This window comes from Synechococcus sp. MVIR-18-1, from assembly GCF_014279835.1.
Lineage (GTDB): Bacteria > Cyanobacteriota > Cyanobacteriia > PCC-6307 > Cyanobiaceae > Synechococcus_C.
Genome location: NZ_CP047942.1, coordinates 387,034 through 441,870 on the forward strand (window position 1 = coordinate 387,034; position 54,837 = coordinate 441,870).

At 56.0% G+C, this 54,837-nt stretch carries 61 protein-coding genes and 2 tRNA genes (2 of these 63 cut by a window edge); 11 read left to right on the forward strand and 52 right to left on the reverse strand.

The features are described from left to right. On the forward strand, positions 1-1,985 hold the 3' portion of the coding sequence (locus tag SynMVIR181_RS01980; RefSeq protein ID WP_186589811.1) for an Rne/Rng family ribonuclease. Its footprint begins 40 nt before the window's first position; only the last 1,985 of its 2,025 coding nucleotides appear in the window; the start codon falls outside the window, past its left edge; its stop codon occupies positions 1,983-1,985. A gap of 6 nt (positions 1,986-1,991) precedes the next feature. Continuing rightward, entirely contained in the window at positions 1,992-2,597 is a 606-nt protein-coding gene (locus tag SynMVIR181_RS01985; protein WP_370593864.1) for a ribonuclease HII, read from the forward strand. Here SynMVIR181_RS01985 and SynMVIR181_RS01990 read toward each other — a convergent pair. Beyond that, on the reverse strand, positions 2,580-3,155 hold the full coding sequence (locus tag SynMVIR181_RS01990; RefSeq protein ID WP_186589812.1) for a DUF1997 domain-containing protein: 576 nt from the start codon (positions 3,153-3,155) through the stop codon (positions 2,580-2,582). The genes SynMVIR181_RS01985 and SynMVIR181_RS01990 overlap by 18 nt on opposite strands. 31 nt (positions 3,156-3,186) lie before the next feature. On the opposite strand from SynMVIR181_RS01990, the gene pheA reads away from it, so the two are divergent. After that, the gene (pheA, locus tag SynMVIR181_RS01995; protein WP_186589813.1) at positions 3,187-4,026 is read left to right on the forward strand and encodes a prephenate dehydratase; all 840 of its coding nucleotides are present in this window, start codon (positions 3,187-3,189) and stop codon (positions 4,024-4,026) included. On the opposite strand, the gene SynMVIR181_RS02000 is transcribed toward pheA, so the two are convergent. The 9 genes from SynMVIR181_RS02000 to SynMVIR181_RS02040 form a co-directional block, all read right to left on the reverse strand. After that, positions 4,002-4,961: a methyltransferase domain-containing protein gene (locus tag SynMVIR181_RS02000; RefSeq protein ID WP_186589814.1), complete on the reverse strand. Its 960-nt coding sequence runs from the start codon at positions 4,959-4,961 to the stop codon at positions 4,002-4,004. The genes pheA and SynMVIR181_RS02000 overlap by 25 nt on opposite strands. Beyond that, positions 4,961-5,623, reverse strand: coding sequence for an LON peptidase substrate-binding domain-containing protein (locus SynMVIR181_RS02005; protein ID WP_186589815.1), 663 nt, complete (start codon positions 5,621-5,623; stop codon positions 4,961-4,963). The genes SynMVIR181_RS02000 and SynMVIR181_RS02005 overlap by 1 nt, the downstream gene beginning before the upstream one ends. A 57-nt stretch (positions 5,624-5,680) precedes the next feature. After that, on the reverse strand, positions 5,681-6,001 hold the full coding sequence (rpsJ, locus tag SynMVIR181_RS02010; protein ID WP_006042265.1) for a 30S ribosomal protein S10: 321 nt from the start codon (positions 5,999-6,001) through the stop codon (positions 5,681-5,683). Positions 6,002-6,155: 154 nt separating this feature from the next. Beyond that, on the reverse strand, positions 6,156-7,355 hold the full coding sequence (gene tuf / locus SynMVIR181_RS02015) for an elongation factor Tu (protein ID WP_186589816.1): 1,200 nt from the start codon (positions 7,353-7,355) through the stop codon (positions 6,156-6,158). Positions 7,356-7,396: 41 nt separating this feature from the next. Continuing rightward, positions 7,397-9,472, reverse strand: coding sequence for an elongation factor G (gene fusA, locus SynMVIR181_RS02020; RefSeq protein WP_186589817.1), 2,076 nt, complete (start codon positions 9,470-9,472; stop codon positions 7,397-7,399). A gap of 76 nt (positions 9,473-9,548) precedes the next feature. Further along, entirely contained in the window at positions 9,549-10,019 is a 471-nt protein-coding gene (gene rpsG, locus SynMVIR181_RS02025) for a 30S ribosomal protein S7 (protein ID WP_186524548.1), read from the reverse strand. Between the two features lie 50 nt (positions 10,020-10,069). Beyond that, on the reverse strand, positions 10,070-10,444 hold the full coding sequence (gene rpsL / locus SynMVIR181_RS02030) for a 30S ribosomal protein S12 (protein ID WP_186524549.1): 375 nt from the start codon (positions 10,442-10,444) through the stop codon (positions 10,070-10,072). A 77-nt stretch (positions 10,445-10,521) separates the two neighbouring features. Next, on the reverse strand, positions 10,522-10,848 hold the full coding sequence (locus SynMVIR181_RS02035; RefSeq protein WP_038014828.1) for an AIR synthase: 327 nt from the start codon (positions 10,846-10,848) through the stop codon (positions 10,522-10,524). Between the two features lie 22 nt (positions 10,849-10,870). Next, positions 10,871-12,583: a phosphodiester glycosidase family protein gene (locus SynMVIR181_RS02040; protein WP_255444371.1), complete on the reverse strand. Its 1,713-nt coding sequence runs from the start codon at positions 12,581-12,583 to the stop codon at positions 10,871-10,873. Positions 12,584-12,697: 114 nt separating this feature from the next. Here SynMVIR181_RS02040 and gltB point away from each other — a divergent pair, with 114 nt between their 5' ends. Both gltB and SynMVIR181_RS02050 read left to right on the forward strand, forming a co-directional pair. Beyond that, entirely contained in the window at positions 12,698-17,296 is a 4,599-nt protein-coding gene (gltB, locus tag SynMVIR181_RS02045; RefSeq protein WP_186589819.1) for a glutamate synthase large subunit, read from the forward strand. A gap of 24 nt (positions 17,297-17,320) precedes the next feature. Then, complete coding sequence (locus SynMVIR181_RS02050) at positions 17,321-17,629, forward strand: YciI family protein (protein ID WP_186589820.1); 309 nt, start codon at positions 17,321-17,323, stop codon at positions 17,627-17,629. Between the two features lie 43 nt (positions 17,630-17,672). Here SynMVIR181_RS02050 and lipA read toward each other — a convergent pair whose 3' ends face one another. Beyond that, positions 17,673-18,542 (reverse strand): lipoyl synthase, encoded by an 870-nt coding sequence (lipA, locus tag SynMVIR181_RS02055; protein WP_186590447.1) that lies wholly within the window; start codon positions 18,540-18,542, stop codon positions 17,673-17,675. 27 nt (positions 18,543-18,569) lie between these two features. Here lipA and SynMVIR181_RS02060 point away from each other — a divergent pair. Then, a tRNA-Pro gene (locus SynMVIR181_RS02060) sits at positions 18,570-18,643 on the forward strand. A gap of 15 nt (positions 18,644-18,658) precedes the next feature. Here the strand turns inward: SynMVIR181_RS02060 and cobJ are convergent. Next, positions 18,659-20,476 (reverse strand): precorrin-3B C(17)-methyltransferase, encoded by a 1,818-nt coding sequence (gene cobJ / locus SynMVIR181_RS02065; RefSeq protein WP_186590448.1) that lies wholly within the window; start codon positions 20,474-20,476, stop codon positions 18,659-18,661. An 89-nt stretch (positions 20,477-20,565) separates the two neighbouring features. Continuing rightward, on the reverse strand, positions 20,566-22,050 hold the full coding sequence (locus SynMVIR181_RS02070) for a hypothetical protein (protein WP_255444372.1): 1,485 nt from the start codon (positions 22,048-22,050) through the stop codon (positions 20,566-20,568). A 381-nt stretch (positions 22,051-22,431) separates the two neighbouring features. Here SynMVIR181_RS02070 and psaA point away from each other — a divergent pair, with 381 nt between their 5' ends. Then, a complete protein-coding gene (gene psaA / locus SynMVIR181_RS02075; RefSeq protein WP_186589821.1) occupies positions 22,432-24,735 on the forward strand; it encodes a photosystem I core protein PsaA in 2,304 nt (767 codons plus the stop codon). A gap of 21 nt (positions 24,736-24,756) precedes the next feature. Continuing rightward, the gene (gene psaB, locus SynMVIR181_RS02080; protein WP_186524556.1) at positions 24,757-26,973 is read left to right on the forward strand and encodes a photosystem I core protein PsaB; all 2,217 of its coding nucleotides are present in this window, start codon (positions 24,757-24,759) and stop codon (positions 26,971-26,973) included. Between the two features lie 194 nt (positions 26,974-27,167). On the opposite strand, the gene SynMVIR181_RS02085 is transcribed toward psaB, so the two are convergent. From SynMVIR181_RS02085 to SynMVIR181_RS02105, 5 genes are all read right to left on the reverse strand, one after another. Next, positions 27,168-28,121, reverse strand: coding sequence for a cupin (locus SynMVIR181_RS02085; RefSeq protein WP_186589822.1), 954 nt, complete (start codon positions 28,119-28,121; stop codon positions 27,168-27,170). Between the two features lie 102 nt (positions 28,122-28,223). Then, on the reverse strand, positions 28,224-29,360 hold the full coding sequence (locus tag SynMVIR181_RS02090; RefSeq protein WP_255444374.1) for a fatty acid desaturase: 1,137 nt from the start codon (positions 29,358-29,360) through the stop codon (positions 28,224-28,226). 71 nt (positions 29,361-29,431) lie between these two features. Beyond that, entirely contained in the window at positions 29,432-32,569 is a 3,138-nt protein-coding gene (locus SynMVIR181_RS02095) for an efflux RND transporter permease subunit (RefSeq protein WP_186589823.1), read from the reverse strand. A gap of 111 nt (positions 32,570-32,680) precedes the next feature. Next, a complete protein-coding gene (locus SynMVIR181_RS02100; RefSeq protein ID WP_186524559.1) occupies positions 32,681-33,172 on the reverse strand; it encodes a photosystem I reaction center subunit XI in 492 nt (163 codons plus the stop codon). A gap of 60 nt (positions 33,173-33,232) precedes the next feature. After that, on the reverse strand, positions 33,233-33,349 hold the full coding sequence (locus SynMVIR181_RS02105; RefSeq protein WP_006854791.1) for a photosystem I reaction center subunit VIII: 117 nt from the start codon (positions 33,347-33,349) through the stop codon (positions 33,233-33,235). 111 nt (positions 33,350-33,460) lie between these two features. On the opposite strand from SynMVIR181_RS02105, the gene SynMVIR181_RS02110 reads away from it, so the two are divergent. After that, positions 33,461-33,952 (forward strand): hypothetical protein, encoded by a 492-nt coding sequence (locus SynMVIR181_RS02110; protein ID WP_186589824.1) that lies wholly within the window; start codon positions 33,461-33,463, stop codon positions 33,950-33,952. Here the strand turns inward: SynMVIR181_RS02110 and SynMVIR181_RS02115 are convergent. Then, positions 33,910-34,914 carry a glycosyltransferase family 2 protein gene (locus SynMVIR181_RS02115; protein WP_186589825.1) on the reverse strand — a complete coding sequence of 335 codons (1,005 nt, stop codon included), beginning with the start codon at positions 34,912-34,914 and terminating at the stop codon, positions 33,910-33,912. The two genes, SynMVIR181_RS02110 and SynMVIR181_RS02115, sit on opposite strands and share 43 nt — an antisense overlap. Positions 34,915-34,963: 49 nt before the next feature. Beyond that, positions 34,964-35,701: a C40 family peptidase gene (locus SynMVIR181_RS02120; protein ID WP_186589826.1), complete on the reverse strand. Its 738-nt coding sequence runs from the start codon at positions 35,699-35,701 to the stop codon at positions 34,964-34,966. Between the two features lie 17 nt (positions 35,702-35,718). Here SynMVIR181_RS02120 and SynMVIR181_RS02125 point away from each other — a divergent pair, with 17 nt between their 5' ends. Continuing rightward, positions 35,719-36,618, forward strand: coding sequence for a serine hydrolase (locus tag SynMVIR181_RS02125; protein WP_186589827.1), 900 nt, complete (start codon positions 35,719-35,721; stop codon positions 36,616-36,618). Positions 36,619-36,957: 339 nt separating this feature from the next. Here the strand turns inward: SynMVIR181_RS02125 and SynMVIR181_RS02130 are convergent. Continuing rightward, positions 36,958-37,046, reverse strand: a tRNA-Ser gene (locus SynMVIR181_RS02130). Positions 37,047-37,084: 38 nt separating this feature from the next. Beyond that, positions 37,085-38,266: an alanine racemase gene (gene alr, locus SynMVIR181_RS02135; RefSeq protein WP_186589828.1), complete on the reverse strand. Its 1,182-nt coding sequence runs from the start codon at positions 38,264-38,266 to the stop codon at positions 37,085-37,087. Between the two features lie 74 nt (positions 38,267-38,340). On the opposite strand from alr, the gene SynMVIR181_RS02140 reads away from it, so the two are divergent. Continuing rightward, positions 38,341-38,841, forward strand: a complete 501-nt coding sequence (locus SynMVIR181_RS02140) for an HNH endonuclease (RefSeq protein ID WP_186589829.1) — start codon at positions 38,341-38,343, stop codon at positions 38,839-38,841. A gap of 11 nt (positions 38,842-38,852) precedes the next feature. Here SynMVIR181_RS02140 and prfA read toward each other — a convergent pair whose 3' ends face one another. The 30 genes from prfA to rplC all read right to left on the reverse strand — a co-directional run. Then, positions 38,853-39,947, reverse strand: a complete 1,095-nt coding sequence (prfA, locus tag SynMVIR181_RS02145; RefSeq protein ID WP_186589830.1) for a peptide chain release factor 1 — start codon at positions 39,945-39,947, stop codon at positions 38,853-38,855. Positions 39,948-40,048: 101 nt separating this feature from the next. Next, positions 40,049-40,315, reverse strand: a complete 267-nt coding sequence (gene rpmE, locus SynMVIR181_RS02150) for a 50S ribosomal protein L31 (protein WP_186524566.1) — start codon at positions 40,313-40,315, stop codon at positions 40,049-40,051. Positions 40,316-40,347: 32 nt separating this feature from the next. Beyond that, the gene (gene rpsI / locus SynMVIR181_RS02155; protein ID WP_011618378.1) at positions 40,348-40,755 is read right to left on the reverse strand and encodes a 30S ribosomal protein S9; all 408 of its coding nucleotides are present in this window, start codon (positions 40,753-40,755) and stop codon (positions 40,348-40,350) included. Then, positions 40,752-41,204 carry a 50S ribosomal protein L13 gene (rplM, locus tag SynMVIR181_RS02160; protein ID WP_011618379.1) on the reverse strand — a complete coding sequence of 151 codons (453 nt, stop codon included), beginning with the start codon at positions 41,202-41,204 and terminating at the stop codon, positions 40,752-40,754. Before rplM ends, rpsI begins: the two co-directional genes overlap by 4 nt. Before the next feature lie 169 nt (positions 41,205-41,373). Further along, positions 41,374-42,264 carry a tRNA pseudouridine(38-40) synthase TruA gene (gene truA, locus SynMVIR181_RS02165; RefSeq protein ID WP_186589831.1) on the reverse strand — a complete coding sequence of 297 codons (891 nt, stop codon included), beginning with the start codon at positions 42,262-42,264 and terminating at the stop codon, positions 41,374-41,376. 35 nt (positions 42,265-42,299) lie between these two features. Further along, on the reverse strand, positions 42,300-42,650 hold the full coding sequence (gene rplQ / locus SynMVIR181_RS02170) for a 50S ribosomal protein L17 (protein WP_006854805.1): 351 nt from the start codon (positions 42,648-42,650) through the stop codon (positions 42,300-42,302). A gap of 33 nt (positions 42,651-42,683) precedes the next feature. Further along, complete coding sequence (locus SynMVIR181_RS02175) at positions 42,684-43,622, reverse strand: DNA-directed RNA polymerase subunit alpha (RefSeq protein ID WP_186589832.1); 939 nt, start codon at positions 43,620-43,622, stop codon at positions 42,684-42,686. Positions 43,623-43,672: 50 nt separating this feature from the next. Further along, positions 43,673-44,065 (reverse strand): 30S ribosomal protein S11, encoded by a 393-nt coding sequence (gene rpsK, locus SynMVIR181_RS02180; RefSeq protein ID WP_186518006.1) that lies wholly within the window; start codon positions 44,063-44,065, stop codon positions 43,673-43,675. A gap of 66 nt (positions 44,066-44,131) precedes the next feature. After that, on the reverse strand, positions 44,132-44,497 hold the full coding sequence (rpsM, locus tag SynMVIR181_RS02185; RefSeq protein WP_186524568.1) for a 30S ribosomal protein S13: 366 nt from the start codon (positions 44,495-44,497) through the stop codon (positions 44,132-44,134). A 74-nt stretch (positions 44,498-44,571) separates the two neighbouring features. Next, positions 44,572-44,685 carry a 50S ribosomal protein L36 gene (rpmJ, locus tag SynMVIR181_RS02190; RefSeq protein WP_011618382.1) on the reverse strand — a complete coding sequence of 38 codons (114 nt, stop codon included), beginning with the start codon at positions 44,683-44,685 and terminating at the stop codon, positions 44,572-44,574. 47 nt (positions 44,686-44,732) lie between these two features. Next, entirely contained in the window at positions 44,733-45,284 is a 552-nt protein-coding gene (locus SynMVIR181_RS02195; protein ID WP_186524569.1) for an adenylate kinase, read from the reverse strand. Positions 45,285-45,310: 26 nt separating this feature from the next. Further along, on the reverse strand, positions 45,311-46,630 hold the full coding sequence (gene secY, locus SynMVIR181_RS02200) for a preprotein translocase subunit SecY (protein WP_186524570.1): 1,320 nt from the start codon (positions 46,628-46,630) through the stop codon (positions 45,311-45,313). Between the two features lie 109 nt (positions 46,631-46,739). Further along, entirely contained in the window at positions 46,740-47,192 is a 453-nt protein-coding gene (gene rplO / locus SynMVIR181_RS02205; RefSeq protein WP_186524571.1) for a 50S ribosomal protein L15, read from the reverse strand. A 9-nt stretch (positions 47,193-47,201) separates the two neighbouring features. Beyond that, entirely contained in the window at positions 47,202-47,861 is a 660-nt protein-coding gene (rpsE, locus tag SynMVIR181_RS02210; RefSeq protein ID WP_186524572.1) for a 30S ribosomal protein S5, read from the reverse strand. Between the two features lie 13 nt (positions 47,862-47,874). Next, positions 47,875-48,243 (reverse strand): 50S ribosomal protein L18, encoded by a 369-nt coding sequence (gene rplR / locus SynMVIR181_RS02215; RefSeq protein ID WP_186589833.1) that lies wholly within the window; start codon positions 48,241-48,243, stop codon positions 47,875-47,877. Positions 48,244-48,276: 33 nt separating this feature from the next. Then, positions 48,277-48,816, reverse strand: coding sequence for a 50S ribosomal protein L6 (gene rplF, locus SynMVIR181_RS02220; RefSeq protein WP_186589834.1), 540 nt, complete (start codon positions 48,814-48,816; stop codon positions 48,277-48,279). Between the two features lie 15 nt (positions 48,817-48,831). After that, entirely contained in the window at positions 48,832-49,233 is a 402-nt protein-coding gene (gene rpsH / locus SynMVIR181_RS02225; RefSeq protein ID WP_186524575.1) for a 30S ribosomal protein S8, read from the reverse strand. Positions 49,234-49,252: 19 nt separating this feature from the next. Next, positions 49,253-49,792, reverse strand: coding sequence for a 50S ribosomal protein L5 (gene rplE, locus SynMVIR181_RS02230; RefSeq protein ID WP_006854816.1), 540 nt, complete (start codon positions 49,790-49,792; stop codon positions 49,253-49,255). A gap of 49 nt (positions 49,793-49,841) precedes the next feature. Then, positions 49,842-50,198: a 50S ribosomal protein L24 gene (gene rplX / locus SynMVIR181_RS02235; RefSeq protein ID WP_186589835.1), complete on the reverse strand. Its 357-nt coding sequence runs from the start codon at positions 50,196-50,198 to the stop codon at positions 49,842-49,844. A 1-nt stretch (position 50,199) separates the two neighbouring features. Continuing rightward, positions 50,200-50,565: a 50S ribosomal protein L14 gene (gene rplN, locus SynMVIR181_RS02240; RefSeq protein ID WP_186524577.1), complete on the reverse strand. Its 366-nt coding sequence runs from the start codon at positions 50,563-50,565 to the stop codon at positions 50,200-50,202. Further along, positions 50,562-50,828, reverse strand: a complete 267-nt coding sequence (rpsQ, locus tag SynMVIR181_RS02245) for a 30S ribosomal protein S17 (protein ID WP_186524578.1) — start codon at positions 50,826-50,828, stop codon at positions 50,562-50,564. Before rpsQ ends, rplN begins: the two co-directional genes overlap by 4 nt. A 19-nt stretch (positions 50,829-50,847) precedes the next feature. Next, positions 50,848-51,057, reverse strand: a complete 210-nt coding sequence (gene rpmC / locus SynMVIR181_RS02250; RefSeq protein ID WP_006854820.1) for a 50S ribosomal protein L29 — start codon at positions 51,055-51,057, stop codon at positions 50,848-50,850. A gap of 2 nt (positions 51,058-51,059) precedes the next feature. Continuing rightward, positions 51,060-51,527: a 50S ribosomal protein L16 gene (gene rplP, locus SynMVIR181_RS02255; RefSeq protein WP_186524579.1), complete on the reverse strand. Its 468-nt coding sequence runs from the start codon at positions 51,525-51,527 to the stop codon at positions 51,060-51,062. A 16-nt stretch (positions 51,528-51,543) separates the two neighbouring features. Beyond that, entirely contained in the window at positions 51,544-52,275 is a 732-nt protein-coding gene (gene rpsC / locus SynMVIR181_RS02260; RefSeq protein WP_186524580.1) for a 30S ribosomal protein S3, read from the reverse strand. A gap of 21 nt (positions 52,276-52,296) precedes the next feature. Further along, positions 52,297-52,662: a 50S ribosomal protein L22 gene (gene rplV / locus SynMVIR181_RS02265; protein ID WP_186524581.1), complete on the reverse strand. Its 366-nt coding sequence runs from the start codon at positions 52,660-52,662 to the stop codon at positions 52,297-52,299. A 4-nt stretch (positions 52,663-52,666) separates the two neighbouring features. Next, positions 52,667-52,942, reverse strand: a complete 276-nt coding sequence (gene rpsS, locus SynMVIR181_RS02270) for a 30S ribosomal protein S19 (RefSeq protein WP_186524582.1) — start codon at positions 52,940-52,942, stop codon at positions 52,667-52,669. A gap of 35 nt (positions 52,943-52,977) precedes the next feature. Continuing rightward, the gene (gene rplB, locus SynMVIR181_RS02275; RefSeq protein WP_186589836.1) at positions 52,978-53,841 is read right to left on the reverse strand and encodes a 50S ribosomal protein L2; all 864 of its coding nucleotides are present in this window, start codon (positions 53,839-53,841) and stop codon (positions 52,978-52,980) included. A gap of 15 nt (positions 53,842-53,856) precedes the next feature. Further along, positions 53,857-54,159, reverse strand: coding sequence for a 50S ribosomal protein L23 (locus SynMVIR181_RS02280; protein WP_011618397.1), 303 nt, complete (start codon positions 54,157-54,159; stop codon positions 53,857-53,859). After that, positions 54,152-54,787: a 50S ribosomal protein L4 gene (gene rplD / locus SynMVIR181_RS02285; RefSeq protein ID WP_186524584.1), complete on the reverse strand. Its 636-nt coding sequence runs from the start codon at positions 54,785-54,787 to the stop codon at positions 54,152-54,154. The genes SynMVIR181_RS02280 and rplD overlap by 8 nt, the downstream gene beginning before the upstream one ends. Beyond that, positions 54,787-54,837, reverse strand: partial view of a 50S ribosomal protein L3 gene (gene rplC / locus SynMVIR181_RS02290; RefSeq protein ID WP_186524585.1) — the final stretch only. 606 nt of this gene lie beyond the right edge of the window; 51 of the gene's 657 nt are visible here — the last part of the coding sequence; its start codon lies beyond the right edge, outside the window; the stop codon is at positions 54,787-54,789. Before rplC ends, rplD begins: the two co-directional genes overlap by 1 nt.

Below are 54,837 nucleotides of genomic sequence, written 5' to 3' on the forward strand. Positions count from 1 at the left end.
CCGCAGTTCTCACAGATGAATGCGTCGATGAATTAATTGTTGCCCAAGGGCGTTACCAGATCGGTGATGTCTATCTGGGCACTGTTGAAAATGTTCTCCCAGGGATTGATGCGGCTTTCGTCAACATTGGCGAAAGTGAAAAAAATGGCTTTATTCATGTCACTGACTTAGGCCCTTTACGCCTTAAAAAAGGTGCCGCCGGAATTACAGAACTGCTGGAACCACGCCAAAAAGTTCTGGTTCAGGTGATGAAGGAGCCCACGGGGACGAAAGGTCCTCGGTTGACTGGCAATCTGGCGCTGCCAGGTCGTTACCTCGTGCTTCAACCCAGCGGTCAGGGGGTCAATATCTCCAGGCGCATCGGTTCGGAAGGAGAGCGGAACCGGTTGCGCGCCCTGGGTGTGTTGGTGAAGCCCCCAGGGGCGGGCCTGCTGATTCGTACGGAAGCCGATGGAATCAGCGAAGAATTGCTGATTGACGATCTCGAATCGCTTTTACGTCAATGGGAGGCGATCCAAAAAGCTGCTGAGACGGCTTCCCCCCCGGTTCTTCTCAACCGCGATGAGGATTTCATACATCGCATTCTTCGCGATCACACCGGTTTGGATTTGGACCGGGTGGTGGTGGAGTCACCCGCTGCTGTGGAACGGGTGCGTTCCTTCCTCGGAGACGAGGGAAGTCACGTTGTGGTGGAAGCCCATCCCGAGCCTTCTGAGCTGCTCGAGCACTACAAAGTCAATGGGGCTATTCGTGATGCCCTAAAGCCGAGGGTTGATCTTCCCTCCGGTGGTTACGTGATCATCGAGCCCACCGAGGCCCTCACGGTGATTGATGTCAACTCTGGTTCGTTCACCCGCTCGGCGAATGCCAGGGAAACGGTGCTCTGGACCAACTGTGAGGCAGCCATAGAGATTGCCCGGCAGTTGCGTTTGCGCAACATCGGTGGGGTGATCATCGTCGACTTCATCGACATGGACTCCCGTCGTGATCAGTTGCAGCTGCTGGAGCATTTCACCAGTGCGATTCGTGATGACGCCGCTCGCCCCCAAATTGCCCAGCTCACGGAACTCGGTCTTGTTGAGCTGACGCGTAAGCGTCAGGGCCAAAATATTTATGAGCTGTTCGGGCGAGCCTGTCCCAGTTGCGGGGGACTTGGTCACGTTGCTGTGCTTCCTGGAAAGGATCTGATGCAGCCCCTCGCCACGGCTACGGGGCTGGTGCGTTCTGCAGCGTCGGCTCGCGCTGAAGCTCCTCAGTCTGGAGAGGCCTCGAATGCCCGTCGGCGTCGTGGTGCCCGAGGGAAGGCTGTGGCGGCTTCAGGTCCTGTCGACAGCAGCGATGCGCTTTTGGATGAGATGGAGACTGCTAGTGCGTCTACGTCCGTGTCGACGTCTGCTGCCATTGAGCCTGCCAGCGTGAGCCGACGTCAGGACCCTGAGCTGGTTGCGGTTCCTATGGATGAAGACGAAGAGCAGGTCTATGGATGGCTTGGTCTGAATCCAGCCTTGCTCCTGGAGTCTCAGCCGGAGCTGGACAACTTGATGGTGCGCGTTGTCCGTCCCGGCGAAGATGCAGAGCAGGTGCTTGAGCAGGCTCGACAGCAAATGTCGGCTAACGCAGGTCGCCGTCGCCGCCGTGGGCCGAGGGGGAATGGACGTGGCGCGGGCACTGGTTCGGGCCGTTCTGCTGCATCAGCTGGCGGAGACGATTCAGCACCCACGACCGTCGTCACTCCCCTGGAGCCAGACGAGAATGCACAGCCTTTGCTTGTGGAGATCACGCCTTTGATTGAGACCCCACTCCCGGTGATGTCTCCTGAGCCTGAAGTGGTTTCAGTATCTGAACCCGTCTCCGTATCCATCTCTGAATCGGTCGCGAGTTCTCAGCCTGAGGTCAGTCCTGATCCTGAGCCTGCTGACACCTCTGAAGCAAGGCCCGGTCGCCGTCGTCGTCGCGCGTCTGCATCGACGTCTGATCACGACTAAGTAGCGGTGTCAGGTCCGTTGAATGACAGCGATGGCCTTGGCATCGCTGGGGTGGATGAAGTGGGTCGCGGCTGTTTGTTTGGGCCCGTTTTTGCCGCCGCAGTTGTGTTGAGCGATCAAGCCGCACTGCATTTGCAGGCGGCTGGTCTCACCGATAGCAAGGCATTAACGCCGAGTCGTCGAGCTGCACTGGTTCCCCTGATTGAGGCTCATGCCCATGCCTGGGGATTGGGTCAAAGCTCTGCGCGGGCAATCGATCACGACGGGATTCGCAGCGCGACTGAGCAGGCCATGTTGTGTGCTCTTCAGCGCTTGCCTAGCCCGCCTCAGCTGGTCTTGGTGGATGGAGTGCTCCCATTGCGATTGTGGGAGGGTTCTCAACGCACCATCGTGCGTGGTGATAGCAGCCATCCAGCCATAGCAGCTGCGAGTGTGTTGGCGAAAGAGGCTCGCGACGCTTTGATTCGGCGGCTGTCCACTCGATTTCCGGGGTACGGGCTTGAGAGACATGCTGGATATGGAACGGCTCAACATCGAGCAGCGCTACTGGCCTCTGGCCCCACCCCCTTGCACCGGCGCTCGTTTTTGAAGAAGCTATTCGCCACTCGGTAGGGCGGACTCGCTGGCGGGAGGGTTCTCTAAATCCTTGGCCCAGGACTGGAAATCAGCCACTAACTGACGACCGACTCGGCCTTTGATCGTGAGCAGAATTCCATTCAGGATGGATTCCCCTGTGCTCTCCAGCACTCGCTTGGGAATCAGACGTAGCAGCGGAGGCTGGCTGACCTCCACGCTCAGCGTGGCCTCTCCTTGCAGTCCCCTGGGCGTCGCCTCAAGCAGGGCTTCAAGGCTCAGTTGGAAGTCATCCACTAACCCCAAACCTTCGAGGTCTGCATCAAGAGCACGGATCCGAAGTTGTCCGCTCACTTCATCGACTTCGAGCGACACCACTGGCTTGACATGCAGTTGGAACACCTGCAGCGTTGTCACGGTGTAGCGGTAGCGCCCTGGTGCCAAGGCTGTGAGCTGGTCGGAGTCGAGCAGCGCTTTGACAACGCGGTCGTGCTCATGCAAATAAGCCCGCAGACGTTCTGACTCATCTGCGATGGGTAGATCGAGATGCTGACTGGCTCGAAAGGCCAGGGCCATGACCGTGTCCTGACGCGGCATGATCCTATCGATCGATGTGTGTCTTGATCCGATGCCGATGCGTGTGGCTTTTCTCGGGCCGGAGGGGACCTATGGAGAGCGGGCTGCTCGCAGCCTCATGAAGCTTGAAGATATCGAGAACCCAGTGCTGGTGGCGTGTTCGGGGCTTCGGTCTGTGGTGGAACATGTTGCTGATGGTCGCTGCGAATCGGCCGTGGTTCCTGTGGAGAACTCCGTTGAGGGTGGGGTCACGGCAATCCTTGACGCTCTCTGGTCTTATTCGAACTTGAGAATTCGTCGCGCTGTCGTTCTACCGATTCGTCATGCGCTGCTGAGCAGCGGGTCTCTTGACGGTATTTCGGAAGTCTTATCCCATCCTCAGGCTCTTGCCCAATGCAGCGGCTGGTTGGCACGTCACTTGCCGCAGGCCGTGCTACTTCCAGCAAGCTCCACCGCTGAAGCGGCCAGGATGGTGCGTGGCAGTCGCTTTAGAGCAGCCATTGCTGATCGCTCATTAGCGGGGCAGCAGGGACTCCAGGAGCTGGCCTATCCAGTGAATGATGTGGCTGGAAACCGTACCCGCTTCTTGTTGCTTCAGAACGGTGCGGTGAGTGGCGAGGGAGATGTTGCCAGCCTTGCCTTCTCACTGCATCAAAACGCGCCTGGGGCGTTGATCGAGGCCTTGCAAGCCATCGGCGATCTCGGGCTCAACATGAGCCGGATTGAATCGCGTCCTTCAAAGCGTGAGCTTGGTGAATATGTGTTTTTTGTGGATGTGGAGTTGCCCGGGCAACGAACGTCTGAATTGCTTGAGCGGCTGAGCACAAGCCTGCAGCCTCTGTGTGAACACCTTCTCCACTTTGGGGCTTACCCCAGTTCGGTGTTGGAGTGATCCGTTTTAAACACGCCAAACTGCATCATTCCTCGGGCAAAAGCCCAGCGCATTAACAGCAGCGTTGGTGTTTCCCGAAGGCCTTGGAGGACGGCCTTGGGGCCAAGACGCAGGATCGCATTGGGCCTGCGGATGCCTTCAAGGATGGACTCATTCCACGAGGGCAACGTGGCGTCTGTCCAATCGGCGGTGCTGATCGTGCCGCGCTGATGAGGGCTGGTTTCAAGGTTGTGGCGAAAGCCTCGGATGCTGGCGAATTCAGGATGCGCCCATTGCGTGAGTAATTGGTGCATCACCCAGCGTTCGCGCCGATCAAGGGCACCATCCACAGGATCGCGGCGGTTCCAGTCAGCAACGGCCAGACGCCCGCCGGGTTTCAGGACTCGTAGGAGTTCGTCGGCAAATCGCTGCTTATCGGGCATATGCGGACCGGCTTCGACCGACCAAACGGCGTCAAAGCTTTGATCCTCAAGTTGGAGGTTGAGGGCATCCATCACTGCGAAGCGACAGGGCAGCGAGTCTGGCGTTAGCTGGGTGGCTCTGTTTACCTGAGCAGGACTGATGCTGATACCCACTACGTCTAAGCCGTAGTCACGGGAAAGGATCCTGGCGCTTCCTCCGATACCGCAACCCACGTCCAAAACACGCGATCCTGGTGGTAATTGATCGAAGCCACTCCAGCGGATCAACGCATGGACGAAGTCGGCTTTGGCCTGCCGGAAATCGCGAGGCTGTGGTGGCGATCCGTAATGCCCAAGATGAACATGCTCACCCCAAAGGGATTCCAGTAATTGGTCGTCGGTCCAGGCGTCATAGGCGGAAGCAACGCTCTCACTGGAGTGGTAAGCGCGGTTGCGACGATTCCAGAGCTGGTAGGCGCCAGCCAAGAGCAGTAATCCAGCTGCTGTTGGTATGAGAACAGTTGGTGAAGGCATTAACCGTTGCTCGGATCGGTCTCTGACAGCGTGTCGCGTAAAACGGTGCGAGCAGCAAGCTGACGACGGGTCTCATCGAGCATTTCGAACTCCTGCTCTAGACGCGTGCGTGTGCTGGTGAGCTCCAGGAGATCCTGCTGTTGGTCTGCTACCGGCCCTCCTAAATGCGCTCCAATCCAAAAGGAAAGCTCGCGAGGAAGGTCTGGAAGGTCGTCAGGCAGTGAAGATTTGGAGTCGGTCAGTTTGCCCGTGAGTTCAACAACATCTTTCAAGGCTTGCGTTACGGTCGCAGCTAAGGCCTGCAATTCGCTGATGTTGTCGACAGGTTCGTCTTCGATCCAGCTCACCATGGCCGAACGAAAGGGCGTTTCTCTAGTGACGTTGAGCACTCGAAAGCGCTGTTGTCCGAGGGTCACGATGTTGCTGCGACCATCGTCTCCAGTTTGATGCTGGATGATTTCAGCACAACAGCCAACAGCGGCCATCGTTTGTTGATCCGGATCCCAACGCACGATGCCAAAGCGCCGATCTGTTTCTAAGACGCTCTGCAACATCATTCGGTAGCGCGACTCGAAAATATGCAGTGGCAGAACATCACTTGGAAATAGGACCACGTCCGGCAGAGGAAACAGAGGAAGTTCTCTGACGGACAGATCAGCCACGCAGGATTCAAGCGAAGAGCAGAATCCTAGGCAGCTGATCGTTGGATGGGGCTCCGATTAGAGCTTGACCTCGATGTCAACTCCACTAGGAAGGTCGAGCTTCATCAGAGCATCGATGGTCTTTGCTGAAGGGCTGTAGATATCGATGATGCGGCGATGGGTCCGCGTTTCGAAGTGCTCGCGTGAATCCTTATCCACGTGGGGCGAGCGCAGAACGCAGTAAATCTTGCGCTTCGTTGGCAATGGAATTGGCCCGATGGCCGTTGCTGCCGTGTTGTCGGCAGTTTCAATGATTTTGTCGCAAGAGAGATCCAGCATGCGGCGATCAAACGCCTTGAGACGAATGCGGATCTTTTGCTGAGCGATTGCGGTGGACATGGAGGCGGGAGAAAGTCCCTAAAAAGAGACCGAGAAGTTGGATTGTCTAGGTTCGGACAGGAAGAGCCTCAGGCAATGAAGCTCTTCCACTCAAGAACTGTAAGGGACGGTCTCACCGCAGTCAGCCTGACCCTTACAGGGATTGAGGATTAGATCATTCGATGATCTTGGAGACCACGCCAGCTCCGATGGTGCGGCCACCTTCGCGAATAGCAAAGCGCATGCCCAATTCCATAGCAACTGGGCAGATCAACTCACCAGTCATCTGGATGTTGTCTCCAGGCATGACCATTTCAACGTTGGAGCCATCTTCCGCTGTGAAAGCGGTGATCTGACCTGTCACGTCGGTGGTACGGATGTAGAACTGCGGGCGGTAGCCAGCAAAGAAAGGTGTGTGGCGGCCCCCTTCTTCTTTCTTGAGCACGTAGACCTGGCCCTCAAACTTGGTGTGAGGGGTGATGGAACCGGGCTTTACGAGCACCATGCCGCGCTCGATGTCTTCCTTCTGGATGCCGCGAAGCAGGAGACCTACGTTGTCGCCGGCCATGCCCTCGTCGAGCAGTTTGCGGAACATCTCCACACCGGTAACAGTGGTTTTGCGGGGATCTCTGATGCCCACGACTTCGACTTCTTCGCCCACTTTGACGATGCCGCGTTCGATACGACCCGTTGCAACGGTGCCACGTCCAGTGATGGAGAACACATCTTCGATCGCCATCAGGAATGGCTTATCGATTTCTCGCTCTGGCTCGGGGATGCTTTCATCCACTGCAGCCATCAGTTCTTCAATTTTGGCTTCCCATTCTGCTTCGCCCTCGATGGCTTTTAGGCCAGAGACTTGAACGACAGGAATATCGTCGCCGGGGAAGTCATAGCTGGAAAGCAACTCACGGATTTCCATCTCAACGAGTTCGATGATCTCTTCGTCATCAACCATGTCGCACTTGTTTAGTGCAACAACCAGGGCGGGAACGCCAACTTGCTTGGCAAGGAGAATGTGCTCCTTGGTTTGAGCCATAGGGCCGTCGGTGGCTGCACACACAAGGATGGCGCCATCCATCTGAGCAGCACCTGTGATCATGTTTTTCACATAGTCCGCGTGACCAGGGCAGTCAACGTGGGCGTAGTGGCGCTTATCCGTTTCGTACTCAACGTGAGCCGTATTAATGGTGATACCGCGTTCGCGCTCCTCTGGAGCACCATCAATGTCGGCATAATTTTGAACCTCGGCCATCCCCTTCTTGGCGAGCACGTTTGTGATCGCGGCGGTGAGGGTGGTTTTGCCGTGGTCAACGTGGCCGATGGTGCCGATGTTGACGTGGGGCTTGTTCCTTTCGAACTTCTCGCGAGCCATTTTGGTAAAGAATCTAGGGGTGAATTAAGGAAGTGTAGAGATCAGGAATTGCCCTGATTCTTGGAGATGATGGCCTCGGCCACATTGCGAGGAACATCCTCGTAGTGACTGAACTCCATCGAGAAAATACCCCGACCCTGAGTCATGGATCGGAGTTCGGTGGCATAACCGAACATCTCAGCCAAGGGCACCTTGGAAGAGACTTTAGACGTTCCGTCGTCGACGGACTGCCCCTCAACCTGTCCTCTGCGGGAGGAAAGGTCGCCGATGACCGAACCGAGGAAATCCTCGGGGACTTCGACTTCGACCTTCATCATCGGTTCAAGAAGCACAGGATTGCACTTCTTGACCGCATCCTTGAAGGCCATGGAGCCAGCAATCTTAAATGCCATCTCCGACGAGTCCACATCGTGGTAAGACCCATCGATAATCGTGCATTTGACATCAATCAGGGGATAACCAGCAATCACGCCTGACTCGCAGGTCTCCTTCATGCCTTGCTCTGCTGGCTTGATGTATTCCTTAGGGACGGTGCCACCAACAACTTTGTTGATGAATTCAAAGCCTGATTCAGGTTCTCCAGGCTCCATCTCGATCACGACATGACCGTATTGGCCCTTACCACCGGTTTGCCTGGAGAACTTCCCTTCTCCTTTGGATGAACCACGGATGGTTTCTCGGTAGGACACCTGAGGAGCACCGATATTGGCTTCCACTTTGAATTCGCGCAGCATGCGGTCCACCAGGATTTCGAGGTGGAGTTCGCCCATGCCCGCAATCACGGTTTGTCCCGTTTCCTGATCGGTACGGACCCGGAAGGTGGGATCTTCTTCGGCCAAAGACACCAATGCTTTGGAGAGCTTCTCCATGTCGCCTTTGGTCTTGGGTTCTACCGCAACTGAGATAACCGGCTCTGGCACAAAAAGTGTTTCCAGAACGATCGGATCATCTGTTGCGCAGAGGGTGTCTCCGGTGGTTGTGTTCTTGAGACCAAGAACGGCACCGAGATCTCCAGCACGCAAGGCGTCAACTTCTTCGCGATCGTCAGCTTTCAGCACAACGAGACGAGAGATGCGTTCTTTCGTGTCTTTGGTCGAATTCAAGACGTAACTCCCTTTTTCAAGGACGCCTGAATACATACGAACAAAAGTGAGCTTTCCGTAAGGGTCAGCCATCACCTTGAAGGCCAGAGCACTGAAGGGTGCACTGTCGTCGGATGGACGAACAGCTTCTTTGCCGTTTGGCAGAAGTCCTTGGATTGGAGGTACATCAATCGGAGCTGGAAGGTAATCAACAACCGCGTCGAGAACAAGTTGAACACCCTTGTTTTTGAAGGCTGAACCACACAGCACAGGAACTAGTTTGTGCTTGAGAACTCCAGTACGGATGCCTTGCTTCAAATCAGCATTTGAGAGTTCGCCTGATTCCAGAAACTTTTCGATGAGATCTTCATCATTTTCTGCAATCGTTTCCATCAAAATGTTGCGCCACTTGTCAACCTCATCTTTCATGTTTGCCGGAACATCTGTGACGTCGATGTCTTGGCCTAAATCATCTTTATAAATATTGGCTTTGTTCTCAACAAGATCGATGATTCCGCTGAGTTCGCCTTCGGCTCCAATCGGAAGCTGAATGGGAACCGCATTGGCCTTGAGGCGATCCTTGATTTGTCCAAAAACCTTCAAGAAGTCGGCACCAGTCCGATCCATTTTGTTAACAAACACCATCCGTGGCACGGAATAGCGATCGGCTTGGCGCCACACCGTCTCTGATTGCGGCTGCACGCCACCAACAGCGCAAAAAACTGCGATCACACCATCGAGAACGCGCATGGAGCGTTCCACTTCGATGGTGAAATCAACGTGTCCAGGAGTATCAATAATATTGATCCGGTGGTCATTCCAGCTTGTGGAAATTGCAGCGGCAGTAATCGTGATCCCACGCTCACGCTCTTGAGCCATCCAGTCGGTTACGGCTGCACCGTCGTGCACCTCACCAATCTTGTGCACCACACCGGAGTAGAAAAGAATCCTCTCAGTGGTGGTTGTTTTACCAGCGTCAATATGGGCTGCAATACCAATATTTCTGACGCGTTCCAGGGGAAAGTCGCGTGCCACAGGATACTCCGGGGTGGGGCGTTAAAAGCAAATGTGACTCTACATGTCAACCTGAGATAATCAGGTTGACTGAAGATCAGTAGCGATAGTGGGCGAAAGCTTTGTTGGCTTCAGCCATCTTGTGGGTCTCTTCCCGCTTGCGGACCGCACTACCGGCTTCGTTCGCAGCGTCCATTAATTCTCCAGCAAGCTTTTGAGACATGCTGCGACCATTACGGGCTCTTGAGAAATTCACAAGCCAACGAAGGGCCATTGCTGTGCCCCGTTCTTGACGAACTTCCATCGGAACCTGATAGGTCGCGCCACCAACACGTCGTGCACGCACTTCTACAAGTGGAGTCGCGTTTTTGACTGCCGTTTCGAACAGCTCGACGGGGTCACCACCGGTGCGTTCACCGATCAATCCAAAAGCATCCGAAAGAATGCGTTGGGCGGTGGACTTTTTCCCATGCTTCATCAACCGAGCCACCATCATCGTGGCGAGGCGATTGTTGAATTGTGGATCCGGCAGGATCGGACGTTTGACTGCAGCGTTACGGCGTGACATGAACCGTTAGGAGGGGAGTAACAGGGTGAAAAAAGTGGAAAGAGTGAGGATCACTCTTTGGGCGCCTTGGCGCCGTACTTCGAACGGGATTGACGGCGATCCTTGACACCAGAGGTGTCCAAGGTTCCACGAATGATGTGGTAGCGAACACCGGGAAGATCTTTAACGCGTCCTCCACGGATGAGGACCACGGAGTGTTCCTGAAGGTTATGGCCAATGCCACCGATGTAAGCCGTGACCTCGAATCCTGAGGTGAGGCGAACACGGGCCACTTTCCGTAGGGCCGAATTCGGCTTCTTCGGAGTGGAGGTATACACGCGGGTGCATACACCCCTGCGCTCTGGGCAAGCCCTAAGCGCAGGAGATTTTGTTTTCGCCTTGAGGGTTTGACGCTCGTGGCGGATTAGTTGCTGGATGGTTGGCATCGACGGTCGGGATGCGGCCGGAGACCCGACCTAGTTCGACAATCCGTCACCATACTGGTTCATCCGACCTTTTCTTCTCAACAGCGGGAAAATGCACTCCCGCATAGACAGCAACGCACATTGTCCTGGGGGCTGATCAGAAAGCCACCGCCACTCAGATCGCCGCGGTAATCCAGGCAAAGACCTTCCAGTAGATGAAGTTGCTCCTCTGGAGCGTGAAGCGTGACTCCGTCGGCTCGAGCCATGGCAATTCCTGCGAGATGCCCTGGGCGCAAGCGGATCACGTGTTGCTCACAACTTCCGGATACCAAGTCGAGGTGCATCAATCCTGGAGTCCCTGCTACCGCAGCCTGGCGACCGAGTTCCGCCGCAGCGGAGGCGCTGATGGAGAACGTGGCGCCCATAGCCGTTCGCATGCTGATGAACTCAGTTTGCCAGCACCTTGGATCCAGCACGCACAAAGCCAAGACCGTTTTGTACGCGTGGAGTGATGCCCCGCCCGGTCATCACTGTTGTATTGGCGATGAGCATGGTGGTTGAGCCGCCCCCATCGAGATTGAGTGCCTCCGTTATCCCAAGTTGACTTAGCGCCAGGCTTGTTTCCAGAAGGGTGGGATCACTGCCATTGGCGCCTTTGACGGCAAGGAGCCAAAGCCGATCCTTGTCTTGAGCCACAACGGTGCGCGGTGCTGAACCGGCAAGAAAGCCAGGGCTAAAGCCTTCCTGGCGTCCATTCAGAACCACCTTGCCTTTTTCTAGGAGAAGGGGCCCTCCCCCCAGCACTTGAGGACGTTCACCCAACGGGTTTGAGTTGCGGGTGTTGATGGTCACTGCATCCCCAACCTGAGCTGGAAGTGCCGTTCCTCCTCGGGCCACGATCAGGTCTCCCCCTAAAGGCAAAGGGACTCCGCGAACGAGGGCGGCTTGGTCGTACACCGCATCAACACGCCCTTCCCTGAGTGTCAACGCTTGCTCTTCTCCACTGAGCGCGCGATACGTTGGGCCCCAAGCCCTGGTGTAGCGACTGAGTCCGCGTTGGACATAGCCGCTGTTAAGCATCCCAAGAGGCCAGCGACGTTGCCCAACCACGGTCATCTCCTGGATCAACTGCAGGCGTCCAAACATCAGGGGGCCGTTGCGGTCCCAGCCGATGGCCCCTCGGTTGAGGATTGGACCTGAAAGCCACTCGTTGTTAAGACGAACAGCTCCAAGAGGAAGTTGGCGAACTCTGTTGAAAAAACCTCCATTCACCGCCACAAGCGCTTTGGCAGGTTGCGCCAACTGATTGAGGTAGCGCAGTCCGGGTTGGGCATGGCTGGGGGCAAGCGGGCGTAAAAGCAGAGCTGAGCTGTTGTGCTGAACGCCAGCTCGGTACAGCCTTATGGGCTTGACGCCAACTTGAACCACGCGCTGATCAAGAACCAACCCCTTCTTGATCGGACCTTGCATCTCTGGGGCGAGTAGCGCACGTTGAAAGGCTTGGTACTGACGCCGGCTTGTCGACGGATTTGTGGGGGTGATGCCGTCTAGAACAACCCGCCATGGCTCTTTAAGCGTCAAGGTCGAAAGCTTGCTCGATTGGCCCAGCAGCTTCAGCCCGCCCTGCCCCCGTCGTGTTTGCAAGCCAATCCTGCGCAGATGGCTTTCCTGCAGAGGCGTGATCTTTATTTGTAGGAGTAGATCATCGCCCTGGCGCTGAACGAGGGCAGGCCCACTGAGGTCCATCACGAGACGATTGGCGCTGCTTCCTTTGCCTTGTCTGAGTGTTTTCAGATGGGGTTGGGGAAGCTCCACTTTCAGAGTGTTCTTGCTTCGGTTCACTTGAACCCCAAGCGCGTTCAACCAGGGCAGTGCATCGAGGGCAACTTCATCCCCGATCGTGCGTTGCTGCAAACCGCTCAAGGGCAGTTGCACGCCGTACCACTCGAGACGTTCTCCGCCTTCATCGGATTGACGCTGAAATCCGATCTGCCCGATCAGGAGATCGAGAGGTAGCCAGAGCCGCTTTGGGTTTGTTGCTCCCTCGCCCTGCCATAGCCATGAGCTCGAGGTGTTGATGCCGCCAATCGTTAGGCGATCTCCACTGAACTGATCAGTGAGGCGAACCTCCGCACTGGGTACTGGCGGCGGAGGTGGCATTGCTGCATCCATGACTCGACGCTAGCTGGGGTGGGCGAATCCTTAGGATCCGGAATAGCTCAACCAGCTACGGATTGCGAATGCCGTTGCTGTTGTACGTCTCGACTGCAGGTTATGACCCAACTCACCGGTTCCGATTGGCCCTATTGCGACAGCAGTGCACCTGCTGCGGTTGCCGGGGAGAAGGACGCATGTGGTGTGGGTTTTCTGGCACAGCTGCAGGGTGAGCGCAGTCATTGGGTGCTTCAGCAGGCCCTTCGTGGTTTGGGTTGCATGGAGCACAGGGGTGGGTGCGGTGGTGATGGTGATTCCGGAGATGGTGCAGGCGTCTTGTGCGAAATCCCCTGGGAGTACTTGAGAGCGATTTGGCCAGAAGCTGCGAATGCCAACGGTCTCGGCATGATGTTTCTGCCGAAAGATCCCAGCCGCCGTGCCGACGTTCAGCGATTTTGTGATCAAGAGGCGCAGGCCCTTGGCCTGACGTCCGTTGGCTGGCGCGAGGTTCCGATCGATTCAGCGGTTCTGGGCCCGCTTGCGCGTGAAACAGCACCTGTGATTCAGCAGTGGTTAGTGCAGAGAGATGTTGATGCTGATGCTCTGGAATCTCTGCTTTTGCGCCTGCGCCGTCGTGTTGGAGCCAGGGTTCGCAAGGAATTTGGAGCCGAAGGCGCTCGCGATTTTTACGTCGCGTCCCTGAGTGGTCGAACTGTTGTTTACAAGGGGATGGTGCGCTCCGAGGTTCTCGCCCAGTACTACGCCGATCTGCGTGACCCTCGCTTTGCTGTGAGTTTTGCGGTCTACCACCGTCGTTTCAGCACCAATACGCTTCCCCGCTGGCCGTTGGCTCAGCCGATGCGCCTCTTGGGTCACAACGGTGAAATCAATACGTTGTTGGGCAATCTCAACTGGGCTAAGGCATCAGAAGCTGGCTTGGAAGACGTATGGGGTGAAGCTTCAGCCGACTTGATCCCGGTTGTGAACCCCGATTTCAGCGACTCAGCGAATCTTGATGCCACGCTTGAGCTGATGGTGAGGAGTGGACGCTCAATCACCGACAGCTTGATCACTTTGGTGCCGGAAGCCTTCCGAAATCAGCCCGATCTCGACAGCCGCCCTGATGTCACGGCGATGTACGAATTCAATGCCGGGATTCAAGAGCCATGGGACGGCCCAGCATTGTTGGTGTTTGCGGATGGGAAGCGCGTGGGCGCGACCTTGGATCGCAATGGGCTGAGGCCTGCGAGGTGGTGCACAACGGCTGATGGGTTCGTGATCATGGGATCCGAGACCGGAGTGGTGGATCTCAGCGGAAAGACTGTTGTTGAAAAAGGGCGCTTAGGTCCAGGTCAGATGGTGGCCGTTGATCTTGAGCGCGGCGAGCTGTTGACCAATTGGGCGGTAAAGGAAGACGCGGCCCAACGTTTTCCCTATGGCGATTGGTTAAAGCAGTATCGCCGCTCCGTTTCGGCTCAGCCTTGGACTCAAGACTGTCAAATCAGTGAGCTTGATTTGCTGCGCTTGCAAACGGCGATGGGCTTCACCGCAGAAGATCTTGATCTTGTGATTGAGGACATGGCAGGTCTTGGCAAGGAGCCCACCTATTGCATGGGTGATGACATCCCCTTGGCGGTGCTCTCCGACAAGCCTCACCTTCTCTACGACTATTTCAAGCAGCGCTTCGCTCAAGTCACCAATCCACCGATTGATCCCCTGCGAGAGAAATTGGTCATGAGTTTGGAGATGCACTTAGGGCAGAGGCGGCCTGCTGTGAAGCCTCAGGCCGCGGCCGCGGCCTTGATTCACCTCGATACTCCAGTTCTCAATGAGGAGGAGCTGAGTGCTCTGTCTGATCAAGGGCTAGTGGTGCGATCCCTCTCGACCCAGGTTGCAGTCGAAGCCTGCGCGGGTGGGCTGCAGTCGGCCGTGGATGCTCTCTGCTCACAGGCGGAAGAGGCGGTCCGCAATGGCGCTCAGGTGTTGGTTCTGTCGGACCGCGTGAATGCTGACGGGCAGCCTGCGGAACTGATGGCCACCACTGTGGCGATGCCCGCTTTATTGGCGGTAGGAGCGGTGCACCACCACCTTTTGCGCCAGAAATTGAGACTCCACTGTTCGCTGGTTTCGGAGACCGCTCAGTGTTGGAGCACCCATCACATGGCTTGCCTGATTGGTTATGGCGCCAGCGCTGTTTGCCCATGGCTCACCTGGGAAACGACGCGCCATTGGCTCGCTCATCCCAAGACCCAGAAGCGGATCGAACAAGGCAAGTTGCAATCTTTGGATCCCGATAAGGCCCAGGCGAATGTGCGCTTGTCCCTTGAGAATGGGCTCCGCAAAATCCTCTCCAAAATCGGTATTTCGCTCCTAGCGAGTTATCACGGAGCTCAGATTTTTGAGGCCATCGGACTAGGCGCCGATGTGATTCAAAAGGCTTTCGCGGGGACGACCAGTCGCGTTGCTGGGATGACGCTTCCAGAGCTTGCCAATGAAACGCTCTCGTTGCATGCCAAGGCTTTCCCTGAGCTGAATCGCAGCAAGCTTGAGTTCATGGGTTTTGTGCAATACCGCACGGGTGGTGAGTACCACCTCAATAGCCCGGAGATGTCGAAGGCTCTGCACAGTGCCGTTAAAGCTGGTCCTGGATACGACCACTTCTCCACCTACAAAACCCTGTTGGAAAACAGGCCGGTCACAGCTCTTCGCGATTTGCTCGAGTTCAAGCTGGCTGCGACGCCCTTGCCGATGGATCAGGTGGAGAGTGCCGAAAGCCTATGTACTCGCTTTTGTACAGGCGGCATGAGCCTGGGAGCTCTTTCAAGAGAAGCCCATGAGGTGTTGGCCGTGGCCATGAACCGTATTGGCGGGAAGAGCAATAGCGGTGAGGGTGGTGAGGACCCGATTCGTTTTCAGGTTCTCCATGATGTGGATGGAGATGGTCGCTCGTCGTCTTTCCCCAGCATCGGTGGGCTGAGAAATGGTGACACCGCCTGCTCAGCGATCAAGCAGATTGCTTCGGGCCGGTTCGGGGTGACAGCGGAATATTTGCGCAGCGGCAAGCAACTTGAGATCAAGGTGGCTCAGGGAGCGAAGCCTGGTGAAGGTGGCCAACTGCCTGGGCCAAAGGTGGACGCGTATATCGCTGGGCTGCGCAACAGCAAAGCCGGCGTTGCGCTGATTTCGCCTCCGCCCCACCACGACATCTATTCCATTGAGGATCTCGCCCAGCTCATCCATGATCTGCACCAGGTGCATCCCAAAGCCCCTGTGAGTGTCAAGTTGGTGGCTGAGATTGGGATCGGCACGATCGCGGCTGGTGTGGCGAAGGCCAATGCCGATGTGATCCAGATTTCTGGTCACGATGGCGGCACGGGAGCATCGCCGCTGAGCTCGATCAAGCACGCCGGCAGTCCCTGGGAGCTGGGCCTAACCGAAGTGCATCGATCGTTGTTGGAGAACGGGTTGCGTGATCGCGTCTTGCTCCGTGCCGATGGCGGTCTCAAGACCGGTTGGGATGTGGTCGTCGCTGCCCTGCTCGGCGCAGAGGAATATGGCTTTGGGTCTGTAGCGATGATCGCTGAGGGCTGCATCATGGCCCGTGTTTGTCACACCAATAACTGCCCCGTAGGCGTGGCCACGCAGAAAGAAGCGCTACGCAAACGCTTCACCGGTGTGCCCGAACATGTGGTGAATTTCTTCTGGTACGTGGCGGAAGAGGTGCGTCAATTGATGAGTGTCTTGGGAGTGGCGCGTCTTGAAGATCTGATTGGACGCAGCGAGCTGCTGCAGCCGCGTTCCGTTGCGCTTGAGAAGACCAAATGCGTGGATCTCTCCAGCTTGTTGGCTCCAGTGGGAGACGCCAACGACCGCTCCTGGCTCAAGCACAGCCCTGAAGCCCATGGGAATGGTCCGATTCTTGAAGATCATCTCCTCGCTGATGCAGGCTTCATGGCTGCTGTCGAAAACCATGGCTCTCTCAGCCGCACGATCGAGATTGTTAACACCGATCGCAGTGTTGGTGCACGATTCGCTGGCGAGATCGCTCAGCGCCATGGGAATCGTGGCTTTAAGGGGCAGCTGAATCTGAACTTCCGCGGAGCTGCCGGCCAAAGCTTTGCGGCCTTCCTTGTTCAAGGCATGACCATGCGCTTGGAGGGTGAGGCCAACGACTACGTCGGGAAAGGCATGAACAGTGGTCGGATCACTCTCGTGCCTGGTGATGGTGTCGCCAACCCTGGCGATCAGGTGATTCTTGGCAACACCTGTCTTTATGGCGCCACTGGGGGTGAGCTTTTTGCCCATGGCCGGGCTGGAGAACGCTTTGGCGTTCGTAACAGCGGAGCTCGCGCCGTGGTTGAGGGAGCCGGGGACCACTGTTGCGAGTACATGACCGGAGGCGTGATTGTGGTGCTGGGAGGCACCGGTCGCAATGTGGGTGCCGGCATGACCGGAGGTGTGGCGTTCCTGTTGGATGAAGCGGGCGGCGTCCAGGCCCGCGTGAATCCTGAAATCGTGGAGGTGGTCAGCATCACCACCCCACAACAGGAGTCTTTGCTGAAATCACTCCTTGAGGCTCATGTCAACACCACCTCTAGTGAGAAAGCCAAGGCGTTGCTTTCGGATTGGACCAACGCCAAGTCGTTGTTCAAGTTGTTGGTGCCCCCAAGCGAGCGAGCAGCGATGGGGCTTGAAGCGCGTGAGGTGGTTGCAGCCTGATTGCTCCGTACTGTCCCTATCGCCATGCCCTGGTTTATCAAGCAGGAAACGTTTACCGCAGCGATGACATCGTTATCGGCTGAGCAGCGTCGCGTTCATTGCCATGACCATCGCCGTTGGGTTGAGGCTCAACGGCTCTCAGGGTGTGCCATGGCCAGTGGTTTTCTTGTGGATGACCAACACAAGCCGGGTGGGGGAGGTTTATTGGTCTTCGAGGCTGACAGCTACAAGGCAGCAAAAGCGTTCATCGCTGCTGATCCAATGATTGCCAGGAACCTGGTGGACTGGACGCTGCATGAGTGGAAGCCTGTTGAGGGAAGTCTTCAGGCTTAGTTCAGACCTAGTCACTGCTGCTCTTGGTGTTGAGCTGGAGCGTTCAGCGAGGGTGAATGGTCATCAGTTTCTGCACCTCTCCAGCGTGGTAGCTGCTGCGCGTGAGCGGAGTGCTGACCACCTGTAAAAACCCAAGGTCTTGTTCTCCCTTGAGGCGGTAGCTCTCGAACTGCTCCGGAGTTACGAACCGGTCCACGCTCAAGTGTTTGGGGCCTGGTGATAGGTATTGGCCGATGGTGACGATGTCAACTCGGTGTTCTCTTAGATCGCGAAGCACCTCGATCACTTCCGCGTCGCTCTCGCCGAGGCCCACCATTAATCCCGACTTGCTGTAAGACCGTGGCCAGCCATCACGAACCCGTTTGAGGAGTTCCAAGGAGCGCTCATAGATTCCCTGCGGACGAGCCTGGCGATACAGCCGCGGCACCGTCTCAATGTTGTGATTGAGCACATGGGGTGATGCCTCCATCACCGTGGCTAGCGCATCCCAATTGCCACAGAAATCGGGAATCAGCAGCTCAATTGTGGTGAGCGGCGAGTGTTGCTTCACCTGCTCGATGCAAGCCACGAACTGAGAGGCGCCTCCGTCTTCCAGGTCGTCGCGGTTCACTGAGGTGATCACAACGTGTTTGAGCCCAAGCCGGGAGACCGCCTCCCCGAGCCGTTGGGGTTCAGTTGGGTCGAGTTCTCGGACGCTCTTGTCGAAGTCGATATCGCAGTAGGGACAGGCGCGGGTGCAGCCGGGCCCCATGATTAGGAACGTCGCGGTCCCTCCGGCAAAGCATTCGCCGATATTTGGGCAGCTTGCCTCCTGGCAAACAGTGTTCAGCTTGAGGTCCAGCAGCAGGTCGGCCACCTCGCCAATGCGCTCGCGCTGGGGGGCTTTGACGCGCAACCAGTCAGGTTTCTGAATGGACGTCATCTTTTAAAGTCGCCTCATCGGGATGTAGCGCAGCTTGGTAGCGCACTTCGTTCGGGACGAAGGGGCCGCAGGTTCGAATCCTGTCATCCCGACTCTATGAGTAGCGCTCAACTGAGTTCTGCGCCTGGATAGCCGCGCGGAGTCACCATTCGCCCCCCCTCCAGTCTGCTGCTGCTGTTGCCGATGACCAAAACAGTCAGCATGTCAATGGTTTCTACGGGCAAGCGGTCGAGCCGGCAGAACGAGACGTGTTCCTCCTGTCGACCTAATTGCCTTGCCATCACAACAGGTGTGGAGGCAGGGCGTTCAGTGAGCAGGATGTCTTTGGCACGTTGCAGCTGCCAATCACGTCCTTTGGAGCGGGGGTTGTAGAGCGCAACGACGAAATCGCCCTTGGCGGCACCTTCTAGTCGTTGTTCAATCACGTCCCATGGGGTAAGGCGATCGCTCAAGCTCACGGTGCAGAAGTCATGCATGAGCGGTGCACCAGCTTTTGCGGCTGCTAGTTGTAGTGCGGAGATTCCTGGATGCACGGCAAAGCGAGGCCGGTCGTCCTCTGCTAAGTCCAACCAGAGCTCAAGCGCGAGCCCGGCCATTCCATAAATCCCGCTGTCGCCAGACGACACCAACGCCACGCGAACGCCCTGGCGAGCGAGGCTCAGAGCTTGCTGGCAGCGGTCCCTTTCCATGGTGAGTTGCCCATCCAGCCGGATCTGATCTGGACGGCGCAGCGGTTCTAATAAGTCGAGGTAGAGCCCGTATCCCACCCAGGCAGGACAGCGCGCTAGGGCACTGCGGGCTTCAGGAGTGAGGAGGGCCAGATCACCTGGCCCACTGCCGATGAGATGCAGTTCGCCCCGTTGAGGTGCATGGGCCTCCATGCTTTCGGCAATCGCCACGGTGATGGCGCCGCGTTCCTCGTCGTTGGCGTGGGTGATTCGTTTGTGCAGCTTGAGTTGTGCGTTGGGTCCGGCACTCAGTAGTGCAGCTGCTTCTGCAACCGATCCCGTTCCCATCTCTGCAGCAACCACCTTGGATGGGGTTGGCACCGGCACAGCATCTAATGCTGATGCTGTGTGCAAACGGAAGGGCCAATGGTGAAGCTGTGCGAGGTCTTGAAGCGCCCGTTCATCGCCCTTGCGATCGATGCTGCTGATGCCTGCAACGGCGGCCTCTGCCAGGCCCGCCTCCTCGAGGGCACTGCTTACGGCACGCTGGACAAGGTTCAAGCTTGTGTCGCGCTCGCAGCCAATTCCAAGCCAAAGGAGTGCTGGGTGCCAAGTGCATGCCCCCGCATGGGCGATGGATGTGCTGATCTCCAGCGCTGGAATTGCACTGTCTTCGACTGCATTGTCTGAATTAGCACTGCCTGCCTCGGCATTAAGACCGAGGAGCTGGCTGGATTGAGCGGCCGAACTGCTTTGCCACAGCTTGCTCCCCATTGATTGGATGAGATGGGGTCCCTCTCCACGCGCCTGGGCCTTCATCAGTTGGGTCCAGCTGGTGCTTGTTCCGCCGCGTTTCCATCCCCAAGCATGACCGAACACATCGGTTGCTAAACGGCCCGAAACAGCACTATCTCCGCTCAGAACCGCTTCCCCTCCAAGCGTGGCGGCGATCTCCCGGCTTAATTGTTCCGCACCAGCTTGGTGACCGCCAAGCAATGGGATCACTCTTTGTCCCTCTGCATCCAGAACCAGGACTGCAGGGTCACTTTCTTTGTCCTTCAACAGTGGAGCAATCAAACGGGTGACGGCACCTGTGGCTCCGATCACCATCAGCACTCCCCCCTCTTGCCAGTGCTGCTGGATCAACATCGCAGCTGAGTTCACCAAACACGTTCCGTCTAGGTCAGCAATGGTGGCGGCTGCACCGGGAGTGAGTGCCAGTTGATCAGTGAGGCCAGATTGCTGAAGTCTTTGCATCAAAGGCCAGGCCCTCGAGGACAGACCTAGGGCCAATCGCCTGGCAGCGAACGTAGGAGAGGAGTCGTTCAGGACAGGAGCTTCGGAGGTCAACGCTGGGTGCCATCGGGGTTCAATAGCTCCCGGGCTGATCCTCCCAGGGTGCTGGTTGGAGAAATTCTTTCTGGTTCGATGCTGATCGTCGGTGCCCTTGATGGGGTTTGGGCTTCCGGGGCGACGGGCTTGCTGGGTTCAGGTGAGGGTTCCGAAGGAGTCCCTGCTTTTGAAACGGGTCCCTCTGCTGTCTCCACTCCCTTCTCTGGCATCGCTGTTTCTTGTGACGCCGGTTCTGGCAATGACGTTGTTTTGGCTGGGTTGATCTTCAAATCCTCGAGCTCAGCGAGCTCTTCTCCCTCTGCTTCTCTGTCCAGAGCCTTTTCATCCATACCGTGTTCATCGATGGCTGGTTCATCGACAGACCCTTCATCCACAGCCTTTTCTTGTGTGGGCTCTTTCTTCAATACTTGTTCTTTTGGTGCCGTGGTCTCGGCGCCCTCCAGTCCAAGGATGTCGTCTTCACCCACGAGCTCTTGCGTTGCGCTCGAGTCTTCAGGCTTGGCTTCACCCAGCAAACGGGCTAGTTGCGTGTCATTGAGGCTGGATTGCAACCAGATCGGTTTTGGGCTCTGCCGCTCAGGGACCGCTCTCAATTGGTTGTTGAACATCGGCTCGAGCGATTCACCGATCCCATTCAGCAACTCCATCTGAACGGTGTTGATCCCATTTCGGTTGTCGATTCCCTGGAGCCAAAGGGCATCTTGTTGGTCCACTACAAAGCTGTCGTCGTTAACGGTGATGCGTAGGCGCCAGCGAGCATCTCCAGCTCTGAGGTTTTGAAGGGGAGCGTTCCATACCAACCAATCGAGCAGCAAAGGACTGTCACCCCCGAGCTCAGCTGGACTCACCACCGCGAGCCAAGGGGCATCGCTTTTTGGCTGCGTGCCTATGAGGGGCCGCAGCTGATCAACAGACCAATGCAAGCTGGCACCAGGAGTTTTGACGGCTTCTCCCCAGGGATAGGCCGCATAGGCCGTGAACCTGTGGCTCCCCGGACTCAGGGGGGGGAGTTCAAGCGCTACTCGGTTTCCGTTTCGTTCACTTACACGGATAGCTGCTTGGTCATCAATTTGAATCGCGACGTGGGCTCCGAGCCCGAGTTCGCTGTCGATCGCAAGGGGCCAATCCTCGATTTTTAATTCCAGATTGAGTGGCCCGCCCTTGAGTTGGCTCCCATCCAAGGGGCTGATGAGCGAGAGCTGGGGATGATGCTTGGCTAAGGCTTGACGAAGCTGCTGAACCGCACCTGGTGGCTCCACTTCTCGAAGACGGCCTGAGGGGGTTTGGGTGGGAAGATTCGTGCCTTGATTAGGAGCGGACCCGGCGTTGCGCTGATTGGCCCAAGGCAGGGGCGGAATGGCCAGCACGGGTTGCCCCAGGCCACATAGGAGGATCAGGACGAAGAGTGCTGCGAACCATCGGATGCTTGCGTGTCGCCGGCCCGATTTATCCATGGAGCGGAAAGGATGTGCTGCCATTCTGAATGGCTCCACTTCTCAGGTCCAGGGCACTGGCTGAGTATTAATTAGAGAAAGAAAATAAGAGGATTGTTGATATCTTTCTATCTTTATTGGGAGGGTTTCGCTGACACCACCTGTAAACCAGACCCCAGTTGCAGACTGGTTCGCCACCGGATTGAACCTTTGTAACTCGATGATGGTTTAGGCCCTCTCGTGACTCTATGCTCGAATCAGCGGTCCCCTCTTTGGGGCCCAAAGCACCAGTGATGACCAGGGTTTTCCTGGCTTGAGCTGGCGCCCGGCTAAAGCCTTCGGGTTATGGCCGGGGCCCCGGCGAACTGTCCGGTTCTCCGGAGGGGTGGCCCTCCACCTCGATCCCGTCCCTCGAGGAACGACTCGATGACCATTAGCCCACCAGAGCGTGGGAGCACCGCGAAGAGCCAAGTCGAAAAGGTTGACAATCCAGCAACCTTTGAATTGTTCGGCAAGCCCGGACATTTCGACCGATCTCTCGCGAAAGGCCCCAAGACCACAACCTGGGTTTGGAACCTCCACGCCAACGCTCACGATTTCGATAGTCATACGAGTGACCTTGAAGAGGTTTCTCGGAAGATCTTTAGTGCTCACTTCGGCCATTTGGCCGTGATCTTCATCTGGCTAAGCGGCGCCTTCTTCCACGGAGCCCGCTTCTCCAACTTCTCCGGCTGGCTCGCCGATCCCACCCACGTGAAGCCAAGTGCTCAGGTGGTGTGGCCCGTGTTTGGCCAGGAGATTCTCAACGGTGATATGGGTGCCGGTTTCCAAGGCATTCAGATCACTTCTGGCCTCTTTCACGTCTGGCGTGCATGGGGCATCACCAATGAGACCCAGCTGATGTCGCTTGCCATCGGCGCTCTGGTGATGGCCGGTCTCATGCTCAATGCCGGTGTCTTCCACTATCACAAGGCAGCTCCCAAGCTCGAGTGGTTCCAGAACGTTGAGTCGATGCTCAACCACCACTTGGCAGGTTTGCTCGGTCTCGGTTCACTCTCCTGGACCGGTCACCTACTGCATGTTTCTCTGCCGACAACCAAGTTGATGGATGCCATCGACGCCGGCCAGCCGCTGGTGCTCAATGGCAAGACCATTGCTTCTGTCGCAGACATTCCACTGCCCCATGAATTCTTTAACCAGGATTTGATCGCGCAGCTCTATCCAGGATTTGGTGCCGGTATCGGTGCCTTCTTCTCTGGTGATTGGGCTGCCTACAGCGACTTCCTGACCTTTAAAGGTGGAATTAATCCAGTCACAGGAAGCATGTGGATGAGCGATATCGCTCATCACCACCTTGCCATTGCGGTTCTGTTCATCGTGGCTGGTCACATGTACCGCACGAACTGGGGCATCGGGCACTCCATCAAGGAGATCCTCGAAGGTCAGAAGGGTGATCCCCTCCTGTTCCCTGCCACCAAGGGTCATGACGGACTCTTTGAGTTCATGACGACCTCTTGGCATGCTCAGTTGGGCGTCAACTTGGCCATGCTCGGTTCGCTGAGCATCATCGTGGCCCAGCACATGTATGCGATGCCTCCGTATCCATACATGGCGATTGACTACCCGACTCAGATCGGACTGTTCACCCACCACATGTGGATCGGTGGTTTCCTAATCGTTGGCGCTGCTGCTCACGCAGCCATCGCCATGATTCGCGATTACGACCCTGCCAAGCATGTGGATAACGTGCTCGATCGTGTGCTCAAAGCTCGCGATGCCCTGATCAGCCACCTGAACTGGGTGTGCATTTGGTTGGGCTTCCATAGCTTTGGCCTCTACATCCACAACGACACAATGCGTGCTCTGGGGCGTCCCCAGGACATGTTTAGTGACTCAGCGATTCAGCTGAAGCCCGTGTTCGCTCAGTGGATCCAGGGTTTGCATGCCGGAGCTGCCGGTAGCACCGCTCCTAACGCACTTGCTGGCGTTAGCGAAGTGTTCAACGGCTCCACGATTGCCGTTGGTGGCAAGGTTGCTGCTGCAGCGATTCCTCTTGGGACCGCTGACTTCATGGTGCACCACATCCACGCATTCACGATTCACGTGACTGTGTTGATCCTTCTCAAAGGTGTGCTCTATGCCCGTAGCTCCCGCCTCGTTCCAGATAAAGCAAACCTGGGCTTCCGCTTCCCTTGCGACGGACCCGGCCGAGGTGGCACCTGTCAGGTGTCTGCTTGGGACCATGTGTTCCTAGGCCTGTTCTGGATGTACAACTCCCTGTCCATCGTGATTTTCCACTTCAGCTGGAAAATGCAAAGCGATGTTTGGGGAACTGTGAATGCTGATGGCAGTGTCCAACACATCACGAATGGCAACTTCGCCAACAGCGCAATCACCATTAATGGCTGGCTGCGTGACTACCTGTGGGCTCAGGCCGCGCAGGTGATCAACAGCTACGGCTCGAACACCAGTGCCTATGGCCTGATGTTCCTTGGTGCTCACTTTGTCTGGGCCTTCAGCTTGATGTTCTTGTTCAGTGGCCGCGGCTACTGGCAGGAATTGATTGAGTCCATCGTTTGGGCTCACAACAAGCTGAAGGTGGCACCTGCCATCCAGCCCCGTGCGCTGTCCATCACCCAGGGCCGTGCCGTGGGTGTCGCTCATTACCTCTTGGGCGGCATCGCGACCACATGGGCCTTCTTCCACGCCCACATCCTTGTGGTCGGCTGACCTACCTGACCTTTCCCTCTAATGGCAACGAAATTTCCTTCGTTTAGCCAGGGTCTGGCACAGGACCCGACAACCCGCCGCATCTGGTACGGGATCGCCACGGCTCACGACTTCGAGAGCCATGACGGAATGACGGAGGAGAAGCTTTACCAAAAGCTCTTCTCCACCCATTTCGGGCATCTCGCCATCATCGGCCTTTGGGTTTCGGGAAACCTGTTCCATATCGCCTGGCAGGGCAACTTCGAGCAGTGGGTCGCCGACCCACTGCACGTGCGCCCAATCGCTCACGCAATTTGGGATCCCCACTTCGGTCAAGGCGCAATTGACGCCTTCACCCAAGCGGGTGCATCCTCCCCAGTGAATATTGCCTATTCAGGTCTCTATCACTGGTTTTACACGATCGGCATGACCTCGAATGCCGAGCTGTATCAGGGATCCATCTTCATGATGATCCTGTCGGCTTGGGCTCTGTTCGCTGGTTGGCTGCACTTGCAGCCCAAGTTCCGTCCGTCCCTTGCTTGGTTTAAAAACGCCGAATCCCGCCTGAACCACCACCTGGCTGTTCTGTTCGGATTCAGCTCCATTGCATGGACCGGTCACTTGGTTCACGTGGCTATTCCTGAGTCCCGTGGTCAGCACGTTGGTTGGGATAACTTCCTCAACGTGATGCCTCACCCAGCTGGGCTGGGTCCATTCTTTACCGGCAATTGGGGCGTGTATGCCCAAAACCCTGACACCACAGGTCAGGTTTTTGGTACCGCTGAAGGATCAGGCACTGCGATCCTCACCTTCCTCGGTGGCTTCCACCCTCAGACCGAAGCCCTTTGGCTTACTGATATCGCCCATCACCATTTGGCCATCGGCGTGATCTTCGTGATCGCCGGCCACATGTATCGGACGAACTTCGGAATCGGTCACTCCATTCGCGAGATCCTTGAAGCGCACAACCCACCAACCGGAACCCCCGGAAACTTGGGTGCTGGCCACAAAGGTCTCTACGACACCATCAACAACAGCCTGCACTTCCAACTTGGTCTTGCTCTCGCCTCTCTTGGCGTGATCACCAGCTTGGTTGCACAGCACATGTATGCAATGCCGTCGTATGCCTTCATCGCGAAGGACTACACGACTCAGGCAGCGCTTTACACCCATCACCAGTACATCGCCATCTTCTTGATGTGTGGTGCCTTCGCCCACGGTGCGATCTTCTTTATCCGCGATTACGACCCCGAAGCCAACAAGGACAACGTCCTGGCTCGGATGCTCGAGCACAAAGAAGCAATCATCAGTCACCTGAGCTGGGTCTCCCTTTTCCTGGGCTTCCACACCCTCGGCCTCTACGTCCATAACGACGTGGTTGTGGCGTTTGGAACTCCTGAGAAGCAGATCTTGGTTGAACCCGTCTTTGCACAGTTCGTCCAGGCTGCTTCCGGTAAAGCGATTTACGGCTTCGATGTTCTCTTAGCGAACGCTGGTGGTGCTGCTGCCAATGCCAACGCTGCCTACATGGGCGGTTGGATGGATGCCATCAACGGTGTTCGTGGTAGCAACGACTTGTTCCTGCCGATTGGCCCTGGTGACTTCCTTGTTCACCACGCCATCGCTCTAGGTCTCCACACCACCACCCTGATCCTTGTGAAGGGTGCTCTGGATGCACGTGGATCCAAGTTGATGCCTGACAAGAAGGACTTCGGTTACTCCTTCCCCTGCGACGGCCCTGGCCGTGGCGGTACCTGTGACATCTCTGCCTGGGACGCTTTCTATCTAGCTGTCTTCTGGGCTCTGAACACAGTGGGTTGGGTCACCTTCTACTGGCACTGGAAGCATCTTGCGATTTGGCAGGGCAACGTGGCTCAGTTCAACGAGTCCAGCACCTACCTCATGGGCTGGTTCCGCGACTACCTCTGGCTGAACAGTTCACAGCTGATCAATGGCTACAACCCATTTGGCAGCAATAACCTGGCTGTTTGGTCTTGGATGTTCTTGTTCGGTCACCTGGTTTGGGCGACAGGATTCATGTTCCTGATCTCCTGGCGTGGTTATTGGCAAGAGCTGATTGAGACCATCGTTTGGGCTCATCAGCGCACTCCTCTGGCCAACCTTGTTGGCTGGCGCGACAAGCCTGTGGCTCTCTCCATCGTCCAGGCTCGTGTTGTGGGTCTTGCTCACTTCACGATCGGGTACATCCTCACGTACGCCGCCTTCTTGATCGCCTCCACCTCTGGCAAGTTTGGCTGATTCAGCCCAAACCTCTGCTTGATTAACGAGCCGTTTCTCAGAGATTTCACCCGTCCGGTCTCCCGGGCGGGTTTTTTATGTGAATCAATTATCCAGCGAGATAAACATCTTAAAAACCCTCAAGCCCAAGAACAGCTTCGGCCTCGTGCATTATTTGGTCTGATGTATGTCTGCTGGTAGGAGGGTGTTTTTGTTTAATTGCCGCCGCTAAAGGCGATGTCCAGCGTGCGCAGATAGGTGTGAAGGCCCGCATCTTGAATCGGCAGCACATAGGCATCTTCACCGGACTCGTTGTGGTGAGAATGCCAAGAACCAGGTGGCGTCACGAAGGCCGCTCCCGGGACCCAATCTTCCCGATGTCCATTGAGAATCATCCCGTTGGCATCAAGCTTCGTGCCGATCATGGTGTAGCAGCCGGGTTGGCAATCAACAGCGAAATCAAGAGCGATGGATTGGTGGCGGTGTGGTCGCTGGATCTGGCCAGCGGGCAAGATTCCGAGCATGGCCCAGAGGGTATGGGTGATCGTGCGTGTCTGAGGGAAAGTGCTGTTGCCCAGCAAAACGCTCACACGGTTGGCGCGAGCACCGTTGGGGCTATTCGCAATCGCTTCTAGATGTCGTTTGCTGTCCCGATGGCTATAAAAGCTGGGCTCAAAGCGAGCTTGAGCTGGTTCAACTCCCAGGTAGCGCAGGAGTGGCGCATCATGCACCCAATACAGACCTGCTTTTTTGTGCGTGGTGTGAATCGCGTCTCCACCGGCAGGCAGCACCAACATGTCTCCTTTTGACCATTGGAACGTTTGCCCACAGGCTTGTGTCTCCCCTTCTCCATTCGTGATGAAAAAAAGCTGACTTGTCGCAATGGCACTGGTGCGTTGCTCACCACGGTCGAGGCGCACAAAATTGGCGCAAAGAGAAGGGCCGGTGGCTGGGCCAGAGCAGCCAAGCTGTTCACTCAGATCGAGAGGAAGAACATCACAACCGGTTTGATCAAAAAAATCTGGTGAAAACGAGCGAAAGGGGACCGATGCAATCAGGCCACTCTGTTGAGGGTTTGCAGCGGAGCGGTAATCAAAAAAACGGGCTTGCGCAGAAGAGGCCTGATGCACTGTGGGAGCTACCAAGGATTCGACCTCAACGAGATGCATACTTTATCGATCAGTGAGGTATGGATTGTATGGGTTTTATCATTCTTGGAAGCCAGCCTTAGGCCAGCAGCACTGCGACACAGCATGGAGTTAGAGCTCAGTTCAGGCGAAGGGTGAAACAAGCTCTAAACGTTCCCTATCCCAGAGGATGAGGGAGAAGCAATCGCTAACCTGAGACAAATAAAGCCTATGGACATTCTGCACAAGGTGGATATTTGCTTCATGGCATTCTTTTAATCGGTAATTGGGAATTCGCTCCGAAAGATGGTGGATATGGTGATAGGCGATATCGGCGGTAAACCAATTTAAAATGGCTGGCATTTGTAGGAAGGAAGATCCAGACAGAGCACCACGGAAATAACTCCAATTATCTTCATCACTTGTATAAGATTCAGGGAAATTGTGTTGGATGAAAAAGACAGCAATCATTACTGCTGCACTGCAACTCATGATCAAGGCGTAAAGGATCCAGAAGTGTGCATAGCCAATAGAGCTCCCGATCCACCACCACAACATTCCAACAACAGCTGTGTTAGCAATCATGTCTACACATTCACCACTGGTGTAAAAGAAGCTGGATTTGTAATTAGTGCAAACTTTTTTTGGCGATATCCAGTCTCCGGTCGTCACCATCTTTATGGTGCTTTTGATGGAATGACCAACGAATTCAAAGAAGCTTAAAAGTAAGGCAACTCTTGGCTTGATGATGAGATAGAAGAATCCACCAGGGAAGAGCAGCAATGGATGGCGCAAGAGGCGATAGAGCCACTGAGAGCGTGGAGATCGTGAGTCGTATTGCTCGCGTGTGATCAGAGCGGATGGTCCGCGATAACGGTCCCAATTCCCATTGTGTTTGTGATGGAAGGCGTGTCCTCGCGACCAGGGATGTTGTGGCATGCCGTGAATCAAGCTCAACCCGAAGGCAGCAATTCGATTCGACCGCTTGGAACGGAACAGACTCTGATGTCCGCAGTCATGCATTAGGGAAAAGCTGCGACTGAGCAGCAAAACCATCAACACCAACAGCAAGGGTGTCAACACGATCGCTGTGATGTTGAACGATGTTGTCACCGCAGACATCGCAAACCCCACTGCAATGATCGGAACCACGGTGTTCAGGATCTGCCAGCTCGCGATCCGGTCATCACTGGCCATAAAGGGAGCGAGTTTGAAGTCGATCCGTTTGGGGTAATGGCTAGGCGCCATGTCTTGGCTCATCCTCTTGTCGGTCGTTGTCATGCAGCTTCCACGTGGGGTGCCGCGATCGGCTTAGTAAAAGAACCTATCTGTTTTTTGCTTCAACCGGTTTTTCAATTGCCTGGTGAATGCCGAATTTGAGCCCTCTCCCTCCAGCCTTTAAGGCTCAAATAAACGGCTGGAACAACAAATAAAGAGAGCAGTGTGGAGACCAGCAAGCCGCTGAAGACCACTGTGCCAATGCTGATTCGACTTGCTGAACCCGTCCCGCTGGCCAGCAGCAAGGGCAGAAATCCAGCCAAAGAGGTAATCGCTGTCAGCACAATGGGACGCATGCGCTCTTCCGCAGCGTCGGTGATGGCCTCTCGAAGAGGCAATCCTGCGCGAAGCCTCTGATTGGCAAACTCCACAATCAGAATCCCATTTTTTGCTGCCAAGCTCACGAGCACGAGAAGGCCCATTTGGCCGTAAACGTCTAGGGGGAGCCCGCGCAGTTTGATTCCGATCAGCGCACCGAGCAGTGCCAGTGGCACTGTCAGCAAAATCACAAGGGGGTCGAGAAAGCTCTCGTAGAGACCAGCGAGTAACAAATAGACCACCACCACGCTCAAACCAAAGAAGGCCCAAGTGACTCCTTCGGCCACTCTTTCTTCCTCTGCAAGGCCTGTGAAAGCAAGCCCGATGTTGCCTCCTCCAATTTGTTCGCCTGCTGCCTCGAGGATGTTGATGGCTTGCCCGCTACTCGTCCCTTTCCCTGGCACAGCGCTCACACGGATGGAACGGTTGAGGGCGTAATGATCAATCGATCCTGTGCCTTCAACTTTTTCAAGTCGCGCCACGCTTTCAGCGCTGACGAGCTCCCCATCACGGTTCCGGAGCATGAGCGATTGGATGTCCTCTGGGCGATTGCGGTCGCTGCCTTCCATTTGAATCCAGATGCTGCGAATCTCTCCGTCGGCGTAGGTGTCATCGAGATAGCGTCCGCCGATCGACATACCAATCGAATTCAGAGTTTCTCTGTAAGGGAGATTCAGTGCGGCCATTTGGTCCCGGTCTAAGACGAGGCGCCATCTCGGGGCGCTGGAGTCAAAACGGGTGCTGACCCGTTCGAATTGGCCCGTTCCCTTTGCGCTCGCAATGAAGGCTTTAGCGACCTGTTCGAATTGAACCAGGCTCAGTTGGCCGCCGCTGCGGTCTAGGAGCTCAACGTTTAAGGCTGAATCGCCGCTAAACCCACGCACGGTTGGCGGTGTAATCAACACCACTCTGGCATCGGTAATCGAACGATTCAGGGCTTTTTGCAGGCGTCGCTTGATGGCTTGATCGCTCTGCTCTGCACCGTCTCTCTCCTGCAACGGCTTCAATCTCAGGTAAAAAGAACCCTTGTCTTCCCCGCTTTGCCCGAACGAACTCCCTGCATAGAAGTTCCCTGACCGGATCAGTGGCTCTTGTTCAACGACAGCGCGAATGGCATCCATGCTTGCCATGCTTCGTTCCAAGCTGGCGCCTTCCGACAAGGTGAAATACCCCCGAATTTGGCCCTGGTCTTCGTTGGGTATAAAGGCTGTAGGCGTGTTGCTCAGGACAACTCCCGTGACGATCAAGCTGATGATTAAAACGATGCCCACCCGATTGGGGCGATTCAAGAGTTTGCGCAGCAGTCGTGAGTAATGCACTTCAGTGCCCTGCATGGCCTTGCGGAGACGATCGCTGAGTCGTCTGATCACGCCTGGCAATCGCCCATTCCCAGGAGTGAGGACCCTTGCTGATGCCATCGGTGTAAACGTCAGGGCGTTCAGAGTGGAAAAAACAATGGCAGCCGTAATCGTCAAAGCAATGGGTTCGTAGAGGCGACCAATCGACCCTGGAATCAGCAGAACAGGAACGAACACCGCTACAAGAACCAAGGATGTGGCCACAATTGCCCCGGCTAATTCCTGCATCGCTGTTTCAGCTGCCTTTAGGGGCGGATCTCCTTTTTCGATGCGATCGGCAATCTCCTCGCTCACGACGATGGCGTCGTCCACAACAATGCCTGTTGCAAGAATCAGCCCGAACAGAATCAAACTGTTGATATCTGAACCGCTGAGGCGGATCACCAACAAGCTGCCTACCAAGGAAATGGGTACGGCGATCCCCGGCACCATGGCTAATCGCCATCGCCCCAGGAAAAGCACCAAAACAACTAAAACCAGCAGGACTGCATCGCGGAGAGTCGCAACGGTGCGGTCGAGATTGGCCTGGATGGTGTCGGCCGAATCGACGATGGTTTGCATCGTGATGCCGGGCGGAAATCCAGATTCGAGTTTCGCGAGATTGCGGCGAATGCTTCGACTGAGAGCAAGGGCGTTCACTCCATCTCTTTGATAAATCCCTACAGCAACGGAGCGTTCTCCCTGAAGATTGATCGCAGCTCTTCCATAACTGCGTTGTCCAAGGCTGACGCGGCCGACATCTTTGAGTCGAATCAGTCCCCCATTGCCCAATCGTTTGATCACAAGGTTTTCCAGTTCGTCCTGGCTGCGCAAGCGACCGTCGGCTTCGACAGGAAGGCTGAGCAGTTGTCCTATTGGAGCCGGTGCGCTGCCGAGAGCGCCGATCGCTGCCAGAACGTTTTGCTCAATGAGCGCTGTGCTCACATCCGTAATCGTGAGATTGGCTTGCTCTAGCTTTTGAGGATCCATCCACAGGCGATAGGCCAATTCGCTGCTTCCGAACACACGAATGTCGCCCACTCCTCCAATGGATCTGAGCGATTCTCTGAGCGACTGTTCCAGCCAGCCTGGGAGAAAGGTTGGGACGTAGAGATCTTGAGGATGGCTAAAGCCCAGGATCATCAGTAAGTCGCTAGAGGAGCGATTCACGCTGAGCCCCTGGCGAGTAACGGCTTGCGGCAATCGGCGCAGCGCCAAATTCACTTCGTTTTGGACTTTGATCGCGTTCAGTTGAGGGCTGCCTTTCTTGAAGCGGAGGCTGATCCTTGATTGCCCTTCACTGCTTGTGGACTGAATGCTGTCGAGATCACTGAGCCCATTGAGTTGTTGCTCCAGCACAGTGGTGACGCTCTGCTCCACCACATCAGGAGACGCAGCGGGGAAGCGAGCTGTCACGCTGACCTGCGTTGGGGCCAACTGGGGTAGGTCTTCTAGACCCAAGCCAGAGAGCGATATAAGTCCTGCCAACAGAACGAGCAGGCTGCAGACAACGGTGAGGACAGGCCGTCGCAGAAACGGCTGGGAGATGGACCGCAAGGCGGCACCTGCTGCACAAGCAAATCGATCTTGGCAGTTGAAAGCCCCTGTTGAGCGACTTTCCGCTCAACAGGGGCTTTGATGGTCGATTGAAATCTGGGTTGTCGTGACTTAGCCCACGCTCCAGACTCCTCCTGCAATGTCGACAAGTGGGGCCACCAGTGCAGTTCCTGTGAGGAACCAGGCGAAAGCAGCACCGCCACATCCGCCCAGCCAGAAGCCGCTAGCAAATTCAGCCCAGCCTGCTTTGGTAAACAGATCAGCAGGAGGATTATCGATCGTGGCGTCAGGGGGCTGGACGTTGGGGCCATTTCCTGCACTGCCGTAGATCGACATACAGATGGTCAGGATCGAAACCAATCCAATCGTGGCCAAGAGCCCCGCTGTGGTGGCGTAGTCCGTTAAGCGCATAGGCCCACACACCGTGAAGGGTCCATAGAGGAAGAATCCATGGGCCATGCCAATTTCAAGACCACGGCGGTTTGGAGACAAAGCCGGGCGATAGGCGGGCAAGGCATTGAGGAAAGCCTTGCTGAAATAGCTGCTGTTTACAGGGGTGGCCAGGTTGCCGACGGTGGGGTCGGCGACGGGGGTCACTGTCATGGAAGGGAAGGCGAGTTGGTTGCGATGGGCAGAGTTGATCTGGGGAGAGGACTCCGCAGATCAGTCGGTGGCTTCAATCACATTGAAAAGCAGAGCCATAGCCACGGCAGGTCCCATGATTCCTACAAGGGGAACAAACACCGAGGGCATCCAGGCAGCGACGAATTCTCCGGTCATGGCGACGCCAAAAGGTGTCTAATTACTGTATAGAAAGCCTTTGATGCGGCCCGTCCTCAATCGGGACGGTGACATAAAAGTTCAATCCTTCATCTTCGCGATCTCCTTCAGATGAATCAGCTCATTGCCGGTGGCGCTGCGTTTGTTTTGGTCCTTGTCTTGTGGGGATTAGGGCGGCGTCCCTCCAAAACAATCTTGAGCAGTACGGATGCAGGCATGGTTGCGGCCATCAATCGAGCTCAACTTGGGCTTGTGGATAGTGGCTTAGACAACGGGGCGCCCTCTCCTGAGCCGATGGCCGATGCAGCAGATGTTCAGCAGGTTTGGCAGAGACCTTCGTCAGAGGCGCAAGCGATTGCTCTGAGAAAGCGATTACGGGATTCCTTCAACCAAGGTCATCCGGATGAGCGCTTGGAAGCGATTCAAATCGCTTTTGAATGGGGGCATCGTTCCTGCGTGCCTCTTCTCAGGAGAGGACTGCGAGATGCGGATGCTCGAATTGTGCAGTTATCAGCTGCTGCGATCGAACGTCATCGTGCTGGCCACTCTCCTGCTGCGGCTCAACCCGTGCGGCCCCCGCGCAACGTGGCGCGGATGCGATAGATCGGTCTTCCTTGGCTTTCGTGATAAGTGCGAATGAGCAGCTCTGCCAACAGTCCAAAGCAGAACAATTGAATTCCTGCCAACCCCAAAACCACGGCCAGCGTCAGTAGGGGGCGATTGCCAATGTCTGCTCCCTGAATCTTGATCAGCAACAGATAACTACTGGAAATCACGCTCAACGCGATCGCAATCAATCCCGCAAATCCGAAGACGTACATCGGACGGGTGAGGAATCGCTTCATGAACCACACGGTGAGTAGGTCCATGAGCACGCGGAAGGTGCGGTCAATTCCGTATTTGCTACTGCCGTACTGCCGTGCCCGGTGATTCACTTTGACTTCAGTGATTCGGGCGCCTTCAATGAAAGCCAGTGCGGGCAGGAAGCGGTGAAGCTCTCCATACAGACGCATGTCGGAGAGAACAGCCCTGTCGTAGGCCTTCAGGGAGCAGCCATAGTCATGGAGTTTCACGCCTGTGACCCTGCCAATCAGTCTGTTGGCGATTCGCGATGGCAACTTTCGCTGAAGTTCGGCGTCCTGTCGTTGATGACGCCAACCGCTTACGAGGTCATATCCCTCTCGCAGCTTCGCTAGGAGCAAGGGAATGTCTGCTGGATCATTCTGTAAATCGCCGTCCAGGCTGACGATGACTCGGCCACGGGCCACATCAAAACCCGCTGCCATCGCAGCGGTTTGACCGTAGTTTTTACGCAGAAGCACGCCAACGAGCTCTGGGACCTCTTGACTGACCTGCTCGAGCACTGCAGCGGTCTGATCAGACGATCCATCATTGACGAGAACCAGCTCGAAGCGCTCCCCTGTGGGCCGCAGTGATCCGAGAAGTTGCTCCACCAGTTCGGGCAGGCTCTCCTCTTCGTTGTAGAGCGGCACCACTACGGATACGTCGAGACTGCTCTCCTCGTTTGCGGGCGCATTCGAGGGTGCTGCTGGGCTCAGAGACATCCAGGTGTGGAGCGATGCGAGCAACTTAAGCCGTCATCGAGGGATCTCTTCACGGAAGCGTTGAGCCGTCATGACAGCGCGTCACCCTGCCGGCTCCTCGAAGTTCTGATCGGTAGTGGCAGGCCACGGGGTTTTGGTCAGAGGGATGGATGCTGTCGATGCCAATGCCGTTGCGGCCGTGCTCTTGCCCCGAACTGTGCAGGTAGCGACCTTGTGCCAGGTGAATGGCCACATGGTTGCAGCGCTGTGCCGTGCCGAAAAACAACAAATCTCCAGGGCGCAGCAATTGATCATTCCCGGGGCGGACCGCCACCGGGCTGCAAAACCGTTCTTGTTGGTAGGCATCTCGAGGCAACCAGATGCTTTGGCTGGCAAAGGCGGTTTGCACGAGGCCTGAACAATCGAGGTCAGGCCCGATCGTGCCCCCCCATAAGTAGGTATTAGGGATCTGAGCAGCGTCCTTCAGCCACCGAAGCACCAAGGGAAGACGCTTTTGAATGTGCGTTGCATCGAGTAGGCGGGGGCTCCATTCGGCGCGGGCCACAGCCTGATTGTTGAGGTCATCGATGGCCATCCAACAGGGATAGCCATCCTCAATTAATGCCGTTCTGACGCGCTGTGCGCTCGGGGCCGGATGATCTAGAACTCGAAAGCCTCTGCCAGCACAGGCTTGAGTTGCTAACCCGCTGCCATGGCTGCGTGCATAACCTTGAACATCAGCACTCAGGGTCCAACAGCCTCCTTTGTGCAGCTGTTCGGGAGTGAGCGCTGTGCCTAAGGTCGGCATTGACTGATGCCAGAGATATGGCGTTCTACCGTGCCGAGCCGGCGATGCAGGAGCATCTCGTCGGCTTGATTGACCATTTCGCCGACCAAGGACGCCCTGGATTGCACGAGCAGATTGCCGTGAATTGGGTGCGCTACGACCAAGCCAATCTGTCGACGGGGAGCGGATTTGGTGCTGCCTGGGCTGATCAGAAACCGCTCTATCCAGCCAGCGTTGTGAAATTGGTCTACGCCGTTGCGGTGGAGGCTTGGCTGCAAAAGGGCCTTCTTCTGGAAACGGAGGAGTTACGGCGTGCCGTTAACGACATGATTGCCATCTCCAGCAACGATGCCACTGGATTGGTGGTGGACTGTCTGACTGGCACCTCCAGTGGACCAGATCTTCAAGGCGAAGCGTGGGTGAGCTGGCAGCGTCAGCGTCAACTCGTGAATGAGTGGTTGTCGGACTTTGGTTGGGGTGAGTTTGAGCGGGTGAACTGCTGCCAGAAAACCTGGGGAGATGGGCCCTACGGGAGGGAACAGAGGTTTTATGGAGAGAGCAACTGCAACCGCAATGCTTTAACAACGGCCTCAGTCTCTCGATTGTTAGAGGCGGTAATGACCGATGGCCTGCTTTCTCCTCCGGCTTGCCATCGCTTGCGCTCAGCGCTCGCACGTTCATTAGATCAAGGTGAGAGGGACGCTGATCCTGAAAATCAAGTGGATGGCTTTCTTGGGGAAGGTTTGCCGGCGAATAGCAGGCTTTGGAGTAAGGCTGGATGGATGAGTCAGGCCAGGCATGATGCTGCGTGGTGGAGTGAGCCTGAGGGCACAACACAGCTACTGGTTGTGTTCAGCGTGGGCGCTGAACGTGCCAATGACAACCAGTTGCTTCCAGGAATCGCGAGGGAATTGGCCGCTTTTCGGCAGGATTCTTAACTGGTGAATGGCTAGCAGTCTTAGTGCCTTTGTGGCGTCAAAAATTTTATCTTTGTTTAAAAGCTTAGGATGCTAGTTAATTGCTTTAGATTGTCAGGATTGCTGATTTGCTTTGATGCTGATTTGCTGAGACTTTCTTCTTGTAAATATATCTCGGCCAGGCGAATTGCAATGAATTTCGGATTTATCTTGCTGTGGTTTTATTTTTAAATTTGTTTTTTAGGATCCCAATTCGTGAGGAATTAGATTACTGTGATTTAAAGTGTTTAAAGACTAATCTGTACACCTTGAGGTCTCTGCGCAAAGCGAAGTGACTCAAATGTAGAAACTTGTTCAGAACGGAGAGGGAGGGATTCGAACCCTCGACAGAAGTTGCCTCCTGTAACTCCTTAGCAGGGAGCCGCTTTCAACCACTCAGCCACCTCTCCAGCAGCAAAGCCATCGTACCAAGAGGTCTGCCAAATGCTCAGATCACTAGGCGAGGCAAGCGATGTTTGAAACTGCAGAGCACTTCCCAGGGGATTGAATCCGCAAGTTCAGCCCAGGATCTAGGGCTGATGGTTTGTTCGCCATCGCGGCCAAGCAAGGTGACAACATCACCGCTTTCCAAGCTCTTGTGTTCCGTGGCATCAAGGATCAGCTGATCCATGGTGATGGCTCCCACTTGAGGAAGCATGTGGCCAGCATGTAGCGCATGGATGCGGCCCGAAAGGCAACGGCTTACTCCATCGGCATAGCCGATGCTGACAACGGCCAGACGACTGGGTCGCTGGGTGACAAAGCGATGTCCATAGCTGACGCCAACTCCTTTCGGGACGTCGCGGATCAGGCTCACTTTGGCCTTAACGCTCATCGCAGGCTCCAGATTGAGAATCCCATCGAGATGTTCGCTGGGGCAGTGACCATAAAGAGCGAGCCCCACGCGTACAAGATCATGGTGAAGGCGTGAATCCCGCAGGGTTCCTGCTGAGTTTGCGAGATGACGTTTCAGTGTTGGGCTACGCAGTTGGCGTGTGATGCTCTCGAAGCGGTCTTCTTGGAGCTTGGTGACTTGGGCGGCATGTCCGTTCCGCTCTCCGTCCGCTAAGGCCAAATGGCTGTAGACGCCACAGAGGCTGAGCTGGTCTAACTGCTGGATTGCATCGGCCAGCCTGTTGCCTTCCTTCCAGTCACATCCCAGGCGGGTCATCCCTGTGTCCACCTTGAGTTGGACGGGGAAACGCCGACCACTGCTATCGGCCAGGTTTTGACAAAGCAAGGCCTCACGCATGCTGCTGAGGGTGGGCATCAGCCGCCATTGCAGACAGGCTCTGAGGTCATCGGGTTGGGAGAGATGCCCCAACACAAGCACCGGTTGATCGAGCCCTGCATTCCTAAGGTCGATTCCCTCTTGGAGGGTTGCGACACCAAAGCTCGTTGCTCCTCCACGGACAGAGGCTTTGGCCACGGTTTCTGCTCCGTGGCCATAACCGTCTGCCTTGACGACAGCCATCAGATCACAGGAAGGACCAAGGTGGCGTTTTAGGGAACGGGCATTGGCTTCGATCGCAGAATCCGACACCTCAAGCCAAGCGCGATGGCGAGGGTTGGCTTCCGCTGGATTCTGAATCCAGTGGGTGTTTCGGTCGGCGGCGATCTGATCTCGCATGCGAGCAGGGTAGTGAAGATCACAGTGATGTCCCTGTGATTCTCGATAGCATGGCGGTTATTGAGGGGGCTTGCATGGGCCAAGTTCTCGTACTCAACGCCTCCTACGAGCCACTGAACATCACCACTTGGCGACGAGCCATGGTGATGTTGATGAAAGGTAAAGCGGAAGGGTTAGAGCATGACCAAAGCAAGTTGATCCGTCAAGGCACGCATTTGCCAACCGTGATCCGCCTTGTTCAGTTCGTAAGGGTGCCTTTTCGCCAGCTTCCTCTAACGCGTCGCAACGTGTTTCAGCGGGATAACCATTGCTGTCAGTACTGCGGCTCGCGCTCTGAACAGCTTTCGATTGATCACGTCATGCCCCGCAGTCGTGGTGGAGGTGACAGTTGGGACAACATCACCACCGCTTGTTTGAGCTGCAATGTTCGCAAGGGAAGCCGAACGCCTGAAGAGGCGGGGATGCCCTTAAATCGTGTACCACGGCGTCCGCATAGCAGTCTCAGCTTTGAAGCCGTACGCCAGATCGACTCTGGTCGCTACCTCGAGTGGGCCAAGTATGTGATCGGTGCTTAATCGATCTCTGTTCAATCAGCCTGTTCGCTGAGATCGGCGAGTTTGCCTCGTTGTTCTTCGGCGATACAGGCGTCGATGACATCATCCATTTGCCCCTCCAAAACGGGATCCAGACTGAAGTTTCGGCCGAGGCGGTGATCTGTCATTCGATTGTCTTTGGCGTTGTAGGTGCGGATTTTTTCGCTGCGATCCCCCGTGCCCACTTGGGCGCGTCTTGCTGATCTTTCGCTGGCATTCGCCTCAGCGAGTTGGCGTTCATAGAGCTTGGCGCGCAGAATCTCAAGGGCGCGTTCGCGGTTTTGCATTTGCGAGCGCTCCTGGGTGCAAAACACCCTGATGCCGGTTGGTTTGTGCATGAGGTCAACCGCCGTCTCGACTTTGTTGACGTTCTGGCCACCAGCACCGCCCGACCTAGCCGTGCTGATATCGAGGTCGCGGGGGTCGATCTGCACTTCAACGGGATCAGCCTCTGGCATCACGGCAACCGTGGCCGTTGAAGTGTGAACGCGCCCTTGGGATTCTGTTGATGGCACCCGTTGCACCCGATGGACTCCAGCTTCAAATTTCAGTTCGCTGAAGACGGCATCCCCTTTGACCGAAAGAATCAATTCTTTGTAGCCACCTAAATCAGCTTCATTAGCGCTGACCGGTTTCACGCTCCATCCCCTCCGACTGCTGAAGCGTTCATACATTCTCGCCAAGTCTCCAGCCCAAAGACAGGCTTCATCTCCACCAGCACCAGCCCGGATTTCCAGCATCACGCTGCGCTCATCTCTGGGATCTTTTGGCAACAGAGCCAATGTGATCCTTTGAACGAGATCGGCATGCTGGTGATCGAGTTCTTGAAGTTCTTGTTGAGCCAACTCTTCCATGGCGGCATCACCACGACTTTCCTTGAGCAGACTTTTGGCTTGAACCTGCTCCGCTTCCACCTTCTGAAGGCTGGCGTAATCAAGCACCAGTGGTTCGAGGCGTGAACGCTCACGGGCAATCGTTTCCAGCCGCTGTGGATCAGCTGCCACATCGGGATCTGCTAGCTGTCGTTCCAAATTGTGGAAGCTGCTGCTGGCCGCTTCCAGGCGACTGATCAGAGTTGTTGTGTCCATCCCCTCAGGGAGCAGTAATTAAAAAACCTCCAAGCGCAGAAAAAATCTGCGAGAGGAGGTTGGGCTCCCGGGTTAGAGGAGCTTATGGGCGCTACAAGCAATCAGGACTCTTTGGCAGTCTCGTCTTTGTCAGCTTTCTTCTCAGACGAGGTGCTGTCAACACTTCCCATCCCGTATTTACGCATGAAACGGTCCACACGCCCTTCGGTGTCGAGGATCTTCTGCGTGCCTGTGAAGAAGGGATGGTTTCCACTCCACACATCGACATTGATTTCAGGCTGAGTGGAGCCGGTGGTCATCACAACTTCGCCGTTGCAAATGACCTTCGCGTCTGGATACCAGGTGGGGTGAATGTCGGGCTTAGGCATGGCAAACAAAACAGTGGGTGATGGTGTAGAAATCAGCGCTTGGAGAACTGAGGCGCTTTACGAGCCTTCTTCAGTCCGTACTTACGGCGTTCTTTCGCACGGGGATCTCGGCTGAGATGGCCTTCTGTTTTAAGTGGCTTGCGGTTATCAACAGAGAGTTCGCAAAGTGCACGAGCAGCACCTTGCTTGATGGCATCAGCCTGACCTGTCAGACCACCACCACGCACATTGACAAGCACGTCGTACTCGGTGCTGAGCCCCAAGGTCTGAAGAGGTGCTTTGACAGCAGCCAAGTAGGCGGGGTTGTAATTCAGATAGTTGTCGCCAGGACGTCCGTTGATGGTGATCGTGCCATTGCCGGGAACCAAGCGAACGCGAGCGACAGAGGTCTTACGGCGCCCTGTGCCCCAATAAACGACGGTGTTGTTTGAGCTACTCATTGTGCGGAAGCGGCAGGGTCGAGCTGGAGGGTCTTGGGTTGCTGGGCGGCATGGGGATGCTCGGTGCCCTTATAAACCTTAAGTTTGCGGAACAACTGACGGCCAAGGGCGTTGTGAGGAAGCATTCCTTTGATGGCTTTCTCAACGATGCGTTCTGGCAGACGCTCCTGGAGGTGCTCGAAGGTTTCAACCTTCATGCCACCTGGACGGCCTGAGTGCCGGCGATACAGCTTCTGCTGTGGCTTCTTGCCTGAAACTCGGATCTTGTCCGCGTTCACCACAATCACAAAATCGCCGGTGTCGAGGTGTGGGGTGAAGCTGGCTTTGTTTTTTCCACGAAGCACAGAAGCTACTTCAGTCGCTAGGCGACCGAGGGTTTGATTCTCTGCGTCTACCAGATACCACTGGCGGTCGATCGAATCAATGGAGGGAACGGAGGTCTTGTTCATCGCGCCGGCATGCCGGTTCTCGTATACCCCGTCGCGAGCGGCGGAGCTGGGCAGGGAGCATCAGATCACCTTGGTGATCCGATCAAAGCTCAAAGATCGAGTTTACCTTGTCGCTGGTCTTGGTTTTTGATTCCTAGACCGAGGCAACTGGTTCGCTCAGGCAATGGGCTTATTGGTTTTGCGGCCAAGGCGGAGGATCCGGAGGAGGATCACATGTCGCCAAAGCAAACCGCGGTTGGCAATCGTACCAGCCACCTTTGCTGAATAGATCCTCCGGGTATCCGGCTCTCAGCAGGCAAAGGCCATGGGGTGGGGCGGCTTCTCTTACTTCGTCACGTCGACATTCCCGCCAGCGCTGTTCAAATCTCTTTGGGGTTAGGCGGTGTTCACCGACAGCGATGAGCTGCCCCATCAAAAGTCGAACCATTCCATATAAGAAGCCGCTGGCTTGAATCTCAACGCTCAAGAGATCTCCGTCACGTTCAATATTGACGTCTTGGATGGTTGTTCTTGAGTGAGATCGGCGACTGCCTGCGCGTTGAAAGGCCGCAAAATCATGTTCTCCCATTAACGCCAAGAGCGCTTGTGCCATCGCTTGCTCATCAAGTCGTCTGTGGTATCGATGCCAGCTCCAGGGAGCTAAAAATAAATTGGGACGACGTCCGTTGTAAATCGTGTATCGATATCGGCGATAGCTTGCTGAATAGCAGGCATGCCAGCTCAGGGGACGTTGGATTGCTTCTCTCACGCGGATGCTTGAAGGAAGGCGCCCGTTGAGCGCTGGTGCCCATCGACTGGCTGGTATCGGACCGTTGCAGTCAAAGTGCACCACTTGCCCTGAGGCATGGACACCGGCATCTGTTCTTCCAGCTGCAATTGCCTTAATGGGGCGGTACGGATCGAGTGCCGCAATCGCTTTTTCCAGGACTGCCTGCACGCTCTGACCACGACCCTGGGTCTGCCGTTGCCAACCACAAAAAAAAGATCCCTCGTACTGCAAGCTGATCGCAATTCTTTGAAGAATTGGGCTTTCAGCCTCAGACGAGGGATTTTGCACCACAGGCAACACGGATGAAGCTGTGCTGATTGAATGAATCAGACCAGCTCGATAATGGCCATTTCAGCATTGTCACCACGACGGGGCACCGTGCGGGTGATGCGGGTGTAGCCGCCGTTGCGATCCCCATAACGCGTTGGAGCCTTATCAAACAGGGCATGCACCAACTGCTTGTCATAGACGTAGCCCAGCACGCGACGCCTTGAGGCAAGACTGCCGTTCTTGGCCAACGTGATCATCCGCTCGGCTTCATCACGCAGAGCTTTTGCTCGCGCTTTGGTTGTCGTCACCCTGCCTTCGCGGATGAGTTGTGTTGTGAGTCCGCGAAGCAACGCCTTGCGTTGGTCAGCCGGGCGGCCCAGCAAGGGAACTCGACATTGGTGGCGCATGGTTCTAAGAGAAAAAACTGGAGGATGTAAGGATCAGACGCTAGTGCGACTTTGGGGGATCGAAATGCCGATGCGCTCGAGAGCTTCGATCACTTCATCCGCAGACTTCGAGCCGAAGTTTTTGATCTCGAGAAGATCTTCGTAACTGAAACCCATCAGGTCAGAAACTGAATTCACCTGTGCGCGCTTAAGACAGTTGTAAGCCCGAACAGAAAGATTAAGCTCTTCTAGTGGAATTTGAGCTTCAGCAGAAGGTTCAGGTTCTAACCCTGGCTCTTCCACCATGGTGACGGTGGCTAGAGGCTGGAACAGCTCAATGAGCTGATTGGCAGCCTGTGCAATCGCGTCATCAGGGGTCATGGACCCATCGGTGACAACTTCCATGCGGAGTCGTTCGCGAGCCGATCCACCCTCCGCAACGGCTGTTTCGTCCGTCGTGAAATTCACGCGGTGAACAGGCATAAACACGGCATCGATCTGGAGAAGATCGATTGCACTGGTGTCTTCATTGTGGCGATCAACGGGGCGATAACCAACGCCGCGCTCAACATGAACTTCCAGCTCGAGGCTGTGCCCCTCGCTGACAGTGGCAATCTGACGCTCACCATCCACCACTTGAACTTGTGATGAAAACTGCAGATCCTTGGCTTTAACTGTTGCGGGCCCAGAGACGATCAGACGGCCGATTTCCAGCTCATCTGTACGACTGTTAACAGTGAGCTGCTTGCAGTTGAGAAGAATGTCAAGCACGTCTTCGCGCACACCAGGAATGGTGGCGTACTCGTGGTTAACACCAGCAATGCGCACTGCGGTGACTGCTGTGCCCTCGAGGTTGCCCATGAGCATCCTTCGTAGGGAGTTCCCGAGAGTCGTTGCTTGACCACGCTCGAGTGGGCCGATGAGAAAAACACCGGTCTGCGAGCGATCATCTGTGATCTGATGCTCGATACGGTCGATCTGGTATTGCAACACGGGCTGAAGCGGAGAGAGTGAGGTGGGCCTGGACTAATTCGCTGAGATCTTCAGACACGACGCCGCTTAGAGCGGCGGCACCCGTTGTGGGGTAGGGGAGTGACGTCGCGGATCAGGGTGATCTCCAGGCCAGCAACTTGGAGGGCGCGAATAGCTGTTTCCCGTCCTGAACCTGGTCCACGAACAAGAACTTCAATTTGGCGCATGCCTTGCTCGAGAGCGCGGCGAGCTGCTGCTTCTGCAGCTGTCTGAGCAGCAAAAGGTGTGCCTTTGCGAGCCCCTTTAAACCCACTGGCTCCAGAAGATGACCAGGAGATAACTTCTCCAGTGGTGTCGGTAATCGACACGATCGTGTTGTTAAACGTGCTTTGAATGTGGGCAACGCCGTTGGGGACGTTGCGCTTGGCCTTCTTGGGGCCTGATTTTTTTGCTGGCTTGGCCATGGGCTAGAGCCTGAGGGGGGTAGGGCTGTAATGAATGAAGAGAGAGACCGATTGAATCGGGCAGGCTTATTTCTTCTTGCCGGCCACGGTCTTCCTTGCGCCACGGCGGGTACGGGCGTTGGTGCGGGTGCGTTGACCGCGCACTGGAAGGCTCATCCGATGACGACGACCACGCAGGCAACCAATGTCCTGCAGGCGCTTAAGGGCCATGCCCTCTTGTCGCCGCAGATCTCCCTCGATTGTGAAGGAATCAGTGGCGTTGCGCAATTTCTGCACATCGTTGTCCTCTAAATCCTTGACGCGGATGTCAGGGCTGACTCCGGCCTTGGTGAGGATGGTCTTGGCCCGAGTTGAGCCGATTCCGTAGATGTAAGTAAGTGCGACTTCGATCCGCTTGTCGCGGGGAATGTCAACACCAGCAATCCTTGCCACTGAGCAAATAATCGAGGGGGGACAGTTGCCGCCTTTCGGCAGCGAATGATGCGGTCAGAGTGTGGAGCTAGGGATCATCCCTGGCGCTGCTTGTGCTTAGGGTTTGGGCAAATCACCATCACCCGGCCGTGGCGACGAATCACCCGGCACTTTTCACACATTTTCTTGACCGAGGCGCGCACCTTCATGGGGTGTGGCTCTCCAAAATTCCAAACAGCGAATTTAACACAGCGACCTAGGCAAGAACACCTTCGATGCGATCGGTGATCGCCTCGATGCTGCCATGGGCTTCCACCGATTGGAGCAAACCGCGTTGTCGGTAATGCTCAATCAGGGGCTCTGTTTTGTCTGCGTAGACCACGAGTCGATTGCGGATCACGGCTTCGTTGTCGTCGTCACGCCCCCTCGAGAGCAAACGTTCGATGAGAACAGCATCATCCAGGGCAAGGAGCACCACGGCTTCGATGGGTTGGTTGAGCTCTTGGAGCAGTGGATCGAGCGCTTCTGCCTGTGCAACATTGCGGGGGAATCCATCCAACAGCCATCCTTGGCCATTCAGCGCTCCGAGCTGAGCTTTCACGATGGCGAGTACGAGTGAGTCGGTTACAAGCTCACCGCGATTCATCACGGTTTCGGCTTGTTTGCCAAGTTCGGTTCCAGCAGAGACTTCCGCTCGAAGGAGGTCGCCGGTTGAGAGGTGACGCAAGCCATGACGATCACATAAAAGTGCCGCTTGGGTTCCTTTACCAGCGCCGGGAGGGCCTAAAAAAAGCAGTCGTTGTTTCATGGAAATTGGGTTGACTGGTGGGATGCTTATTGGCGAACGAGTCCCTCGTAACGCTGCGAGATCACGTAGGTCTGAACCTGCTTGGCGGTGTCGATGGCGACACCTACCAGGATCAGAAGTGAGGTGGCTCCAAGCCCTTGGAAGGTTGTCACTCCTGTGGCTCTTTCAACGGCTGAGGGAATAATGGCCACAGCGCCGAGGAAAAGTCCGCCAAGAAGAGTCAATCTATTTTTGACTCCTTCTAGATAGGCCGCTGTTGCACTTCCGGGTCTCACTCCTGGGATAGCCACCCCGCCTCGTTTGAGGTTGGTGGCGATGTCACTCGGGTTGAGGGAAAGCGACGAATAGAAATAGGCGAATCCCAAAATCAGGGAGAAAAACACGATCGCGTATGGCCATGGATTGGCTGCGCTCGGATTTAAGGCACTCGCTGCTCGAATCAGAAGTGGATTATTGGTGACGTTCGCGACTGTGATCGGCAAAAAGATGAGGGCTGACGCGAAAATAATTGGCATCACTCCACCGGCATTGAGCTTGAGGGGGAGATAACTCTGACGACTAGGGAGGAGCGCTGTACCTCCTACCTGGCGCTTGGCGCTGACGATAGGTAAACGTCTTGCACCCTCCTGGACAAAGATGATTCCAACAATTGTGATCAGGAACACCAAGACCAGGACAATGATTCCAACGACATCTCCCCGGTCTCCCGTCTGAGCCTTCTCAATCGTTGAACCCAACGCCTTCGGCAGGGTGGCCACGATATTCAGAAAGATCACAAGGGATGCTCCTTGTCCGATGCCTCGTTCTGTGATGACTTCACTGAGCCACATCACAATCATCGAGCCAGTGACCAACGCCAGCGCTGTCTGCACGACAAAGACGACGTCGCTTAATCCTTCGACGGCGTATTGGCGAAGAATCATCGCAAAAATGACGCTCTGGACCGTTCCCCATCCCAACGCCACGTAGCGGGTGATTTGGGCAATTTTGCGACGCCCTGCTTCGCCTTCGTTTTTCTGTAAGTCCTCGAGCTGGGGGAGCGAGGCTGTAAGCAATTGAATAATGATCGAGGCGTTGATGAACGGCAGGATGCCCAGTGCAAAAACGCCAAGCGTGGAGATTCCGCCGCCAGTAAAGATGTCAAGGAAACCAATGAGTGTTCCGCCCTGCTCAATAAATTGCTCAAAAGCAACACGATCGATCCCAGGCATGGGGATGTAAATCCCCAAACGGACAAGCATGAGCAGCCCCAACGTTGTGAGAACCCGGCCGCGCAGCTCAGGGTTCTGCACCAACTGGGTAATCACTTCAGTGGCGCTGGGGTTACGTCCCCGACTGACAAGCATGGAGAAGGAAGAAAAGAATGGGGCTGATGCAGCAAAGCCGTCCCCGGATCGGAATCCAGTGGGACGGCTCAGACCTTAGATCTGCACGGAGCAGATCGTATGGGCGAGATCAGTCGAGAACCTCACAGGTCCCACCGGCAGCTTCAATTTTGGCGCGTGCAGAGGCTGTAAAGGCAGCAGCCTGAACGGTGAGCTTTGCTTTGAGTTCACCGTTGCCAAGAATCTTGAGAGGACTCCTAGGACTGGTCACAATGCCGTCTTTGACAAGCGAGTCGAGATTGACTGTGCTGCCTGCCTTGATGTCATTCATGGCACTCACATTGAGGACGGTGAATGACTTCGGATTGACCAGGGTGAAGTGCTTGAGCTTCGGCACCCGGCGGTAAAGCGGCATCTGACCGCCTTCAAATCCAGGGCGGGTGGGACGACCTGAGCGGGACTTTTGTCCGCGCATGCCGAAACCACAGCTGGCACCTTGACCAGCTGCAATGCCACGTCCCTTACGCAATTTGCGCCGACGAGCACCTTTATTGGGTTTAAGAGATTCGAGTCTGAGAGTCATGGGAGGAAATCAGGAGTAGATCTGCTCGAGGGAGATCCCCCGTTCCTTGGCTGTCTCCTTGTGAGTGCGGAGCAGTTGTAGGGCCACCATGGCAGCCCGAGCATTATTGAGAGGAGTTTTACTTCCTAGGCGTTTCGCTAAGACATTTTTAATGCCTGCGAGCTCGAGCACTGTGCGGATGGATCCACCGGCAATTACACCAGTACCAGGCGCTGCTGGGCGGATGAGAACACTTGCTGCGCCTTCACGACCATTCGACAGAGTCGGGATCGAGTTGTGGCGAGTCAGAGGCACTTTCACCAGGTGCTTTTTGGCATCGGCCACGCCTTTGCGTACGGCACCGATGACATCGCCGGCCTTGCCGACACCAACGCCGACCTGACCGCGCTCATTGCCGACAACAACGATGGCGCGAAAGCTCATCTTTTTGCCGCCTTTGACAGTTTTGGAGACCCTTCGGATCTGCACAACGCGCTCTTGCCATTCGGAATCACGTTCTTGACCGCGGCGACGGTCGCCGCGACCGCCGCGACGGTCACCGCGACCGCCGCCGCCGCCACCGCCGCGGCGCTGCTCCTGTTGTTGGCCCTGACCTTCAGCTGCTGCCGGAACGTCAGAAGCCGATGGCACGTCGTTGGAGGTGGTCTGGTTGTTGGGTTCGGTCGTCATAGTGAGAGCAGGATCAGAACTGAAGGCCCGCTTCCCGGGCGGCATCGGCAAGGGCTTTCACCCGGCCGTGGTACAGGTTGCCGCCTCGGTCGAAGACAACTTGTTGAATGCCTTTGGCAATGGCACGTTTGGCCACTAAGTCGCCAACGGCAACTGACGCATCACAGCTACTGCCATCAGCTTTGAGGCTGGATCGCAGATCTTTATCGAGGGTTGAAGCAGAACACAGAGTGCTCTGAGCTTCGTCGTCGATCAACTGAGCGTAGATGTGACTGTTGGAGCGAAACACGGCCAGTCTGGGACGATCGGCAGTGCCACTGAGATGGCGACGCAGACGCCTGTGGCGTTTCTGGGTCTGCTGTTTGCGGGAAAGGATCGACATGGTGGGTAAAGCTGAAGGGTGTCTGGCAGGGAATTACTTCTTGCCCGACTTGCCTGCCTTACGCAGGATGCGTTCGCCCGCATATTTAATCCCTTTGCCTTTGTAGGGCTCGGGAGGACGAATGGCGCGGATCTTGGCGGCTTCATTGCCAACCAATTCCTTGTCGGTGCCTGAAACGGTGACGTTGGTGTTGTTCTCAACCGTGAAAGTGATGCCTTCAGGGGGCACCATTTCAACGGGGTGGCTGTAGCCAGCGCTCACCACAAGGGTTTTGCCTTTGACCTGGGCTCTTGAGCCCACGCCAACGATCTCAAGCTTTTTGGAGTAACCCTCGCTGACTCCGATCACCATGTTGGAGACGAGAGTTCTGCAAAGACCGTGGCGTTCACGGGATGTGCGTTTTGTGCTGGTTGGTGCCACCACGATGGAGTTATCCACCTGGCTGACACTTACACCAATAGGAAGGGTGCGCTTGAGCTCACCCTTGGGTCCCTTCACTGTGACGGCGAGACCGTCGAGTGTGACATTCACCTTGTCGGGAATGGGGACTGGGTTTTTACCAATACGTGACATGGTTCAGGTTCCGGGTCAATAGACGTAGCAGAGCACTTCGCCGCCCACGCCTTGCTTGCGGGCGTCGCGGTCGCTCATCACTCCTTTGGAGGTGGAGATGATGGCTACCCCTAGTCCTCCGAGGACCTTGGGCAGGCCGCGCGTGTTTTTGTAAATGCGAAGGCCAGGCTTACTGACCCGTTGCATGGAGCGAATGGTGGGTTGGCGGTGTTTGCCGCTGTACTTGAGCTCCAGCACCAATTCGGTGCGAATGCCCTCGCCTTGCTCGCTGATTTCAGCGATAAATCCCTCTTGTTGCAGCACTTTGGCAATGCTGCGGGACATGCGAGAAGCTGGAACTTTTGTGGACTCGTGACGTTTTTCACTCGCATTGCGGATGCGAGTGAGCATGTCGGAAATTGGGTCGTGATTAGCCATAGTGGTTTCCGAGGGGGGCTCAGTTGCTGCGGAATGGCATTCCCATCTCGCGGAGGAGGGCCCGGCCCTCTTCATCCGTGCGGGCAGACGTCACAATTGTGATGTCCATGCCTCTGATGGCATCGATCTTGTCGAAGGAGATTTCAGGGAAGATGATTTGCTCTCTAACTCCCACGGTGTAATTCCCACGGCCATCAAAACTTTTCGGGCTGACGCCTCGAAAATCCCGAATGCGGGGCAGCGCCAAGTTGATGAAGCGTTCTAGGAACGCATACATGCGATCACCTCGGAGGGTGACAGCACATCCAATCGGCATTCCCTGGCGGATTTTGAAAGCTGCAATGGCTTTCTTGGCTCTGGTGATGACAACTTTTTGGCCTGTGATTTGGGCCAATTCGTTCACCGAAGCCTCGAGAGACTTTGCATTGGTGGCTGCTTCGCCGAGTCCGCGGTTAACGGTGACTTTCAGCACCTTGGGAACTTCATGAATGTTGGAGAGACTCAAGTCTTTCAGCAATTTTGGCTGAATGGTCTCCCGATAGCGCTGTTTTAGTGACATGGCTGGGGGAAAGGACTTCTGGGCTTTGTCAGAAGAGCAATTGAGGTGATCAGTCGATCACTTCGCCTGTTTTCTTGAGGCGGCGCTTTTTGCTGCCGTCTTTTTCGGTAATCAGTTCAATGCGACTGGCAACCTTTTTGGCTGTGGAATAAAACATCACGTTGGAAGCATGGAGTGATGCTTCTTCAGTGACAATTCGTCCAGTTTCGCCTTCTTGTGTGGGCTTCACGTGACGGGTTCTCATATTGAGTCCCTCCACGATCACCCGGTTTACGTCTGGCAAGGTGCGCAGGACTTCTCCTGTTTTGCCTTTGTCTTTGCCGGCAATCACCTGAACGGTGTCGCCTTTACGAAGGCGCATCTTGATGCGCTCAGCTGGGGCTGCTTTGGATGTTGCGGTAGCCATTTCAGATCACCTCCGGAGCGAGGGACACGATTTTGGTGAAACTGCGTTCCCGCAATTCACGGGCAACCGGTCCAAAGACACGAGTGCCTTTTGGATTTTTGTCGTCGTTGATGATCACGGCTGCGTTGTCATCAAAACGAATGGAGTTACCCGTATCGCGACGCATGGTGGCTTTGGTCCGAACCACGACGGCTTTGACGATGTCTGACTTTTTGACGCCCATGTTGGGCATCGCATCCTTGACGGTGGCCACGATGACATCACCAACGTGCGCGTAGCGACGATTGGTGCCGAGAACACGAATGCATTGGATCCGTTTGGCGCCACTGTTGTCAGCAACGGTGAGGAAGCTTTCCTGCTGAATCACTTGGACACCTCCTCAGCTTTTGGGCTCTTACTGAGAACTTCAGCAATCGCCCAGCGCTTGTGGCGGCTCAGTGGACGCGTCTCGGTAATCCGGACACGGTCACCAACGCGACAAGCGTTGTCTTCGTCGTGGGCTTTGTAGCGGGTGGTGCGGCTGACCGTCTTTTGATAGATGGGGTGGGGGAAGCGGTTCTCGACCGCCACAACCACCGTTTTGTCCATCTTGTCGCTGACGACGGTGCCGACCCTTTCTTTGAGTGCCATGGAAGGTTCTCCTTAAGGATCAGGAAGCAGCGGAGCGCTTGCGCTCCGATTGCACCGTCAGCAACTGAGCCAGTTTGAGACGGCTCTCCTTGAAGCGGTGCGTGTTGCCCAGCTGGCGAGTGGCCTGCTGGAATCGGAGTTCGAACAATTCGCGGCGGAGGCCGTCGATTTGTTCGGTGACATCTGCGTCAGACAATTGGCGCAGATCTGTTGCTGTAGGACGTGCCATGGTCAGGACTCCACGGTTGAAGAGGCAGCAGCCTTAGTGCCGGCTGGCTGTTCCTGTTCATCGAGAGAGATGAACTTTGTTTTGACAGGAAGCTTGTATTGCGCGAGGCGCATCGCTTCCTTTGCAATTTCAGGGGTGATTTCCTCACCGCCCATCTCGAACAGAATCCTGCCTGGCTTGATCACAGCAACCCAGAACTCTGGGTTGCCCTTACCAGAACCCATACGGGTTTCGGCGGCACGCATGGTGACGGGCTTATCAGGAAAGATTCGAATCCAGATTTTTCCGCCACGTTTGACGTAGCGGGTCATGGCACGTCGGCTGGCTTCGATTTGACGCGAAGTAATCCAGCCGCACTCTTGGGCTTGCAAACCAAATTCACCGAAGGCAATGGTGTTGCCTCTGGTGGCGACACCGCGCATGCGGCCTCGCTGTTGTTTGCGGAATTTGACTCTTTTTGGACTCAGCATGATTTAGGCCTCCGGTTCAACCCTCGTTTGAGCGGTCTTCGAACTGTTGGGGCCTACGACCGCCCCGACGGCGGGGATTGGCTCCCACCGGGATCTGCTGCTGGGAGTCGTCGCTCAAAACTTCTCCCTTAAAGACCCAAACCTTGATGCCCAGAACGCCATAAGTCGTACTGGCCACTTTGGTTGCGTAATCAATTTCGGCGCGAAGGGTGTGCAAGGGCACACGTCCTTCACGCGTCCATTCTGTACGGGCGATTTCGGCACCATTCAGGCGTCCGCTGACTTGGATTTTCAGGCCAAGGACGCCGGCTCGCTGAGCGCGCTGAACGGCCATGCGGATGGTGCGGCGGAAGGCCACGCGTTTCTCAAGTTGCTGAGCGATGTACTCAGCAAGAAGGAAAGCGTCTGCATCCACACGCTCTACTTCAACCACGTTGATCCGAACCTGACGGCTCGAATCACCAACGGTCTTTTGAATGCCGCTGCGCAGATCTTCGATTCCGCTGCCTTGACGGCCAACCAGCACACCGGGGCGTGCTGTTTTGAGCTCAACCTCAAGTTGATCAGCTTTCCGAGCGATCAGCACATCGCTGATGCCGGCTGAGCCGTACTTCTTGTGAATGAACTTGCGAATCCGATCGTCCTCTTGCAGGAGGGCTGGATAATTTTTGCTGGATGCGTACCAGCGTGACCGGTGCTCCTGGGTGATCCCCAGGCGGTAGCCGGTTGGATGGATTTTGTTTCCCATTCAGACGGTGTGCTCGGGGGGTCAGGAGTCGGTCTGAGCTGCCACAGCAATGCTGATGTGGCAGGTCTGTTTTTTGATCGCGAAGGCGCGACCTTGAGCGCGAGGCCGATACCGCTTCATGGATGGACCCATGTCAGCGATGGCCCGGGAAATGACCAAGGTTGCTGGGTCAAGTCCAAGGTTGTGTTCGGCATTGGCTACAGCGGAGCGAAGCACTTTCGTGATCGGACCGGTGGAGCGGTAGGGCATGAACTCGAGCATGATCAGCGCGTCGCGGTAAGTGCGGCCACGGATTTGATCGAGTACACGACGCACCTTGGAGACGGAGCCGCGGATGAAGCGGCCGTGCGCTTGGGCAGTGGTTGCCGTTGGGGATGACGTTGTCATGGTCTCAGCGGCCTCCTTTCTTATCTTTGATGTGGCCCTTAAAGGTGCGTGTGGGTGCGAATTCACCCAATTTGTGCCCCACCATTTGCTCAGTCACGAAGACTGGAACGTGGGATCTGCCGTTATGAACGGCAATGGTGTGGCCGATCATCATCGGCAAAATCGTGGAGGCCCTGGACCACGTTTTGATGACTGACTTGTCGTCAGCAGCGTTTTGCTTTTCAACCTTGCGAAGAAGGCTGTCAGCAATAAATGGGCCTTTTTTGAGAGAACGTCCCATGGCGGATTAAGCGAACTGCAAAGCGGTGAGTGACATCAGGAATCGCGTCCGCCACGGCTCCGCTTGGACGTCTTGCGACGTTTCCGGAGGACGAACTTGTTGCTGGGCTTGTTCCGCTTGCGGGTTTTTAGGCCAAGAGCGGGTTTGCCCCATGGAGTGACAGGACCCGAGCGCCCAATAGGAGCACGGCCTTCACCACCACCATGAGGGTGATCGCAAGGGTTCATCACGCTGCCTCGGACCTGGGGACGACGCCCCAGCCAACGGCGGCGACCAGCTTTACCCAAGCTGGTGTTGCGAATTTCGGCATTGCCAACTTCGCCAAGAGTGGCGAAGCACTCACGCCTCACGAGGCGTACCTCTGTGGAGGGGAGCTTGAGGGCGACGTAATCGCCCTCTTTGGCCATGACCTGAGCACTCGCTCCTGCGGTACGGACCATCTGACCACCGCGTCCGGCATAAAGCTCGACGCAATGAACACTTGAACCAAGGGGAACGGCTGAGAGCGGCATGGCATTGCCGACCTCGATCGGTACCTCAGGGCCTGACACCACCGTTTGGCCGATGCTGATCCCAGCCGGGGCGAGGATGTAGCGCTTCTCGCCATCGGCGTAGAAGAGAAGGGCCAACCGCGCATTGCGGTGGGGGTCGTAATGAATCGCGGCCACTTTGGCGGTAACACCATGCTTGTTGCGACGGAAGTCGACCAAGCGATAAAGGCGTTTGTGACCACCGCCGCGATGACGGCAGGTGATCACACCGCGATTGTTGCGTCCTTTGCGGCGGTGTTTGGACACCACCAAGGAGCGTTCCGGCTTGCGGCCGGTGACTTCACTGAAGTCTGTGACTACCCGGGTTCTGGTACCGGGGGTGTAGGGGCGGAAAGTACGAATTGCCATAACGATTCAGCCCCCTCAGGACTCAGGGAAGAGTTGGATGGAGTTGCCCTCGGCCAGGCGCACCACTGCTTTCTTCACTTGAGCGCGTTTACCGGCAAAACGGCCGATACGACGACTCCTGCGAGGAGGATTCATGGTGCTGATGCCCGTGACCTTGACATCGAAGAGCTGTTCGACTGCAGCCTTGATGTCGGGCTTGGCGGCTCGATGGTCCACCTCGAATGTGTACTGGTTTTGTTCCAGAGCACGGGTGGCCTTTTCAGTGATCAGCGGGCGGCGGATCACATCGGCCAGACGTCCGGTGAAGCGCTCAGTCATCGCCGTAGACCTCCTGAATCTTTGCGAGAGCGTCCTCGCCCACCACCAGCTTGTTGGCGTGGAGCAGATCGAAGACGTTGAGTTGGTCGGCTGCGATCAGCTTCACCGTTTCCAAATTCCGAATGGAGCGTTGCACCGCTTCGGAAGGTTGGATGAGGATGATCAAAACCTTGCTCGTGGCGGAAACGTCAAGCCTCGCCAGAGCGTCGATGATCTCTTTGGTCTTGGGAGTCGTCAGCGTGGTCGCGAAATCCTTCACCACCACGAGATCCTCAATACGCGCCATGAGAGCGGTACGAAGGGCTGAGCGACGTTCCTTGCGGTTCATTGCAAGGTTGTACGACCTGGGCTTGGGTCCAAAAATGATGCCACCACCTGGACGGAGTGGGGTGCGAACAGAGCCCTGGCGTGCACGGCCCGTACCTTTTTGTTTGTAGGGCTTGCGTCCACCACCTCTCACCTCTGAACGGGTGAGGGTGCTTGCGGTGCCTTGGCGACTGTGAGCCTGCTGACGCAGCACAGCGCGATGCATCAGGTCAAGGGCACTGGTCTCTTTGGCAACCTTTAAGTCAAGGCTTGCCTTGCCAGCCTCTTTACCCTGCCAATCGCGAACGATGCAATTAGCCATCACTTACCTCCTTTAGCGGGCTTGGCGCCCACCCGGTTTGCGGGACGGAT

What these genes read in the sequence shown, in the direction of transcription:
- alr (WP_186589828.1), bottom strand. Translation starts at nt 38,266, where the DNA reads ATGCGAGATCAGATCGCCGCCGACCGAAACACCCACTGGATTCAGAAT.
- psaA (WP_186589821.1), top strand. Translation starts at nt 22,432, where the DNA reads ATGACCATTAGCCCACCAGAGCGTGGGAGCACCGCGAAGAGCCAAGTC.
- SynMVIR181_RS02035 (WP_038014828.1), bottom strand. Translation starts at nt 10,848, where the DNA reads ATGGGCGCCACGTTCTCCATCAGCGCCTCCGCTGCGGCGGAACTCGGT.
- secY (WP_186524570.1), bottom strand. Translation starts at nt 46,630, where the DNA reads ATGCTTGTCAGTCGGGGACGTAACCCCAGCGCCACTGAAGTGATTACC.
- SynMVIR181_RS02100 (WP_186524559.1), bottom strand. Translation starts at nt 33,172, where the DNA reads ATGACAGTGACCCCCGTCGCCGACCCCACCGTCGGCAACCTGGCCACC.
- rplE (WP_006854816.1), bottom strand. Translation starts at nt 49,792, where the DNA reads ATGTCACTAAAACAGCGCTATCGGGAGACCATTCAGCCAAAATTGCTG.
- SynMVIR181_RS01990 (WP_186589812.1), bottom strand. Translation starts at nt 3,155, where the DNA reads ATGCCGCGTCAGGACACGGTCATGGCCCTGGCCTTTCGAGCCAGTCAG.
- psaB (WP_186524556.1), top strand. Translation starts at nt 24,757, where the DNA reads ATGGCAACGAAATTTCCTTCGTTTAGCCAGGGTCTGGCACAGGACCCG.
- SynMVIR181_RS02140 (WP_186589829.1), top strand. Translation starts at nt 38,341, where the DNA reads ATGGGCCAAGTTCTCGTACTCAACGCCTCCTACGAGCCACTGAACATC.
- prfA (WP_186589830.1), bottom strand. Translation starts at nt 39,947, where the DNA reads ATGGACACAACAACTCTGATCAGTCGCCTGGAAGCGGCCAGCAGCAGC.
- rplO (WP_186524571.1), bottom strand. Translation starts at nt 47,192, where the DNA reads ATGACTCTCAGACTCGAATCTCTTAAACCCAATAAAGGTGCTCGTCGG.
- rpmJ (WP_011618382.1), bottom strand. Translation starts at nt 44,685, where the DNA reads ATGAAGGTGCGCGCCTCGGTCAAGAAAATGTGTGAAAAGTGCCGGGTG.
- rplX (WP_186589835.1), bottom strand. Translation starts at nt 50,198, where the DNA reads ATGGCTACCGCAACATCCAAAGCAGCCCCAGCTGAGCGCATCAAGATG.
- tuf (WP_186589816.1), bottom strand. Translation starts at nt 7,355, where the DNA reads ATGGCTCGCGAGAAGTTCGAAAGGAACAAGCCCCACGTCAACATCGGC.
- rpsC (WP_186524580.1), bottom strand. Translation starts at nt 52,275, where the DNA reads ATGGGAAACAAAATCCATCCAACCGGCTACCGCCTGGGGATCACCCAG.
- rpsI (WP_011618378.1), bottom strand. Translation starts at nt 40,755, where the DNA reads ATGAGTAGCTCAAACAACACCGTCGTTTATTGGGGCACAGGGCGCCGT.
- pheA (WP_186589813.1), top strand. Translation starts at nt 3,187, where the DNA reads ATGCCGATGCGTGTGGCTTTTCTCGGGCCGGAGGGGACCTATGGAGAG.
- rplP (WP_186524579.1), bottom strand. Translation starts at nt 51,527, where the DNA reads ATGCTGAGTCCAAAAAGAGTCAAATTCCGCAAACAACAGCGAGGCCGC.
- SynMVIR181_RS02050 (WP_186589820.1), top strand. Translation starts at nt 17,321, where the DNA reads ATGCCCTGGTTTATCAAGCAGGAAACGTTTACCGCAGCGATGACATCG.
- rplF (WP_186589834.1), bottom strand. Translation starts at nt 48,816, where the DNA reads ATGTCACGTATTGGTAAAAACCCAGTCCCCATTCCCGACAAGGTGAAT.
- SynMVIR181_RS02115 (WP_186589825.1), bottom strand. Translation starts at nt 34,914, where the DNA reads ATGTCTCTGAGCCCAGCAGCACCCTCGAATGCGCCCGCAAACGAGGAG.
- SynMVIR181_RS02090 (WP_255444374.1), bottom strand. Translation starts at nt 29,360, where the DNA reads ATGACAACGACCGACAAGAGGATGAGCCAAGACATGGCGCCTAGCCAT.
- rpsQ (WP_186524578.1), bottom strand. Translation starts at nt 50,828, where the DNA reads ATGGCACTCAAAGAAAGGGTCGGCACCGTCGTCAGCGACAAGATGGAC.
- rpmE (WP_186524566.1), bottom strand. Translation starts at nt 40,315, where the DNA reads ATGCCTAAGCCCGACATTCACCCCACCTGGTATCCAGACGCGAAGGTC.
- rpsH (WP_186524575.1), bottom strand. Translation starts at nt 49,233, where the DNA reads ATGGCTAATCACGACCCAATTTCCGACATGCTCACTCGCATCCGCAAT.
- rplR (WP_186589833.1), bottom strand. Translation starts at nt 48,243, where the DNA reads ATGTCGATCCTTTCCCGCAAACAGCAGACCCAGAAACGCCACAGGCGT.
- rpsE (WP_186524572.1), bottom strand. Translation starts at nt 47,861, where the DNA reads ATGACGACCGAACCCAACAACCAGACCACCTCCAACGACGTGCCATCG.
- SynMVIR181_RS02120 (WP_186589826.1), bottom strand. Translation starts at nt 35,701, where the DNA reads ATGCCGACCTTAGGCACAGCGCTCACTCCCGAACAGCTGCACAAAGGA.
- rplD (WP_186524584.1), bottom strand. Translation starts at nt 54,787, where the DNA reads ATGGCTAATTGCATCGTTCGCGATTGGCAGGGTAAAGAGGCTGGCAAG.
- rpmC (WP_006854820.1), bottom strand. Translation starts at nt 51,057, where the DNA reads ATGGCACGTCCTACAGCAACAGATCTGCGCCAATTGTCTGACGCAGAT.
- rpsS (WP_186524582.1), bottom strand. Translation starts at nt 52,942, where the DNA reads ATGGGACGTTCTCTCAAAAAAGGCCCATTTATTGCTGACAGCCTTCTT.
- rplB (WP_186589836.1), bottom strand. Translation starts at nt 53,841, where the DNA reads ATGGCAATTCGTACTTTCCGCCCCTACACCCCCGGTACCAGAACCCGG.
- rplQ (WP_006854805.1), bottom strand. Translation starts at nt 42,650, where the DNA reads ATGCGCCACCAATGTCGAGTTCCCTTGCTGGGCCGCCCGGCTGACCAA.
- SynMVIR181_RS02105 (WP_006854791.1), bottom strand. Translation starts at nt 33,349, where the DNA reads ATGACCGGAGAATTCGTCGCTGCCTGGATGCCCTCGGTGTTTGTTCCC.
- SynMVIR181_RS02040 (WP_255444371.1), bottom strand. Translation starts at nt 12,583, where the DNA reads ATGCCACCTCCGCCGCCAGTACCCAGTGCGGAGGTTCGCCTCACTGAT.
- rplV (WP_186524581.1), bottom strand. Translation starts at nt 52,662, where the DNA reads ATGACAACGTCATCCCCAACGGCAACCACTGCCCAAGCGCACGGCCGC.
- SynMVIR181_RS02000 (WP_186589814.1), bottom strand. Translation starts at nt 4,961, where the DNA reads ATGCCTTCACCAACTGTTCTCATACCAACAGCAGCTGGATTACTGCTC.
- SynMVIR181_RS02280 (WP_011618397.1), bottom strand. Translation starts at nt 54,159, where the DNA reads ATGACTGAGCGCTTCACCGGACGTCTGGCCGATGTGATCCGCCGCCCG.
- SynMVIR181_RS02195 (WP_186524569.1), bottom strand. Translation starts at nt 45,284, where the DNA reads ATGAAACAACGACTGCTTTTTTTAGGCCCTCCCGGCGCTGGTAAAGGA.
- SynMVIR181_RS02070 (WP_255444372.1), bottom strand. Translation starts at nt 22,050, where the DNA reads ATGGCAGCACATCCTTTCCGCTCCATGGATAAATCGGGCCGGCGACAC.
- rplM (WP_011618379.1), bottom strand. Translation starts at nt 41,204, where the DNA reads ATGAACAAGACCTCCGTTCCCTCCATTGATTCGATCGACCGCCAGTGG.
- SynMVIR181_RS02125 (WP_186589827.1), top strand. Translation starts at nt 35,719, where the DNA reads ATGGCGTTCTACCGTGCCGAGCCGGCGATGCAGGAGCATCTCGTCGGC.
- rpsL (WP_186524549.1), bottom strand. Translation starts at nt 10,444, where the DNA reads ATGCCAACCATCCAGCAACTAATCCGCCACGAGCGTCAAACCCTCAAG.
- SynMVIR181_RS02085 (WP_186589822.1), bottom strand. Translation starts at nt 28,121, where the DNA reads ATGCATCTCGTTGAGGTCGAATCCTTGGTAGCTCCCACAGTGCATCAG.
- cobJ (WP_186590448.1), bottom strand. Translation starts at nt 20,476, where the DNA reads ATGCAAAGACTTCAGCAATCTGGCCTCACTGATCAACTGGCACTCACT.
- gltB (WP_186589819.1), top strand. Translation starts at nt 12,698, where the DNA reads ATGACCCAACTCACCGGTTCCGATTGGCCCTATTGCGACAGCAGTGCA.
- rpsG (WP_186524548.1), bottom strand. Translation starts at nt 10,019, where the DNA reads ATGTCACGCCGTAACGCTGCAGTCAAACGTCCGATCCTGCCGGATCCA.
- rpsJ (WP_006042265.1), bottom strand. Translation starts at nt 6,001, where the DNA reads ATGTCCACCGCAATCGCTCAGCAAAAGATCCGCATTCGTCTCAAGGCG.
- rpsK (WP_186518006.1), bottom strand. Translation starts at nt 44,065, where the DNA reads ATGGCCAAGCCAGCAAAAAAATCAGGCCCCAAGAAGGCCAAGCGCAAC.
- SynMVIR181_RS02110 (WP_186589824.1), top strand. Translation starts at nt 33,461, where the DNA reads ATGAATCAGCTCATTGCCGGTGGCGCTGCGTTTGTTTTGGTCCTTGTC.